Annotated in this window: 52 protein-coding genes and 4 tRNA genes (1 of these 56 running past the window's edge); 44 read left to right on the top strand and 12 right to left on the bottom strand. The window is 61.4% G+C overall.

The features are described 5' to 3' along the window. The 5 genes in view from CAL22_RS00285 to CAL22_RS00265 are tightly spaced (at most 12 nt apart) and all read right to left on the bottom strand, a layout consistent with a single transcriptional unit that may run on beyond the window. Positions 1–67: the start of an ABC transporter ATP-binding protein gene (locus tag CAL22_RS00285; protein WP_094809364.1), read on the bottom strand. 944 nt of this gene lie to the left of the window's left edge; the window shows 67 of its 1,011 coding nt (coding positions 1–67); the start codon lies at positions 65–67; the stop codon falls past the left edge of the window. Continuing rightward, positions 67–1,038 (bottom strand): ABC transporter ATP-binding protein, encoded by a 972-nt coding sequence (locus CAL22_RS00280; protein ID WP_094810995.1) that lies wholly within the window; start codon positions 1,036–1,038, stop codon positions 67–69. The genes CAL22_RS00285 and CAL22_RS00280 overlap by 1 nt, the downstream gene beginning before the upstream one ends. 11 nt (positions 1,039–1,049) lie before the next feature. After that, a complete protein-coding gene (locus CAL22_RS00275; protein ID WP_094809362.1) occupies positions 1,050–1,955 on the bottom strand; it encodes an ABC transporter permease in 906 nt (301 codons plus the stop codon). Next, on the bottom strand, positions 1,952–2,926 hold the full coding sequence (locus CAL22_RS00270) for an ABC transporter permease (protein ID WP_094809360.1): 975 nt from the start codon (positions 2,924–2,926) through the stop codon (positions 1,952–1,954). The genes CAL22_RS00275 and CAL22_RS00270 overlap by 4 nt, the downstream gene beginning before the upstream one ends. A gap of 12 nt (positions 2,927–2,938) precedes the next feature. Further along, entirely contained in the window at positions 2,939–4,519 is a 1,581-nt protein-coding gene (locus tag CAL22_RS00265) for an ABC transporter substrate-binding protein (RefSeq protein WP_094809358.1), read from the bottom strand. 121 nt (positions 4,520–4,640) lie between these two features. Here CAL22_RS00265 and mnmE point away from each other — a divergent pair, with 121 nt between their 5' ends. Together mnmE and CAL22_RS00255 are read left to right on the top strand one after the other, a co-directional pair. Continuing rightward, a complete protein-coding gene (mnmE, locus tag CAL22_RS00260; protein ID WP_094809356.1) occupies positions 4,641–5,993 on the top strand; it encodes a tRNA uridine-5-carboxymethylaminomethyl(34) synthesis GTPase MnmE in 1,353 nt (450 codons plus the stop codon). A gap of 397 nt (positions 5,994–6,390) precedes the next feature. Then, positions 6,391–8,457, top strand: coding sequence for a prolyl oligopeptidase family serine peptidase (locus tag CAL22_RS00255; RefSeq protein ID WP_208621832.1), 2,067 nt, complete (start codon positions 6,391–6,393; stop codon positions 8,455–8,457). Between the two features lie 19 nt (positions 8,458–8,476). On the opposite strand, the gene CAL22_RS00250 is transcribed toward CAL22_RS00255, so the two are convergent. Then, entirely contained in the window at positions 8,477–9,442 is a 966-nt protein-coding gene (locus CAL22_RS00250; protein ID WP_094809352.1) for a LysR family transcriptional regulator, read from the bottom strand. Between the two features lie 160 nt (positions 9,443–9,602). On the opposite strand from CAL22_RS00250, the gene CAL22_RS00245 reads away from it, so the two are divergent. The 6 genes from CAL22_RS00245 (at position 9,603) to CAL22_RS00220 (ending at position 17,716) form a co-directional block, all read left to right on the top strand. Then, positions 9,603–11,897, top strand: coding sequence for an NADP-dependent malic enzyme (locus CAL22_RS00245; RefSeq protein WP_094809350.1), 2,295 nt, complete (start codon positions 9,603–9,605; stop codon positions 11,895–11,897). A 575-nt stretch (positions 11,898–12,472) separates the two neighbouring features. Beyond that, on the top strand, positions 12,473–13,153 hold the full coding sequence (locus CAL22_RS00240) for a response regulator (RefSeq protein ID WP_094809348.1): 681 nt from the start codon (positions 12,473–12,475) through the stop codon (positions 13,151–13,153). 7 nt (positions 13,154–13,160) lie between these two features. Then, positions 13,161–14,597: a sensor histidine kinase gene (locus CAL22_RS00235; protein WP_094809346.1), complete on the top strand. Its 1,437-nt coding sequence runs from the start codon at positions 13,161–13,163 to the stop codon at positions 14,595–14,597. A 97-nt stretch (positions 14,598–14,694) separates the two neighbouring features. After that, positions 14,695–15,696, top strand: a complete 1,002-nt coding sequence (locus CAL22_RS00230; protein ID WP_094809344.1) for a Bug family tripartite tricarboxylate transporter substrate binding protein — start codon at positions 14,695–14,697, stop codon at positions 15,694–15,696. Between the two features lie 68 nt (positions 15,697–15,764). Further along, entirely contained in the window at positions 15,765–16,202 is a 438-nt protein-coding gene (locus CAL22_RS00225; protein ID WP_094809342.1) for a tripartite tricarboxylate transporter TctB family protein, read from the top strand. After that, positions 16,199–17,716 (top strand): tripartite tricarboxylate transporter permease, encoded by a 1,518-nt coding sequence (locus CAL22_RS00220; protein WP_094809340.1) that lies wholly within the window; start codon positions 16,199–16,201, stop codon positions 17,714–17,716. The genes CAL22_RS00225 and CAL22_RS00220 overlap by 4 nt, the downstream gene beginning before the upstream one ends. 66 nt (positions 17,717–17,782) lie before the next feature. Here the strand turns inward: CAL22_RS00220 and CAL22_RS00215 are convergent, their stop codons facing one another. Then, on the bottom strand, positions 17,783–18,949 hold the full coding sequence (locus CAL22_RS00215) for a pyridoxal phosphate-dependent aminotransferase (protein WP_094809338.1): 1,167 nt from the start codon (positions 18,947–18,949) through the stop codon (positions 17,783–17,785). Positions 18,950–19,324: 375 nt separating this feature from the next. Here CAL22_RS00215 and CAL22_RS00210 point away from each other — a divergent pair, with 375 nt between their 5' ends. The 19 genes from CAL22_RS00210 (at position 19,325) to rpoC (ending at position 39,938) form a co-directional block, all read left to right on the top strand. Next, entirely contained in the window at positions 19,325–19,531 is a 207-nt protein-coding gene (locus tag CAL22_RS00210) for a cold-shock protein (RefSeq protein ID WP_094809336.1), read from the top strand. Positions 19,532–20,710: 1,179 nt separating this feature from the next. Then, positions 20,711–22,630, top strand: coding sequence for a tRNA uridine-5-carboxymethylaminomethyl(34) synthesis enzyme MnmG (gene mnmG, locus CAL22_RS00205; RefSeq protein ID WP_094809334.1), 1,920 nt, complete (start codon positions 20,711–20,713; stop codon positions 22,628–22,630). Further along, positions 22,627–23,298: a 16S rRNA (guanine(527)-N(7))-methyltransferase RsmG gene (gene rsmG / locus CAL22_RS00200; protein WP_094809332.1), complete on the top strand. Its 672-nt coding sequence runs from the start codon at positions 22,627–22,629 to the stop codon at positions 23,296–23,298. The genes mnmG and rsmG overlap by 4 nt, the downstream gene beginning before the upstream one ends. Then, a complete protein-coding gene (locus tag CAL22_RS00195) occupies positions 23,295–24,089 on the top strand; it encodes a ParA family protein (protein ID WP_094809330.1) in 795 nt (264 codons plus the stop codon). The genes rsmG and CAL22_RS00195 overlap by 4 nt, the downstream gene beginning before the upstream one ends. An 85-nt stretch (positions 24,090–24,174) precedes the next feature. Then, on the top strand, positions 24,175–25,089 hold the full coding sequence (locus tag CAL22_RS00190; RefSeq protein ID WP_094809328.1) for a ParB/RepB/Spo0J family partition protein: 915 nt from the start codon (positions 24,175–24,177) through the stop codon (positions 25,087–25,089). Beyond that, positions 25,082–26,089: an asparaginase gene (locus CAL22_RS00185; RefSeq protein ID WP_094809326.1), complete on the top strand. Its 1,008-nt coding sequence runs from the start codon at positions 25,082–25,084 to the stop codon at positions 26,087–26,089. The genes CAL22_RS00190 and CAL22_RS00185 overlap by 8 nt, the downstream gene beginning before the upstream one ends. An 83-nt stretch (positions 26,090–26,172) precedes the next feature. Continuing rightward, a tRNA-Tyr gene (locus tag CAL22_RS00180) sits at positions 26,173–26,259 on the top strand. A gap of 117 nt (positions 26,260–26,376) precedes the next feature. Then, positions 26,377–26,450: transfer RNA gene (locus CAL22_RS00175), tRNA-Gly, on the top strand. Between the two features lie 4 nt (positions 26,451–26,454). Continuing rightward, positions 26,455–26,529, top strand: a tRNA-Thr gene (locus tag CAL22_RS00170). Between the two features lie 58 nt (positions 26,530–26,587). After that, on the top strand, positions 26,588–27,778 hold the full coding sequence (gene tuf, locus CAL22_RS00165) for an elongation factor Tu (RefSeq protein WP_094809299.1): 1,191 nt from the start codon (positions 26,588–26,590) through the stop codon (positions 27,776–27,778). A 165-nt stretch (positions 27,779–27,943) separates the two neighbouring features. Continuing rightward, positions 27,944–28,019 (top strand) — tRNA-Trp (locus CAL22_RS00160). A 57-nt stretch (positions 28,020–28,076) separates the two neighbouring features. Continuing rightward, complete coding sequence (gene secE, locus CAL22_RS00155) at positions 28,077–28,457, top strand: preprotein translocase subunit SecE (protein ID WP_029577169.1); 381 nt, start codon at positions 28,077–28,079, stop codon at positions 28,455–28,457. Between the two features lie 8 nt (positions 28,458–28,465). Further along, positions 28,466–28,999, top strand: a complete 534-nt coding sequence (nusG, locus tag CAL22_RS00150) for a transcription termination/antitermination protein NusG (protein WP_012415719.1) — start codon at positions 28,466–28,468, stop codon at positions 28,997–28,999. A gap of 58 nt (positions 29,000–29,057) precedes the next feature. After that, positions 29,058–29,489, top strand: a complete 432-nt coding sequence (gene rplK, locus CAL22_RS00145) for a 50S ribosomal protein L11 (protein WP_012415720.1) — start codon at positions 29,058–29,060, stop codon at positions 29,487–29,489. A gap of 2 nt (positions 29,490–29,491) precedes the next feature. Continuing rightward, positions 29,492–30,190 (top strand): 50S ribosomal protein L1, encoded by a 699-nt coding sequence (gene rplA / locus CAL22_RS00140; RefSeq protein ID WP_094809324.1) that lies wholly within the window; start codon positions 29,492–29,494, stop codon positions 30,188–30,190. Positions 30,191–30,434: 244 nt separating this feature from the next. Next, positions 30,435–30,959 carry a 50S ribosomal protein L10 gene (rplJ, locus tag CAL22_RS00130; protein ID WP_094809320.1) on the top strand — a complete coding sequence of 175 codons (525 nt, stop codon included), beginning with the start codon at positions 30,435–30,437 and terminating at the stop codon, positions 30,957–30,959. Between the two features lie 84 nt (positions 30,960–31,043). Next, on the top strand, positions 31,044–31,424 hold the full coding sequence (gene rplL, locus CAL22_RS00125; protein ID WP_094809318.1) for a 50S ribosomal protein L7/L12: 381 nt from the start codon (positions 31,044–31,046) through the stop codon (positions 31,422–31,424). 160 nt (positions 31,425–31,584) lie between these two features. After that, positions 31,585–35,697: a DNA-directed RNA polymerase subunit beta gene (gene rpoB / locus CAL22_RS00120; protein WP_094809316.1), complete on the top strand. Its 4,113-nt coding sequence runs from the start codon at positions 31,585–31,587 to the stop codon at positions 35,695–35,697. Further along, positions 35,697–39,938 (top strand): DNA-directed RNA polymerase subunit beta', encoded by a 4,242-nt coding sequence (gene rpoC / locus CAL22_RS00115; protein ID WP_094809314.1) that lies wholly within the window; start codon positions 35,697–35,699, stop codon positions 39,936–39,938. Before rpoB ends, rpoC begins: the two co-directional genes overlap by 1 nt. Before the next feature lie 149 nt (positions 39,939–40,087). Here the strand turns inward: rpoC and CAL22_RS00110 are convergent, their stop codons facing one another. Beyond that, positions 40,088–40,486, bottom strand: coding sequence for a TssQ family T6SS-associated lipoprotein (locus tag CAL22_RS00110; RefSeq protein WP_094809312.1), 399 nt, complete (start codon positions 40,484–40,486; stop codon positions 40,088–40,090). A 201-nt stretch (positions 40,487–40,687) separates the two neighbouring features. Between CAL22_RS00110 and CAL22_RS00105 the strand changes: the two genes are divergently transcribed. Next, positions 40,688–41,860 carry a hypothetical protein gene (locus CAL22_RS00105; protein ID WP_094809311.1) on the top strand — a complete coding sequence of 391 codons (1,173 nt, stop codon included), beginning with the start codon at positions 40,688–40,690 and terminating at the stop codon, positions 41,858–41,860. A 7-nt stretch (positions 41,861–41,867) separates the two neighbouring features. Here CAL22_RS00105 and CAL22_RS00100 read toward each other — a convergent pair whose 3' ends face one another. The 3 genes from CAL22_RS00100 to CAL22_RS00090 are packed head-to-tail and all read right to left on the bottom strand — an operon-like array spanning position 41,868 to position 46,037. Continuing rightward, on the bottom strand, positions 41,868–44,171 hold the full coding sequence (locus tag CAL22_RS00100; RefSeq protein ID WP_094809309.1) for a CHASE2 domain-containing protein: 2,304 nt from the start codon (positions 44,169–44,171) through the stop codon (positions 41,868–41,870). An 11-nt stretch (positions 44,172–44,182) separates the two neighbouring features. Next, entirely contained in the window at positions 44,183–45,289 is a 1,107-nt protein-coding gene (locus CAL22_RS00095) for a FecR family protein (protein ID WP_094809307.1), read from the bottom strand. Positions 45,290–45,338: 49 nt separating this feature from the next. After that, positions 45,339–46,037, bottom strand: coding sequence for a response regulator transcription factor (locus CAL22_RS00090; RefSeq protein WP_094809305.1), 699 nt, complete (start codon positions 46,035–46,037; stop codon positions 45,339–45,341). Positions 46,038–46,311: 274 nt separating this feature from the next. Between CAL22_RS00090 and CAL22_RS00085 the strand changes: the two genes are divergently transcribed. The 16 genes from CAL22_RS00085 (at position 46,312) to rpsQ (ending at position 57,326) form a co-directional block, all read left to right on the top strand. Next, a complete protein-coding gene (locus CAL22_RS00085; protein WP_094809303.1) occupies positions 46,312–47,025 on the top strand; it encodes a response regulator transcription factor in 714 nt (237 codons plus the stop codon). A gap of 436 nt (positions 47,026–47,461) precedes the next feature. Next, complete coding sequence (rpsL, locus tag CAL22_RS00080) at positions 47,462–47,839, top strand: 30S ribosomal protein S12 (protein WP_005017264.1); 378 nt, start codon at positions 47,462–47,464, stop codon at positions 47,837–47,839. 167 nt (positions 47,840–48,006) lie between these two features. Then, a complete protein-coding gene (gene rpsG / locus CAL22_RS00075) occupies positions 48,007–48,477 on the top strand; it encodes a 30S ribosomal protein S7 (protein ID WP_012415731.1) in 471 nt (156 codons plus the stop codon). Between the two features lie 18 nt (positions 48,478–48,495). Then, complete coding sequence (gene fusA, locus CAL22_RS00070; protein ID WP_094809301.1) at positions 48,496–50,598, top strand: elongation factor G; 2,103 nt, start codon at positions 48,496–48,498, stop codon at positions 50,596–50,598. A gap of 76 nt (positions 50,599–50,674) precedes the next feature. Next, complete coding sequence (gene tuf, locus CAL22_RS00065) at positions 50,675–51,865, top strand: elongation factor Tu (RefSeq protein WP_094809299.1); 1,191 nt, start codon at positions 50,675–50,677, stop codon at positions 51,863–51,865. Between the two features lie 62 nt (positions 51,866–51,927). Then, on the top strand, positions 51,928–52,239 hold the full coding sequence (gene rpsJ / locus CAL22_RS00060) for a 30S ribosomal protein S10 (protein ID WP_003806903.1): 312 nt from the start codon (positions 51,928–51,930) through the stop codon (positions 52,237–52,239). A gap of 326 nt (positions 52,240–52,565) precedes the next feature. Continuing rightward, entirely contained in the window at positions 52,566–53,255 is a 690-nt protein-coding gene (gene rplC / locus CAL22_RS00055) for a 50S ribosomal protein L3 (protein ID WP_167383517.1), read from the top strand. A gap of 4 nt (positions 53,256–53,259) precedes the next feature. After that, on the top strand, positions 53,260–53,877 hold the full coding sequence (gene rplD, locus CAL22_RS00050) for a 50S ribosomal protein L4 (protein ID WP_094809295.1): 618 nt from the start codon (positions 53,260–53,262) through the stop codon (positions 53,875–53,877). Next, on the top strand, positions 53,874–54,170 hold the full coding sequence (gene rplW / locus CAL22_RS00045) for a 50S ribosomal protein L23 (RefSeq protein ID WP_005017278.1): 297 nt from the start codon (positions 53,874–53,876) through the stop codon (positions 54,168–54,170). The genes rplD and rplW overlap by 4 nt, the downstream gene beginning before the upstream one ends. After that, a complete protein-coding gene (gene rplB, locus CAL22_RS00040; RefSeq protein WP_094809293.1) occupies positions 54,171–54,998 on the top strand; it encodes a 50S ribosomal protein L2 in 828 nt (275 codons plus the stop codon). It abuts the gene before it with no gap. A 12-nt stretch (positions 54,999–55,010) separates the two neighbouring features. Next, complete coding sequence (gene rpsS / locus CAL22_RS00035) at positions 55,011–55,286, top strand: 30S ribosomal protein S19 (protein ID WP_005017283.1); 276 nt, start codon at positions 55,011–55,013, stop codon at positions 55,284–55,286. Between the two features lie 3 nt (positions 55,287–55,289). Beyond that, positions 55,290–55,619 carry a 50S ribosomal protein L22 gene (gene rplV / locus CAL22_RS00030; RefSeq protein WP_005017285.1) on the top strand — a complete coding sequence of 110 codons (330 nt, stop codon included), beginning with the start codon at positions 55,290–55,292 and terminating at the stop codon, positions 55,617–55,619. 9 nt (positions 55,620–55,628) lie between these two features. Then, on the top strand, positions 55,629–56,420 hold the full coding sequence (gene rpsC / locus CAL22_RS00025) for a 30S ribosomal protein S3 (protein ID WP_094809291.1): 792 nt from the start codon (positions 55,629–55,631) through the stop codon (positions 56,418–56,420). 2 nt (positions 56,421–56,422) lie between these two features. After that, positions 56,423–56,839 carry a 50S ribosomal protein L16 gene (gene rplP, locus CAL22_RS00020; protein WP_094809289.1) on the top strand — a complete coding sequence of 139 codons (417 nt, stop codon included), beginning with the start codon at positions 56,423–56,425 and terminating at the stop codon, positions 56,837–56,839. A gap of 11 nt (positions 56,840–56,850) precedes the next feature. Next, positions 56,851–57,042 (top strand): 50S ribosomal protein L29, encoded by a 192-nt coding sequence (gene rpmC / locus CAL22_RS00015; protein ID WP_094809287.1) that lies wholly within the window; start codon positions 56,851–56,853, stop codon positions 57,040–57,042. Positions 57,043–57,044: 2 nt separating this feature from the next. Then, positions 57,045–57,326 carry a 30S ribosomal protein S17 gene (gene rpsQ / locus CAL22_RS00010; RefSeq protein WP_094809285.1) on the top strand — a complete coding sequence of 94 codons (282 nt, stop codon included), beginning with the start codon at positions 57,045–57,047 and terminating at the stop codon, positions 57,324–57,326. Positions 57,327–57,408: 82 nt separating this feature from the next. Here rpsQ and CAL22_RS00005 read toward each other — a convergent pair. Further along, positions 57,409–57,671, bottom strand: a 263-nt coding sequence (locus CAL22_RS00005; RefSeq protein WP_143276932.1) for a transposase, incomplete at its 5' end; no start/stop codon positions are given.

Raw genomic sequence — 57,671 nt, 5'->3', positions numbered from 1 at the left:
CCTTGCGCTCGAAGCGCATCTCCAAGCCCTGCAGGCACAGCAGCGGGATATCCACAGGCTTATCCATCACGCCCGCCCCGCGTGCCAGCAGCGCACATCATGCCCGGGCCGGATTTCCTGCGCCGGCGGCTCGTGCAGACAGGCGTCAGTCGCACGCGGGCAACGCTGGCGAAATGCGCAACCTGGCGGCAGCATGAGCAAAGACGGCGTCATGCCTGGAATCTGCGCCAGCGGCTGGCCACGCGCCTGCGCAGTCGGGATACAGGCCATCAAACCCTGTGTATAAGGATGCATCGCCTGCCCGATGACATCCTGGCTCGTTCCCGTCTCGACAATACGGCCGGCATACATGACCGCGATGCGGTCGGCCAGGCCGGCCACCACGGCCAGATCATGGGTAATCCAGATCAGCGCGGTGCCCGTCTCGCGGCACAAGCGCCGTACCTCATACAGAATCTGCGCCTGTATGGTCACATCGAGCGCGGTGGTCGGCTCATCGGCAATGATCACGCGCGGCGAATTCAACAAGGCGATGGCGATGGCGACGCGTTGACGCATGCCGCCCGACAGCTCATGGGGATACGCGCGCAGACGTTCGCGAGGCGAGGGAATGCCCACCATCGTCAGCACCTCCAAGGCACGCGCCAAGGCTTGTGTGCGGCTGACATCATGATGCGCCTGTACGGCCTCGATCATTTGCGTGTCCACGCGCAGCACCGGGTTGAGCGTCATCATGGGGTCTTGAAAAATCATCGCCATTTCCTGGCCCCGCAAGGCCCGCCAGCGGCGGGCGTCAGCCTGACGCAGCTCTTCGCCCGCAAGCAAAATGGCCCCGTCCACCACGCGGCCCGGCTCGTCGAGCAGACCCATGAGCGAAAACCCGGTAATGCTCTTGCCTGAACCCGACTCGCCCACCAGCCCGAGGATCTCACCTTGCTGCAGGTACAGATCCACGCCGTCGACAGCCTTGACCACACCGGCGCGGGTGAAGAACTGGGTCTTGAGATTTCTGACCTCGAGCATGGGCGTGGTTTGCATCATGGTCGTCTTCAGGCCTGATTGCGCGGGTTGAGCACATCACGCAGATGGTCGCCCACGAGATTGATGGCGATGATGAGCAGCGCCAGCGCGATGCCCGGAAAGAATGAAATCCAGTATGTCCCGGACAGCAGATATTCAAAACCGTTGGCGATGAGCATACCCAGAGAAGGCTCCGTGACCGGCACGCCCACGCCCAGAAAAGACAGGGTGGCCTCCAGTGCAATGGCATGAGCCAGATCTATCGTCGCGATCACGATCAGCGGCGGCATACAGTTGGGCAGCACATGGCGAAACAGCACACGCGTCCAGCTCAGGGACATGCAGCGCGCGGCTTCCACATAGTCTTTTCCGCGCTCGACCAGCGCGGCGCCGCGCGCGGCGCGCGCGAAATACGCCCATTGCACCACCACCAGCGCAATGATGACCTTATCCACGCCCTTGCCCAGAATCGCCAGCAGAATCAACGCCACGAGAATGGCGGGAAAGGACAACTGAATATCCACCACGCGCATCAGCAAGGCGTCGATGCGCCCGCCGAAGTAGGCGGCGATCAGACCCACCGCCGCGCCGATCACGAAGGCAGCGACCACCGACACCGCGCCTACCAACAGACTGGTGCGCATGCCATAGACAATCGCCGAAAGCATGTCGCGCGCCTGCCCGTCTGTGCCCAACCAATACATCATGCTGCCGTCACCGCTGACGCTACCTGGCGGCAACTTGGAGTCCAGAATATCCAGCCCCCCGATGTCATAGGGATTTTGCGGAACGATCCAGGGCGCCAGAATGGCGGCGCCCACCATGATGATGAGCATGACCAGTCCCAGCAACGCCAGCTTGCTGGCACAGAAGTCGCTCAGAAAGCGCCGCGCCGGCGTCATGGGACGGGTCAGCGCAGGGGCGGGGCTGTTCATCGGCGAGCCTCCAGACGCACGCGTGGATCCAGCACGGTATAGATGATGTCCACAAGCAGATTGAGCATGACCAGAAAGAACACGATGAGCATCAGGTACGCCACCACGACGGGACGGTCCAGCGTGATGATGGAATCAATGAGCAGCTTGCCCATGCCTGGCCAGGAGAACACCGTTTCAGTCACGACGGCGAAAGCCACCACCTGACCCAGCTCCAAGCCGGCCACGGTCACGATGGGAATAAGAATGTTCTTGAGCAGGTGCACGCCCAGTACGCGCCTTTCCGACAGGCCCTTGGCGCGTGCGAACTTGATGTAATCCTGCGGCAGGCTTTCGCGCGTGGCCGCCCGCGTGACGCGCACGATGAGCGCACACTTGGCCAGTGCGATAGTGGCCGCCGGCAGAATAATGGCCATCCAGCCGTTGAGCGTCAGGATGCTCAAGGGAATGCCCGCCACGCTCACGGTGGCGCCGCGGCCGCTGGCTGGCAACCAGCCCAGGCTGACGGCAAACACCATGATGAGCATCAGGCCCACCCAGAAATTGGGCAAGGAAAAGCCCAGCACCGAACCGGTCATGATGGCCCGCGCGCCTAAGGAGCGCGGCCGCAGCCCGGCCAGGATGCCCAGAGGCACGCCGATGACCACCGACAAGGTCATGGCGACGGCAGCCAGTTCCAGCGTGGCTGGCATGCGCTGCAGGATCAACCGCATGGCCGGCTCGCCGGTCAGAAAACTATTGCCGAAGTTACCTTGTACGGCCTGACCGAGAAAAATCAGATATTGCCGCCACAAAGGCTGATCCAGCCCCAAAGCGACACGGATGGCGTTGCGTTGAGCCTCCGTGGCTTCAGGACTGGCCAGCATGGCCACAGGATCACCGACCATGTAGATGCCGGCAAAGACCACGGCCGACATCACCATCATCACAACGATGGTCTGCAGCAGCCTGCGTATGATGGTTGCAAGCATGCAGCCAGCCGCTTAAGGCTTGGGTGTTGCGTTCTGCGCCAAAGTGGTCTGGTCCGGACGCCCCTTGTAGCGCACATCGTCCTTCATGGCCCAGACCGAAAGTTCAAAATGCACCGGCAGCATGGCGTAGTCATCCATGGCCAGATTGCTGGCCTGTTGCAGCAACTCCGCGCGCTTGGCGTCGTCCATCGTGCCGGAAGCCTGCTCGACCAGCTTGTCCATGGCGGGATTGGAATACCGGCTGCGATTGGTCGTGCCCAGACCCGCTTCCGGATTGCGCGTCACCAGCAAAGATGCCAGGGCGTTGGCCATCTCGCCGCTGGTCACCGACCAGCCAGCCAGATAGGCGCTCAGGGCATAACTGTCGCGCGCCTTGAAGAACACCGGGGGCGCCATGGCGTCCACATTGGTTTTGACGCCGATGCGCGTCCACATCGAAGCGATGGCCTGCGCCACCTTGGCGTCATTGACGTAGCGGCCCGAGGGTGCGCCCAGCGTGATTTCAAAACCATTCGGGTAGCCGGCACCCTTGAGCAAAGCCTTGGCTTTCTCCACGTCCGCCTTGGGTGCCTGTGCATGCTCTTTGGACGCGCCGAACATGGGGTAGGGCAGCATATTGCCCGCCGGCTTAGCCACACCGCCCATGACGCGCTCGACGATCGCGTCACGGTTGAGCGCCAGCGACAATGCCTCGCGCACCCGCTTGTCCTTCATCGGATTCTTCTCGGTGCCCTTTACCCCCGGACTGGGTTCGGCAAACTGGTCCAGCGCGACATACACCACGCGCACCGAGGGCGTTTCTTCGACGAAGAGTTTCTTGTTGCTCTTGAGCTTGGGCAAATCATCGGTCGGAGGATCCTCGATCAGATCCACATCGCCGGCCAACAATGCAGCCACGCGCGCCGCCGCATTGGTCATGGGACGATAAACCACCTTGTCCCAGGCAGGCTTGGGCCCCCAATAGTTGTCATTACGCGAAAAAACCAACTCGGCGCCGCGTTTCCACGACTCGAATTTATACGGCCCCGTACCCACCAGGCCATTGCCGCTGTTGAGTTCCGTCGTGGTCTTGCCCTCGGGCGCCGCGCCCGATGCCGCCTTCTTGGACATGATGGGCAATTGCGCCAGATTGACCAGCAGATTGGGGGCGAGTTCCTTGGTCGTGATGCGCACGGTCATCGGATCGAGCGCCTCCGTCTTGGCTACCGCCCCCAAATAGAGCGTAAACGGCGACGGGCTGTTGGGCACCTTGGGAATACGGTCGTAGCTAAACACCACGTCTTCGGCGGTAAACGGGGAACCATCGGAGAACTTCACCCCGGGACGCAACTTGAACGTCCACACCTTGCCGTCCACGGACCACGACTCGGCCAGCGCCGGTTGCGGTTGCAACTTCTCGTCGGTTTCGACCAGAGAATTGAACAGGGTCTGGGAGATCTGGGTATTGGGCGTGAGGGCATGGTATTGCGGATCCATCGAGCTGGGCTCGGTCTTCAGCGCAATGACCAGGTCACGCGCTGACGCCTGGCTACAGAAAGCAAGCAACACTGCCGCCGCGCCACAGCTCAACCTGCGCGAAAATCGAAATGCCATCTGGATCTCCAAGAGTGTTTCGAATTCGGATGCCGCGCATTGAAATTAACCAGCAACGATTGCCCCACGCAACAGTTATATTCCCCTATTGCCCCCTAACGCCGTTTTGATTTCCACTGTCATGAGCAATGCCCTTCCCATCGCCGCCATCGCCACTGCTCCCGGCCGAGGCGGCATCGGCGTGGTGCGCGTCTCCGGCCCCAACCTGCAGCACTACGTGCGTGCGCTGCTGGGCCGCGATCTCACCCCCCGGCACGCACACTACCTGCCCTTTACCGACGCGCAGGGCCAGGCCATCGACGAAGGCATCGCCATTTACTTCCGTGGCCCGAGCTCCTACACCGGCGAAGACGTGCTCGAACTCCAAGGCCACGGCGGACCGGCAGTACTCAAGCGTCTGCTGGCGCGCTGCCTCGAAGCCGGGCGCGATATCGGCCTGCGACTGGCCGAGCCGGGGGAATTCACGCGCCGGGCGTTTTTGAACGACCGTATCGATCTGGCCCAAGCCGAGGCTGTCGCCGATCTCATCGATGCCTCCTCCGAAGCCGCCGCGCGCGGTGCCATGGCCTCCTTGTCGGGCGAGTTTTCGCAACGTGTCACGGCGCTGGCCGAGCGCATCGTGCATCTGCGCATGCTGGTCGAAGCCACGCTGGACTTCCCCGAGGAAGAAATCGACTTCCTCGAAAAATATCATGCCCGTCCCACGCTCGACGGCCTGCGGGCCGACCTGGACACCCTCATCGCCCAGGCGCGGCAAGGCGTCATTCTGCGCGAAGGCTTGCATGTCGTGCTGGCTGGCCAACCCAACGTCGGCAAAAGCAGCCTGCTCAACGCCCTGGCCGGCGACGACATCGCCATCGTCACGCCCATCGCCGGCACGACGCGCGACAAAGTCGTGCAGGAGATCCACATCGAAGGCGTGCCGCTGCATATCGTCGACACGGCCGGCCTGCGCGACACCGATGACACGGTGGAGAGCATCGGCATCGCCCGCAGCTGGAAAGAAATCGAGCGCGCCGATGTCATCCTCCATTTGCAGGATGCCACCGCGCCTGGCGACACGCTGGATGCCGAGATCACTGCGCGCCTGCCGGCACGCACACCGGTTCTCACTGTCTTTAACAAGATAGACCTGCTGCCCGCGCCCCCGCAGCTCGGCGAAAATCAGGCCGGCATCTCCGCCAAACAGGGGTTTGGCCTGGACAAGTTGCGCGCACAACTTCTTCGGCTGGCTGGTTGGAATCCCGGGGCCGAGTCGCCCTGGCTGGCACGTGAACGCCACCTGCACGCCTTGCAGGCCGCGCATGAACATCTCGTCCTGGCCACCGAGCACGCCAGCCAGGACGATCGCGTGCTCGACCTGTTCGCCGAAGAACTCCGCCTGGCGCACGACAGCCTGTCCAGCATCACGGGGCGCTTTACGAGCGACGACTTGCTGGGAGAGATTTTCTCCAACTTCTGCATCGGGAAGTAGGCGCAAGGCAAGTCATGCACGCGTGCAAGACAAAGGTCCGCTGTCAACATGGCATGAGGTCTGGCTCGAGCGAAAAATGCATCCAGGGCCGGATCCGCGCTATCGAAACGTCCTCCAGGCGTTGGCGCAACCGGAACAACCGCTCTCCAAGATGGCGGATGTTCAGGGACGCGATATCGTCGGGGGGTGTCTCGCCAGGCAAGAGAAAGCGGGCGTCTCCGTCATGCGAGACGATGTGCTTGCGTAAGCCTCAAGCCACCATCATCAACCGCTGGCCCCTTTGCAATGCCTGAGTTTGGCCGCAGGCCTCACAGTTCACGCCGGGTCGGCGGGGTCTGTTGCGGCTGACGGCAACGCTTATGATGGCGGTTTCCCAATCGCTACAGGACCGCGCAGCTTGAACGCACCGCACACGCCCCAAGATCCTTTTCTTTTCCTGGAATCGCTGGACAGCCGCAAGGCCGAGCAATGGGTCACCACGCAAAACCAGCGCACCCTTGAGCATCTGGACCAGGATCCCGCTATTGCAGCGTTGACCGAGCGCCTGGTGGCGATCTACGACTCGCCGGATCGCATCGTGACCTGCTCGCGGCATGGGGACTGGGCCTACAACACCTGGACCGACGCCGAGCATCCCCTGGGCCTGGTGCGGCGCGCCCCCTGGCAGGATTGGCTGGCGGGCACCGCCGTCTGGGAAACCGTGCTCGACGTCGATGCGCTGCCGCTGAATCGCGACAGTGCCGACGGCACACGATGGACTCTGGCGGACTTTGATCTGCGTTACCCCGATGGCGAACGCGCACTCGTCGCGCTGGCTCCCGACGGCTCGGACGCCTGCATCATCCGCGAGTTCGACATCGCGACGCGCAGTTTCGTGGCCGATGGGTTTGAGCTCTTGCAACCCGGCCAGCACAGCATGGACTGGATAGACCGCGATACGGTCTATGTCGGGTGGGACGATAGCGCCGACAACGATGATGCCGAGCTTACCGATGCCGGTCACCCGCGCTTGCTGCGCCGCTGGCAGCGCGGCACGCCCCTGGCACAGGCGCCGGTCGTGCTGGAGTGCGGCAGCAGCGACATTTCTGTGCATGCTTGGTACGACTACGAGCTCCAGCGGCATCTCGCCGTGCGCTACCTCAGCATGTGGAGCACGGACTGGCTCTGGCTGGACGAGGCCGCGGGCCAATGGCACCGTTATGACATCCCCGCCGATGCCGAGATCAGCGAATGGCGCGACTGGCTGTTCATCCACCTGCGATCCGAATGGCAGACCCCGGGCGGGCGCTATGCCAGCGGCAGTTTGGTGGCCTTCGAACGCGCGCGCTTTCTGGCTGGGGACCGCCACGCCGAGGTGTTGTTCATGCCGGGCGCGCGGCGCGTGCTGGCCGATCTGGATTTCACGCTGAATTATGTGATTCTCACCGAACGCCATGATTGCGTCACCCGGCTGCGCCGCCTGCAGCCGACGGCAGCCGGGTGGCAGGCCGACATCATCGGCACACCGGAGGGCAGCGCCGTTGCCATGACGTCCATCGACAGCCTGCGCGATGACACCGTGCTGGTGCACGTGGATCACTTTCTCGAACCCACCGCGCTCTACTACGCGCGGGCGGACGATGCCGGTTCCGATGTATGGCAATTGCTGGCCCGTCTGCCGCCGCAGTTCGACACCTCCGGCATGAGCGCGCAGTTGCGCTACGCGACCGCCCCCGACGGCGTGCAAATCCCCTATTGGCTGATCGGCCGCCTATCGACGCAACCCCAACCTTGTCTGCTATATGGCTATGGCGGTTTCGAAGAGGCGTTAGACGAGCCTGCCTACCTCGCCACGGCCGGCGCCAGTTGGCTCGAAGCCGGCGGCTTATACGCCATTGCATGCACTCGCGGCGGCGGCGAGTTCGGCCCCGCCTGGCACCAGGCCGCTTTGCGCGACAAGCGCCAGGTCGCGTTCGACGACTTCATCGCGATTGCCCAGGCGCTCATCGATACCCGCGCCACGACCGCCCGGCAACTGGCCATCAGCGGCGCGAGCAATGGCGGGCTGCTGGTGGCGGCGTGCATGGTGCAACGCCCCGAACTGTTTGCCGCCGTGCTCTGCGGCGTGCCGGTGCTGGACATGCTGCGCTTTCATAAACTGCTGCAAGGCGCGACCTGGATCGACGAGTACGGCGACCCTGAAGATGAGCAGGCGCGCGCCTGGCTGCTGGCCTATTCTCCCTATCACCAGGTCAAGGCAGGGGTGCACTATCCGGCCCTGCTCTTGACCACCTCGACCTCCGATGACCGGGTGCATCCCGGTCACGCGCGCAAAATGGCGGCGAAGATGCAGGCCCAAGGCCACGACAGGGTCTGGTATCTCGAACGGCGGGAAGGCGGCCACGGCGCGGGTGTCGAAGCACGCAGCATTGCGCATGCCGAAGCTCTCGAGAGCCGCTTTCTGTGGCGCGCCGTCACCCAGTAAATGCGCCCCTAGGCCGGGCCTACGCGGCGCTGCCGTAGATCTGCTGGCACACGTCGCGCAAGGCCTGGGCGAACAAGCCATCGACTTCGCGCGCCTGCCCATCTTTGCGCGTAAAGAGTGCGATGGGCGGCAGTGCCCAAGCAAAACTGAAGGGCACGATGGCCACGCCGGCGATCCGCACCAGCTCGTCGGCAATATCCGCCGGCAAGGCCGACACCGCGCGCTCACTGGCGGCCACCATCTCGCCGATGAGTTTGGATGAATTGGTTTCCACGACGGGTTTGGGCGGAGCCAGGCCTTCGGCCAGAAACCGGGCGGCCACTTGCTCACGCATCGGCGTTTGGGCCGTGCCGAGTATCCAGTCCAATCCGGCGAGATCCTCCCACCCCACACGGCCACGCGCCAATCTAGCCGCCAGACGGCGGCTGGCCACCAGACGGGGCCTCTGCCGATACAGCACCTCGAACTGCAGCATGTCGCGCATGGGCCGCACCGCCGCCCGGGCGATCACCGCATCCAAGACATGCTCCTGCAGCAAACCGAGCAACACATCGCTGGTGGCCTCATGCACAGTGACGGTAAAGCGTCTGCCGTCCGGCAAGGTTCGGGCAATCGCGGAGGAAATCAATTGCCCGGACACAAAGGGAATGACTCCCAGATTGACATGCGCCGCATGGCCGCTGGCGGCTGCTTCCATGTCACGCGCCAGATGGTCCAGATCCTGCAACATCGCCTGCGCACGCGCCAGGGCAATATCGCCCAGGGCGGTCGGCTCCATGCCGCGCGCCGAGCGGATGAACAGGGGCGCGCCGAACATGGATTCGATCTCGGCCAGGGCACTGGTGACGGCCGGCTGGCTGGTGGCCATGTGCTGGGCAACTTTGGTCAAGGAGCCATGCTGCCGGATGAGCAGCAACAGGCGCAGATGACGCATTTTCAGCCGGCTGGCCAGGCGGTGCAGTATCTCGGCGGCATTGAGCGGCATTATCCAGCCCCGTTTTCAATAGGAATACTCAGCCCAAACTATAAGCTATTACTTATAACCTGATAAAAACCCCAAATTACAAGCTTATGGGCGGCCTTTAGACTTGCGTAAATGCTGAGCAGCATCGACCCGATGCCGGCACGTTACAAGCGAGACACTCATGCCCCAACATCCCAACGACCGCCAGGCAGCGCTGGACTATCACGAGTTTCCCACCCCGGGCAAAATCGCCATCACCGCCTCCAAGCCGCTGGTGACGCAACGCGATCTGGGGCTGGCTTACACGCCCGGCGTGGCGGCAGCCTGTGAAGAAATCGTCGATGACCCCCTGAACGCCTTTCGCTATACCGCGCGCGGCAATCTGGTGGGAGTGATCTCCAACGGCACCGCCGTGCTGGGGCTGGGCAATATCGGCGCGCTGGCCTCCAAGCCCGTGATGGAAGGCAAGGCCGTGCTGTTCAAGAAGTTCGCCGGCCTGGACGTGTTCGACATCGAGATCAATGAAACCGATCCGGACAAGCTGGTCGAGATCATCGCCGGCCTGGAGCCCACGTTCGGCGGCATCAACCTCGAGGACATTAAAGCGCCCGAGTGCTTCACCGTCGAGCGCAAGCTGCGCGAGCGCATGAAGATCCCGGTGTTCCATGATGATCAGCACGGCACCGCCATCACCGTGAGCGCGGCCTTCATCAACGGCCTGAAGGTCGTGGGCAAGGACATCACCAAGGTCAAAGTGGTTGCTTCGGGCGCAGGCGCCGCCGCGCTGGCCTGCCTGAGCTTGATGGTGGATCTGGGTCTGCCGCTGGAAAACGTCTGGGTCACCGACATCGAGGGCGTGGTCTACGAAGGCCGCACCACCTTGATGGATCCGGACAAGGCGCGTTTTGCGCAGAAAACCGAGGCGCGCAAGCTGGCTGACGTCATCACCGACGCCGATGTCTTCCTGGGGCTGTCGGCCGGCGGTGTGCTCAAGCCCGAAATGGTGGCCGCCATGGCCGCGCGTCCGCTCATCCTGGCGCTGGCCAATCCCACGCCCGAGATCCTGCCGGAAGCCGCGCACGCCGTGCGCGACGACATCGTGATGGCCACCGGCCGCTCGGATTACCCCAATCAGGTCAATAACGTGCTGTGCTTCCCCTACATTTTCCGGGGGGCGCTGGACGTGGGCGCGACCACCATCACGCCGGCCATGGAGCGTGCCGCGGTCTACGCTATCGCGGGCCTGGCCCAAGAAGAAGCCAATGATGTCGTGGCTGCGGCCTATGGCACGTACGATCTGTCCTTCGGGCCCGAATACATCATCCCCAAACCCTTCGATCCGCGGCTGATTGCACGCATCGCGCCGGCCGTGGCCCGCGCCGCCATGGACGATGGCGTGGCCACGCGGCCCATCGCCGATCTCGACGCCTATGTCGAGCAATTGCAGCAATTCGTCTACCACTCGGGCGCCTTCATGAAACCCCTGTTCGCCATCGCGAAACAGGTGGTGCGTGATCAAGGCCGGGCGCGCATCGTGTTTACCGAAGGTGAAGACGAACGCGTGCTGCGCGCCGTGCAAGTCATCGTCGATGAAAAACTCGCCAAGCCCATCCTGGTTGGCCGTCCGTCGGTGCTGATGTCGCGCATCGAGAAATTCGGCCTGCGCCTGCGCCTGGGCGAAGATGTTGAAGTCACCAACCCAGAGTACGACGAGCGTTTCCACCAGTACTGGACGACCTACTGGGAACTGATGAACCGCCGCGGCATCACCAAGGAAATGGCGCGGGTGGAAATGCGCCGCCGCATGACATTGATCGGCGCCATGATGGTGCGTCTGGGCGACGCCGACGGCATGGTCTGCGGAGCGGTGGGCGCCTACCACGATCATTTGCGCTTCATCGATGAAGTGCTGGGCATGCGACCGGGCGCCCAGACCTATGCCGCCATGAATATTCTGCTGTTGGATCAACGCACGGTAGCGCTGGTCGACACGCACGTGAACGAGAACCCCAGCGCCGAACAGATCGCGGAGTTCACCATCGCGGCGGCCGAAGAAATGAAGCGTTTGAATCTGGCGCCCAAGATCGCTTTGCTCTCGCGCTCCAACTTCGGCTCGGGCAGCTCGGCCTCAGGCAGCAAAATGCGCGAAGCGCTCGATCTCGTGCGCGCGCAAGCTCCGGATCTGGAAGTCGATGGCGAAATGCATGGCGATTGCGCGCTGGACGAAGCTCTGCGCCTGCGCATCCTGCCCTCGTCCACGCTCAAGGGATCGGCCAATCTGCTCGTCTGCCCCAATGTGGATTCGGGCAACATCGCCTACAACCTGCTCAAGACGGCAGCCGGGGGCAATGTGGCCGTGGGGCCCTTCCTGCTGGGCGCCAATGCACCGGTCAATATTCTGACTTCCAGCGCTACCGTGCGCCGCATCGTCAACATGGCCGCGCTGACTGTTATCGACGCCAACCGGCCCGCCTGAACCCCAGTACTTTCGCAAGCAACCGCCGTCGCCAGACGGCGGTTTTTTTTCGCCTGAATCTGCCGCCCCTAAGCAAAAAACAAACTTGGCGCGGCTTTTTTGGTGATCATTTTTTGATCACCACGCCCCCGGTAAGCGCTTGGCGCGCCGGCGGGCGGGCGGCTCGCCAGCCGTTGTTTTCATCGCTCCTGGGCCCGATTTGGCCGCTTCACGAGGGCGTTTTTGCCGGCCTGCGCAAGGCACTTTTCCCCTGCCTTCAGGTCCGAAAAAGAGGCGGTTGCCAGAAACCGACCTGTGGATAACTACTGGGTGGCGCAGTTGTGCACATTCTGTGCGCCCAAGTTGAACAACCTGCTCTTTTGGCATCAGGGCAAAAACTTGTTCAACTTGGGCTTTCTTGCCAAACAGAGTTCTTGCACAGCCTAAAATTCGCTCAAGCTGTTGAAAAAGATACGGTTTTGAGCGTTAAGGTAGTTATCCACAGCCCTTATTAATCATTAATCTTTTTATAAAGAAAAAAAAAGGAAAAGCCAAAACATGCTTTCCCACCGCCACCACCCCACGGGGTCCCCGCGATGCGCATCCTTTTGATAGAAGATGAAGCCGACCTGGCTCACTGGTTGTCCCGCAGCCTTGCCCGCCATGCGGGCTTCGTGGTGGACTGGGCCGACAATGGCCTGCTTGCCGAACGCCGACTGGCGCTCGAAGAATTCGATGCCGTCATCCTCGATCTCGGTCTGCCGGGCATGGATGGGCACACTTTGCTCACCAAAATGCGGTCTCGTGACGACCGCACACCGGTTCTCGTGCTCACGGCAAGAGATTCACTGGCTGAAAGAGTGGGTACGCTGCACGAAGGCGCGGATGATTTTTTGCCCAAACCTTTCGTACTGGAAGAACTGGAAGCCCGGCTGACAGCACTCATCCGGCGCAGCCGCGGACGCGACCACCCGCGCTTGTCATTGGGCAACCTGGTTCTGGATACTTCCGCGCAACGATTTACGGTCAGTGGACAGAACCTGCACTTATCCCCAAAGGAATACGCGGTGCTGCGCGTACTCATCCAGCGCAGCGGCGAACCTATTAACAAGCAGCAAATCCTGGATCGCATCCAGGGAGAAGACAGTGATGTCAACCTGGAAGCCATCGAAGTCCTGGTCCACCGGCTGCGAAAAAAACTCGCCGGCACTGGTGTACAAATCGTGACGATGCGGGGAATGGGCTACAGCCTGGAGGTGGCTGTTGAAAACTCGTGATACGCCGGTGGCGCGCACTTTGCGCGCCACTTTGCTGCTGTGGTTGATCCCGGCTCTGGTGACTATCCTGGTCGCAGGCCTGTGGCTGTCGAACCAGCAACTGCGCGAACAGGTCGATATTGCCTACGATCGCGCACTTGCCGGCGCACTGCGTTCCATCGACCACAACATATCCACAGCCAGCGGTGGATTAAGTCTGGAGCTGCCGTACCTCATGCTGGAATTCTTCGAGCTCACGGCCAATGGCAACGTGTATTACCGGGTAGCGACCGAGGACGGGCTGGCCGAAATCGGCAATCCCGGCCTGCCGCTGCCCGAGCGCCGGCTGCAATCCGGCAAACCCGAATTTTTCTATGCCACCTATGACGGCCAGCCGTTGCGCGTGGCTGCGCTGGCTCGGCCCATGGATCCCCCCCTGTATGCGGATAAGGGGGGGCGGGTGATCATCCAGGTCGCCGAAGGGCTGGAAACCCGCGAGGACTTCCTTAATCGGGCGCTGTTGCGTTCCGTGGAGCGGGACGTCGTCATGCTGCTCATCAGTGTTTTGGCGGTCATATGGAGCGTTCTGATGGCTCTCAGACCCCTTGAGCGGCTCAGGGATGAAGTGGCCAGCCGTTCTGCGGACGATTTAAGCCCCATCAGCGCGTCCGATGTTCCGGGTGAGGTCCTCCCCCTCCTGGAGGCAATTAATCTCCATACGGGCCGTTTTGAGGCTCAGGCGAGGGTGCAGCGGCAGTTTCTCGATGACGCCTCGCATCAATTGCGCACGCCGCTGTCCGTTTTGCGCACCCAGACGTCCTATGCCTTGCGCGAAACCGATCCCCACGAGATCCATACCGCCTTATTGGCCATGCGGGAAGGCCTGGACAGGGCCGTACGCACCACCAACCAGATGCTGACCCTGGCCCGCGCCAAGGACGCCCCCTGGAGCGAAGGGGGGCTGCCGCTGGAAAACGTCGATCTGGCCGCCTTGGCCGACAGTGTCGGCAGGTCACTGCTGCCGGCCATCCGCCAGAAGCAAATCGATTTCGGCCTCGAACGGCCGGCCAAACCAGTCTGCATCCAGGCAGTGGAAGGCCTGTTGCGCGAGGCGCTGTCCAATCTGCTGGACAACGCCTTGCGTTACAGCCCGGCCGGCAGCGAAGTCACCGTGCAGATCGGCGGGGATGATGACCATGCCTGGATATGCGTGGAAGACGCCGGTCCGGGCATGTCGGCCGAGGATATCGAGCACGCCAGCGTGCGGTTTCGCCGGGGGACGGCGGGCAAGAACAAACCGGGTGCCGGGCTGGGCCTGGCCATCGTGGGCACCATCGTCGGTATCCACGGCGGCACGCTCAAGCTGGAGAATCGCCAGCCTGGTCCGGGCTTGCGCGCAACACTGGTGTTTACCCTAGGTTTCCCGCGGGATGCTGCGTTGCGTCAGAAAAACTGGCCGATTTGAAAGGAAACGGAAAGGGTAGATTTTGTACGGTGCGGTACCTGCCGGCGCGATCCCGCGTGCCGGGCAAGAATCCAAACAACAACGGAGACCGCATCTCATGCAGATTCTGCAAAAAATCCGTATTGGCGCCATGGCCGCGCTGGGAATGGTGAGCTTGGGCGCCAGCCTGAGTGCTCAGGCCGAAGGCGAACCCCGCCGCCCTGAATGTATCGCTCCGGCCCAGCCGGGCGGGGGGTTTGACCTGACCTGCCGCCTGGCCACAGAAGGCCTGAAGCAAAGCGGCGCGCTCAAGACACCGATGCGCATCGTCTATATGCCCGGCGGCATTGGTGCGGTGGCCTACAACAACATCGTGGCTCAGCATCCCAAGGAGCCGGGCACCATCGTGGCTTTCTCCGGCGGTTCGCTGCTCAATCTGGCCCAGGGCAAATTCGGCAAGTACAACGTCAACGACGTGCGCTGGCTGGCCGGTATCGGTACCGACTACGGCGTGGCCGTGGTGCGCAATGACTCGCCCTACAAAGATCTGAAGAGCCTGATGGAGGCCTTCAAGCAGGATCCGACCAAGATCGTGTTGGGCGCGGGCGGCACGGTGGGTAGCCAGGATTGGATGAAGGCCGCACTGACCGCCAAGGCCGCCGACGTGGACTTCCGCAAAATGCGCTTCGTGGCTTTCGAAGGCGGTGGCGAAGCCGTGACGGCGCTGCGCGGCGGTCACATCCAGGCCTATATGGGCGATGCTGCCGAAGCCTTCACGATGCTCGAAGGCGGCGCTCCGATTCGCGTTCTGGCGGTCTTCAATACCGATCGTCTGCCCGGCAAGCTGGCCGACATCCCGACGGCCAAGGAACAGGGTTACGACATCGTATGGCCCATTATTCGCGGCTTCTATGTCGGTCCCAAGGTCTCGGATGAAGACTACCAATTCTGGGTCAACGCCTTCAACAAGACCATGGCTTCGCCCGAGTTTGCCAAGCTGCGCGAGCAGCAAGGCCTCTTTCCCTTCTCCAAGACGGGACCGGAGCTCGACGCCTACGTCAAGGAACAGGTCAAGCAATACACCGAACTGGCCAACTCCTTCGGTTTGATCAAGAAGTAATTCCCCGGCGCGCCCGCGGCATTGGCCGCCGGCGCGCGCAGTAATTCTCATCGCTTGGATCCCTGATCATGAATGATCGTTTGCTGGGCATTATTGCCCTGGTCCTGGCCGCCTTTATGACCTGGGCAGGCTGGGACATCGAGGCGCCTTTCGCCTACGAACCCGTCGGCCCGCGGGCTTTCCCGCTGCTCATCGCCTTGGTCATCGGCTTGTGCGGACTCAGACTGGCTATCAAAGGGGGCAACCCGGTCCATCCCAATCCCCCGGGAGCCAATGGCCGCATCGTACTGATGCTGCTGTTTGCCGCCGCCTACGCCTTTTTGTTCGAGTGGTTGGGCTTTGTCATTGCCACGGCCATCATGACCGTGGCGGTCGGGCGTCTGTTCGGCGGTTCCTGGATCAAGACGGCCATCGGCGGCCTGGTGATGGGGCTGCTGTTCTTTCTGTTGTTTGACAAGGTCCTGGACGTGGTGTTGCCGGGCGGTGTGCTGGAGGGCCTGATATGAACGGCATTCTCGATCATTTGTCTTTGGGGTTTGGCGTCGCGTTCTCGATGACCAACGTGCTGGTGGCTGCCTTGGGTTCCTTCTTCGGAACCATGGTGGGTGTCTTGCCAGGCTTGGGCCCGATCAACGGCGTGGCCATGCTCATCCCCATTGCCTTCGCCATGAATCTGCCGCCGGAGACCGCGCTCATTCTGTTGGCGTCGGTGTATGTGGGCGCTGAATATGGCGGCCGCATCACTTCCATTCTGTTGAATGTGCCCGGCGAAGCCAGCGCCATCATGACGACGCTCGACGGCTATCCCCTGGCTCGGCAGGGGCTGGCCAACGTGGCCCTGTCGCTGTCGGCATGGTCGGCTTTCTTTGGCTCTATCGTTTCGGTGACGGGCATCATTCTGCTGGCTCCTACGCTGGCAAAATGGGCGCTTGCCTTCGGCCCGGCGGAATACTTCGTGTTGATGGTCTTTGCCTTTTGCTGTCTGACCAGCTTGTTGGGTAAACAGCCCGTCAAGGGTGTGCTGGCCGCCATGATCGGTCTGGGCATTTCCGTCATTGGTGTGGACTCGAACTCAGGCGTGTATCGCTACACCTTCGACTCGGTGCATCTGGCCGACGGTATCGACTTTGTGGTGGTGGTCATTGCCTTGTTTGCCGTGGCCGAAATGCTCGAAATGCTCGAGAAAGTCGTCGGCGGCGAAAGCGTCGAAGTCAAACCAAGCGGGCGCAAGCTTTTCAACATGAAAGAGCTTGCCTTCACCTGGTGGAGCGTGGTGCGCAGCGCACTGGTGGGGTTTGGAGTGGGCGTGCTGCCTGGCGCCGGCGCAAGCGTTGCTGCCGCAGTGGCCTACTCCCAAGAAAAGCGCATCATCGAAAACAAAGATCCCAATGCCAAGTTCGGCAAGGGTGACATGCGCGGATTGGTGGCGCCCGAAGCGGCGGCCACGGCTTCGGCTGTCGGATCTTTCGTGCCCATGCTGACCCTGGGCGTGCCGGGTTCTGGCACGACGGCAGTCATGATGGGCGCACTGACGCTCTACAACATCACGCCGGGTCCGGCGCTGTTTGAAACCAAGCCCGAACTGGTCTGGGGTTTGATCGCGTCGCTGTTCATCGCCAACGTCTTGCTGTTCGTGATGAACGTGCCCTTGGTGCGCATCTTCTCCAAGGTACTTTCCGTGCCGGCCTGGATGATGGTGCCGGGGATTCTGTGCATCAGCTATATCGGCGTATATGCCATCAATGCCGGCAGCTTCGATCTCATGATGGTGGTGGTGATCGGTGCCATCGGCTATTTTCTGCGTAAGTTCGAAGTGCCCATGGCGCCACTGGTGTTGGGCGTCGTGCTGGGCGACATGATGGAGCAGAACCTGCGCCGTGCCTTGTCCATCACCAATGGGGATGTGCGCGTGTTGTTCGACAGCTCGGTGTCGGTGGGGCTGTGGATTGCCGCTGTGGCGGTGGTGGTCGTGCCGCAAGCCATGCGTTATCTGCGCCGCAAGCGGCGTGCGGCGGCCTGACGGCGCGAACCCGCCAGATGAAAAAACGGCGTATCTCACGATACGCCGTTTTTTTCTGTGGGCTCCTTATACCTTGGCCAGACGCTCGAGAGCGGCATCCAGGGTGGCGTCTTTCTTGGCGAAGCAAAAGCGCACCAGGCTGTGGTTGGAGGCTTGCGCGTCGGGGTCGCGGTAGAAGGCCGATACCGGGATGACGGTCACGCCGTGATCGATCGTCAGGCTGCGTGCGAACTCGGCTTCGTTCTGGCCTGAGATGTCGCTGTAATCGGCCAGCATGAAGAACGTACCGGGGCTGGGCAGGACGCGAAAGCGCGTGCCGGCCAGCCCATCGGCCAGGCGCTTGCGTTTGGCTTCGTAGAAAGCCGGCAGCTCCAGATAGGGTTTGGGATCCGCCATGAACGCAGCCAGCGCGAACTGCATGGGTGAGGACACGGTGAACACCATGAACTGATGCACTTTGCGCAGCTCCGCGCTGAGTTGACGCGGCGCGCAGCAATAACCGATCTTCCAACCCGTCGTGTGGTAAGTCTTGCCGAAAGACGAGATCACAAACGCATGCTCTGCCAGCAACGGCCGGCGCGCGATGCTGGCGTGCGCCTTGCCATCGAACACGATGTGTTCATAGACCTCATCGGCCAGCAGCAGAATGCCCGTGTCGCGCACAATGGTTTCCAGCGCGTCCAGATCGCTGTCGTCGAGGATGGCGCCGGTGGGGTTGTGCGGAAAGTTGAGCATCAACAGGCGGCTGCGCGGTGTGATGGCGTCACGCACGCGCTGCCAATCGATGCGGTAGTGCGGGTCTTCCGTCGTGGGGGCGCGCATGGGCACTGGTACGGCGGTGGCACCGGCCAGGCGGATGGCGGGCAGGTAGGAGTCGTAGCAAGGTTCGATGACGATGACCTCGTCGCCGCTGCCCACTGCAGCCAGCACCGTGGCCATGAGTGCTTCCGTCGCGCCGCTGGTGACGGTGACTTCGGTTTCCGGGTCATAGCGATGCCCGTAGAGCGTAGCCACTTTGTCCGCGATGGCTGCGCGCAGCGGCGCGACACCCGGCATATAGGGGTACTGGTTGTGCCCGTCGGCCATCGCCTTGGTAACCAGCCCGAGCAGCTTGGGATCGGGATCGAAGTCCGGGAACCCCTGGCCCAGGTTGATGGCCTGATGATCGATGGCCAGGCGGCTCATGATGGTGAAAATAGTGGTCCCGACATCGGGCAGTTTGGAGCGGATCATGGCTTGTGAAAGGGTAGGGGGCGTGGATGGGCAGCTGGTGTTGGGCATAAGTATCCCAAAAACGGTAAAGCCCATGTGGGCATGAGCTTATGACTGGCCCGGCTGGTTCAAAATGCGTGGCAAGGTATGGCGTGCAGAGGGTTTCGCTTGTGAGACAAGTGAAAAAAAGCCACATACGGGTAAACAACAATATGTACGCGCAAGATGGGATGAGTATGCTGGCCCTGCAGTTGATTCAAGCAGTGCGCAAGCCCGGTTAAAGCCATTGGCGGCAAGCGGCAAACGAAGCGTCCAGCGGTGACCGTTGTACGATGAGTTGGTGTCAGCGTCCTTGATTCATTTGCAATTCGTGTTTTTTTTCAGGACGCTATAAAAATGGCTCAGAAGGGCAAAGTTAAGTGGTTCAACGCCGACAAGGGTTACGGCTTCATTACCCCGGACGCCGGTGGTACTGAAGTGTTCGCGCACTTCTCCGCGATTCAAGGCCGGGGCTACCGCAGCCTCAACGAAGGCCAGGAAGTCGAATTCGAAGTCAAGGATGGCCCGAAGGGGCCTCAAGCGGCCGAAATTCGCCCGCTCTAAACCGGGAAATCTCTTTCCCGTTGCCAGGCTCAACCCCTGGCGCAACGCCCCAAGACCTCAAAGTCTGGGGCGTTGTCGTTTGCGGACGGTTAGTTAGTGCTCACTAACATAACTGGATCTCCTCCCGTTCGAATTCTCGTTTGTGCCTTGATTTCGCTTTGTTCCGGGCTGTTCCGGAGGCTGCGCAGCCTCTGGATAACTTTGTGGATAAAAATTCCGGGACAGCGTTTTCAGGGCAGTCCGACGCTCCCGTTCGGCCGGGTGAAACCCAAGTTCTGCACAAAATCTGGCGGACGATTTCCACATAGTTTTACCCAGGCGAGATAGGCCGCTTTTGCTGAGCAATGCTTGCGCTAACACGGCGAGTGCGCAAAAAAACCGTGATTAATCACGGAATTAGCTGCAATGTCTGGGCAGGATGTTTTTCAGTTCGGGGATAACTTCCTAAGTAGGGCAGCTCGCCAGACCGAGTTTTCCACCGCATTGAACGGCCTATTCTTCACAAAGATATCCCCATTTTCTGTGCTGGGTCGTCGGGGCTTGTCACGGCTGTTGATAGATCGAGCTTGTGGATAGTGTTGGGGATTAATCCAGTGCCCCCGACCAAGCTGCATGCAATATGTCATCTTTCCTGCACGGCAGGACTTATCAACAGAGTTGCTCACTTTCGGTTTCGGTGAATAATCCTGTGGACAAAACACCCTGGCTATCGCTGCGATAGTTTTGCCAGCCTCTTACGTCAAGGCTCTCGTCAGGGTCTGGACGGAACTTCTTCCCTGTGTGTCGGTCCAATGTGTCTACACTGAACGTCCGCGCCTACGGCTCACACTTAGGCCTCATCCACTGGACGTTCGCGAATGCGTTGCCCGCAAATGTCTTGGTACACCATTTTGATGTTTCACGTGAAACATCATCGGTTGATCGCGTCGCTTGCCCTATGTTCCACGTGGAACATAGATGCAGTCAGCATGCGGCATATGTTCCACGTGGAACATCCCTAACGCCGCAGGTTCCGGGTGAAATCAGAGGCCTGAGTATTCATCCAGTAGTCCTGGCGAGGGTGTTCAATTCGTGCCGGGAAACCCACGGATTTGGCAGGCTTACGATGTTTCACGTGAAACATCGGGGGGCCTGACTCTATAATGCCCACTGAAGTCCATTCTTGCTCTCCCCCACACCATGGATTACCCCCGCGAATTTGACGTGATCGTCGTCGGTGGCGGCCACGCCGGCACCGAGGCGGCGCTTGCGGCCGCTCGCAGCGGCGCGCAGACCTTGCTGCTGACGCACAACATAGAAACCTTGGGCCAAATGTCTTGCAATCCCTCGATAGGCGGGATTGGTAAAGGTCATCTGGTCAAAGAGGTTGACGCCTTAGGCGGTGCGATGGCAATCGCGACCGATGAGGCGGGTATTCAGTTCCGCATCCTTAACGGATCAAAAGGACCCGCCGTACGCGCGACCCGTGCTCAAGCGGATCGCGTGCTTTACCGCAAGGCAATCCGGCACCGTCTCGAGAATCAGCCGAACCTGTCCTTGTTCCAGCAGGCAGTCGAGGATCTGATCGTCGAGGGCGACAAAGTCGTAGGCGCGGTTACCCAAATCGGCCTGAAGTTCCGTGCGCGTTCAGTCGTACTGACGGCAGGGACCTTTCTTAATGGTCTGATTCACGTGGGAATGCAGAACTATTCAGGGGGTAGGGCAGGGGACCCGCCGGCGATATCCCTGGGCCAAAGGCTCAAGGAACTCAAGTTGCCGCAAGGCCGCCTGAAGACGGGAACGCCGCCGCGTATCGATGGCCGGACCATTAATTACGCCGTGTTGGAAGAGCAGCCCGGTGATCTGGATCCCGTTCCGGTGTTCTCCTTCATGGGCTCGGCCGCGCTGCATCCCCGCCAATTGCCGTGCTGGATCACGCATACCAATGATCAAACCCACGACATCATTCGTGGTGGTTTGGACCGTTCGCCCATGTACAGTGGCGTGATCGAAGGGGTGGGCCCACGGTATTGTCCTTCCATCGAAGACAAGATTCACCGATTCGCCGATAAGACGTCGCATCAGGTTTTTCTTGAGCCCGAAGGCCTGGATACGCATGAGGTCTACCCGAATGGAGTATCGACGAGCCTGCCTTTCGATGTGCAGTACGCGTTGATCCATTCTTTGCCCGGCCTGGAGCAGGCCCATATTCTGCGTCCCGGCTATGCCATCGAGTACGACTACTTTGATCCACGTGGACTCAAGAGCAGCCTGGAGACCAAGGCGATTGCCGGGCTGTTCTTCGCCGGCCAGATCAACGGCACTACCGGCTATGAAGAGGCGGCCGCGCAGGGATTGTTGGCCGGCGTGAACGCCGCTCGCTACGCGCTCGAGCGCGAGCTCTGGGTGCCGCGGCGCGATGAGGCCTACCTCGGCGTGCTGGTTGATGATCTCGTCACGCGGGGGGTGACCGAGCCCTACCGTATGTTCACCTCGCGCGCCGAGTACCGCTTGAGTCTGCGCGAAGACAACGCCGATCTGCGCTTGACCGAAATCGGCCGGAATCTGGGTCTGGTGGACGATGCGCGCTGGGATGCTTTCAACCGCAAGCGGGACGCCGTTGAAGCCGAAGTGCAACGACTGCAATCGACCTGGGTCAACCCGCGGCTGTTGCCGGAGGATGCGGCAGAGGCCTTGCTGGGCAAGGCCATCGAACGCGAGTACTCCCTGGCGGATCTGCTCAAGCGCCCCAACATCAGCTACGACGCTTTGATGCAAGCCGTCAACGGCGAGGGACAACTCCTGGCCGGACCCGGTGTCTCCGATGACGAGGTGCTGGCCGAGCAGGTCGAAATCCAGATCAAATATGCCGGGTATATCGCTCGGCAGCGTGATGAAGTGCAGAAACACGCCACGCAGGAGCAGCAGCCCATTCCCGCCGACCTTGATTACGACGCCGTCACCAGTCTGTCCTTTGAAGTCCGGCAAAAGCTCAAGACGCACCGCCCGGAGACCGTCGGCCAGGCGGCGCGCATTTCGGGCGTGACGCCTGCCGCCATATCGCTGCTGCTCATTCATCTGAAGCGCCTGCATTACGGCTCGCGCAAGCAGGCAGCATGAGCTCCGTACCTTTGGACATCGCCGCTTCCCAGCGGCTGGAGCAGGCTTGCCAGGCCCTGAGTCTGGCGGCCACGCCGGAGCAGCAGGAGAAACTGCTGCGCTACATGGCCCAGATGCAGCGCTGGAACCGCACCTACAATCTCACTGCCATCCGTGATCCGGAGCAGATGCTCATCCAGCATCTGTTCGACAGTTTGTCCGTCGTGGAACCCATGGCCCAGTCCCTGCAGGGGCGGCCCGCCAAGATCTACGACGTCGGTTCCGGCGGCGGACTGCCAGGCGTCGTGCTGGCCATCATGCAGCCGGATTGGGAGGTCACCTGCGTCGATGCGGTGGAGAAAAAAACGGCCTTCGTGCAGCAAATGGCCGGGGCGCTCATGTTGCCCAACCTGCATGCCATGCATGCCCGCATCGAACGTGTGGCCCCCGCGGACTGCGACATCGTGATCTCGCGCGCTTTTGCTTCATTGCAGGATTTCGCAAATTGGGCCGGCCGGCACGTCCGTCCGGATGGTACCCTCGTCGCCATGAAGGGTAAGGTCCCTGGCGAGGAGATCGACGCGTTGCCGGCCGACTGGCAGGTCGATCGCATTCAATCATTGCAAGTGCCCGAGCTCGAGGCCGAGCGTTGCCTCATCTGGATGCGCCGTAGTCAAGGAACTCTATGAACAATATTCCGCCCACCAAATCCGCCCGTGTTTTTTGTATCGCCAACCAGAAGGGAGGCGTGGGCAAAACGACCACGGCGATCAATCTTGCGGCGGGCCTGGCGACCCATGGTCAGCGTGTGCTGCTGGTGGATCTCGATCCCCAGGGCAATGCGACCATGGGTAGCGGCATAGACAAGAATTCCCTGCAGTCGAATCTGTATCAAGTGCTGATCGGCGAGTCCAGCATCGAGGACGCGCGGGTACGCTCAGAATCCGGCGGCTATGACGTATTGCCGGCCAATCGCGAGCTCTCCGGGGCGGAGATCGATCTGGTGCAAATGGAAGAACGGGAGCGTCAGCTCAAGTTCGCCATCGAAAGCATTTCCAGCCAATACGATTTCGTGTTGATCGATTGTCCGCCCACTTTGTCGCTTTTGACCCTTAACGGGCTGGCTGCGGCACACGGCGTCATCATTCCCATGCAGTGTGAGTATTTCGCGCTTGAAGGGTTGTCGGATCTGGTCAATACCATCAAGCGGGTGCATCGCAATATCAACAATGACCTGCGTGTGATCGGCCTGCTGCGTGTGATGTTCGACCCGCGCATGACGCTGCAGCAGCAGGTCTCGGCCCAGCTCGAAGCGCATTTCGCCGACAAAGTTTTCAAGACGGTCGTGCCGCGCAACGTGCGGCTGGCCGAAGCGCCCAGTTATGGCATGCCTGGCGTGGTGTATGACCGTGCATCACGCGGCGCGCAAGCCTATATCGCGTTCGGCGCCGAAATGATCGAGCGCGTCAAGGCGATGTAGTAAATGGCGCGGGCCTTGGGGGGCCGCGCTGAAAAACGATTCAAGACAATGCATCTTGCTGCGTTGAAGAAAGAGGACACATAAGATGGCTACCAAGAAACCCAAAGGTCTCGGCCGGGGGCTGGATGCCTTGCTCGGGGCAGATGCTCCGGCGATCGATACCATCGGCAAGGCGCCCGCACGCGCTGAGGGTCCGCCCAACGTGCTGAGCATCGACAAGCTGCGCGCCGGCAAGTATCAGCCGCGCACACGCATGGACGAAGGCGCCCTGAACGAGTTGGCCGAGTCGATCCGCACGCAGGGCATCATGCAGCCCATCCTGGTGCGCGAACTGGCCGGCGCCAGCGGCGGCGTGTACGAAATCATCGCCGGTGAGCGGCGGTTTCGCGCCGCCCAGATTGCCGGCCTGAAAGAAGTGCCGGTACTAGTGCGCGACGTGGCCGACGAAAACGCGGCCATCATGGCGCTGATCGAGAACATCCAGCGCGAGGATCTCAATCCGCTCGAAGAAGCGCAGGGGGTGCGCCGTCTGCTCGACGAGTTCGCCTTCACGCATGAGCAGGCCGCCCAGGCCATCGGCCGTTCGCGATCGGCGACCAGCAACCTGTTGCGCCTGCTCAATCTGGCAGCCCCGGTGCAGACCATGCTCCTGGCGGGCGACATCGACATGGGCCATGCGCGCGCCTTGCTGGCCGTCGATGCCGCCATGCAGATCCAACTGGCCAATCTCATCATCGCGCGGCGCCTGTCGGTGCGCGAAGCCGAAAAGCTGGTGGCCAAGACCGTCAAAGACGCCGAGTCCAATCCCCGCAAGAAAAACGCGTCCGCATCGCGCGACGTCACCCGGCTCGAAGAGGCGCTGTCCGACCACCTCGGCACGCGTGTGACGCTGAAGATCGGGGCGCGTGACAAAGGCCAGCTCATGATCGATTTTCATGGCTGGGACCACCTGAACGCGCTGCTCGAACGTCAAGGCCTGGCGGGAGTGATCGATGCCTGAAGCCACGCTCGCACGCGTGGCGCTGCTGGCCACCGGTGGCACGATTGCGGGCGTGCAGGACAGCGCTGACAGCGCGTCCTACCGCGCGGGCAGCGTCAGTGCCGAGGCCTTGCTGCAGGCCGTCCCGGGCCTGCAGCGCGTGGCCCAGGTGTTGCCCGAGCAGTTGGCCAACGTCGGCAGCCAGAATATGACCTACGACGTCTGGCGCGCTCTGGCCGCACGGGTTAACGAACTGTGTGCGGACCCGAGTGTCCACGGCGTGGTCATCACGCACGGCACCGACACGTTGGAAGAAACGGCGTATTTCCTGAGCCTGGTTCTGCCTTTTGACAAGCCGGTGGTGCTGGTCGGCGCCATGCGTCCGGCCACCGCGCTCAGCGCCGATGGGCCACGCAATCTGCTCAATGCCGTCACCATCGCCGCGCATGCGCAAAGCCGCGGCCGCGGCCCGCTGGTCACCATGAACGACGATATCCACTATGCGCGCATGGTCCAGAAGATGAGCTGCGGCGGCGTGGATGCGTTTGCCTCGCCCGGCGCAGGCCGGGCAGGGTGGGTGCGTGGCTCGCAAGTGGGTTTCTACGGCCAGGCGGGTATCGCCAGCGCCGCTGCGCGCCAGGTCTTCTCCTTGCCGCTGCCGCCGGCGCGCAACTGGCCGCGCGTCGAGATCGCCTATGCCTGCGTGGACATGGACAGCCGGCTGATCGATTTCATGGCCAGCTATGCCCAGGGCATCGTCCTGGCCGGGGTAGGGGACGGCAATGCCACGGCGGATGCCATCATGGCCCTGGATCGGGCGGTGTCGGCCGGGGTCGCGGTCGTGCGGGCAACCCGCACGGGCTCGGGGCGCGTGACGCGCAACATCGAGGTCGATGATGATGGCCACGGCACCCTTGCCGCGGGCGAACTCAATCCTCAGAAAGCCCGCATCCTGCTCACGCTCGGGCTGATGTACTCACAGGATCCGGCTGCCTTGCAGCAGCTTTTTAACCACTACTGAGCCGGGTGGGAACACATTTACGCATGATCGATGCGTTTGGTTTGACACCGATAATAAATGTGTTCATAATCTCGTTTCTCTTCGGAGGGGTGCCCGAGTGGTTAAAGGGGGCAGACTGTAAATCTGTTGGCCTTGCGCCTACGTTGGTTCGAATCCAACCTCCTCCACCAAGAGAACCCATTTCAAATCCAGGCGCAGTGTTGGCCTGGATTTGCATCTGAGGCAGTCATGCCAGGATGTTGCGAACCACACGCAAAATGGTAGTGAGGCAAGGTGAAAGGGTAGCCGCGGGTGTAGCTCAATGGTAGAGCAGAAGCCTTCCAAGCTTACGACGAGGGTTCGATTCCCTTCACCCGCTCCAAAATGCCCATGTGGCTCAGTGGTAGAGCACTCCCTTGGTAAGGGAGAGGTCACGCGTTCGATCCGCGTCATGGGCACCAGAATTCTCTAAATCTTTTCTCTTCAGTCAGAAGCTTCAATCCAGGTCAGGAGTCAGCCATGGCAAAAGGCAAGTTTGAACGTACCAAGCCGCACGTGAACGTGGGTACGATTGGTCACGTTGACCACGGCAAAACGACGTTGACGGCGGCGATCACGACGGTGCTGTCGACGAAGTTCGGTGGCGAAGCCAAGGGTTACGACCAGATTGACGCGGCGCCGGAAGAGAAGGCCCGTGGTATTACGATCAACACGGCACACGTCGAGTACGAAACGGAATCGCGTCACTACGCGCACGTTGACTGCCCGGGCCACGCTGACTATGTGAAGAACATGATCACGGGCGCGGCGCAGATGGACGGCGCGATTCTGGTGGTTTCGGCCGCTGACGGCCCGATGCCGCAGACGCGTGAACACATCCTGCTGAGCCGCCAGGTTGGCGTGCCGTACATCATTGTCTTCCTGAACAAGGCTGACATGGTTGACGACGCCGAGCTGCTGGAGCTGGTGGAGATGGAAGTTCGCGAACTTCTGTCGAAGTACGACTTCCCGGGCGATGACACGCCGATCGTGAAGGGTTCGGCCAAGCTGGCGCTGGAAGGCGACAAGGGCGAACTGGGCGAGCAAGCCATTCTGGCGCTGGCCGCTGCACTGGATTCGTACATCCCGACGCCTGAGCGTGCGATTGATGGCGCGTTCCTGATGCCTGTGGAAGACGTGTTCTCGATCTCGGGTCGCGGCACGGTGGTCACGGGTCGTATCGAGCGTGGCGTGGTCAAGGTTGGTGAAGAAATCGAAATCGTGGGCATCAAGCCGACGGTGAAGACGACTTGCACGGGCGTTGAAATGTTCCGCAAGCTGCTGGACCAAGGTCAAGCGGGCGACAATGTGGGCATTCTGCTGCGCGGCACCAAGCGCGAAGACGTGGAGCGTGGCCAGGTTCTGGCCAAGCCGGGTTCGATCAACCCGCACACGGACTTCACGGCCGAGGTGTACATTCTGTCCAAGGAAGAAGGCGGCCGCCACACCCCGTTCTTCAACGGCTATCGTCCGCAGTTCTACTTCCGTACGACGGACGTGACGGGCACGATCGATCTGCCGCAGGACAAGGAAATGGTTCTGCCGGGCGACAACGTGACGATGACGGTCAAGCTGCTGGCCCCCATCGCCATGGAAGAAGGTCTGCGTTTCGCCATCCGTGAAGGCGGTCGTACCGTCGGCGCCGGCGTCGTCGCCAAGATCCTCAAGTAAAGCGATATCGCCAAAGGAAACGGGGCCAAGCGGCCCCATTTCCTTGTGTGCAAATAACTTGCACACGGGCAGAAAAAAGTAGTATTATGTATGGTTCCGCGAGGTGCCATACGAATTGCAGTGGTGTCTTGCAAGAAACTTGCTGCAAATCTAAGTGAAAGCCATAGGGGTATAGCTCAATTGGCAGAGCGTCGGTCTCCAAAACCGAAGGTTGTAGGTTCGATTCCTACTGCCCCTGCCACCACCCGCCGGAGAGTACCGCGAGTTGCGCACCATCACGGCGGGCTCGTGTCGCAAAATGTCTAATACCAGCGTAGAAACCGTTACTAGTACCGCTGACCGGATCAAGCTCGGGTTGGCGGTTCTTGTCGTTATTGCTGGCATCGTTGGGTTTTCGGTGCTGAGTGCACAACCCATGGTCGCCCGCATCGGCGTGTTTGTTGGCGGTCTGGTGATCGCGGCCGTTATTGCCTGGTTCAGCGAACCGGGCCGGCGCACCATCAGCTTCGCTCAAGAGTCGTACAACGAAGTCAAGCGTGTCTCCTGGCCCACGCGCAAAGAAACCTTCCAGATGACTGGAATCGTTTTCGCGTTCGTCGCGGTGATGGGCATTTTCATGTGGGTGCTCGATAAGGGCATCGAGTGGATACTTTACGGCCTGCTGCTGGGCTGGAAATAAGGACAGACATGAGTAAACGTTGGTATGTCGTCCATGTGTATTCCGGCATGGAGAAAAGCGTACAGAAAGCCCTGAACGAGCGTATCGAGCGGGCTGAGCTGCAAACGTCTTTTGGCCGCATCCTTGTGCCCTCCGAAGAAGTCGTCGAGGTCAAGGGTGGTCAGAAGTCGATCACTGAGCGCCGGATTTTCCCCGGTTATGTCCTGGTAGAAATGGACCTGACCGACGAAACCTGGCACTTGGTCAAGAACACGAATCGGGTCACCGGCTTTTTGGGTGGCTCGGGCAACCGTCCGACGCCGATTTCCGAGCGCGAGGTCGAAAAGATCCTGTCGCAGATGGAAGAGGGCGTCGAGAAGCCGCGGCCCAAGATTCTCTTCGAAGTGGGCGAAATGGTCCGCGTCAAGGAAGGCCCGTTCGCGGACTTCAATGGCAACGTCGAAGAAGTCAATTACGAAAAGAGCAAGGTGCGTGTGTCGGTCACGATTTTTGGTCGTGCCACCCCCGTCGAGCTCGATTTCAGCCAGGTCGAAAAAACCTGATTTCAACCCCGGGGAGCTCACTGTCGAAGTGAGCGCTATCACCCGTTAGGAGCAAAGCATGGCGAAGAAGATCGTCGGCTTTATCAAGCTGCAAGTGCCGGCTGGTAAGGCTAACCCCTCCCCCCCGATTGGCCCGGCTCTGGGTCAGCGTGGCCTGAACATCATGGAATTCTGCAAGGCGTTCAACGCCAAGACCCAAGGCATGGAGCCTGGTCTGCCGATCCCCGTGGTGATCACCGCCTTCGCGGACAAGAGCTTCACCTTCATCATGAAGACCCCGCCCGCGACGGTCCTCATCAAGAAGGCCGCCGGCGTGCAAAAGGGTTCACCCAAGCCGCATACCGACAAGGTTGGCACGCTGACCCGTGCTCAAGCCGAAGAAATCGCCAAGACGAAGCAGCCCGACCTGACGGCTGCCGATCTGGATGCCGCGGTTCGCACCATCGCTGGTAGCGCCCGCAGCATGGGCATCACCGTTGAGGGGATCTAATCATGGCTAAACTGTCCAAGCGCGCCGCTGGCATCGCTCAGAAGATCGACCGCACCAAGCTGTACCCGGTCGCCGAAGCCCTGAACCTGGTCAAGGAAACCGCCACCGCCAAGTTCGATGAATCCATCGACGTGGCCGTGCAACTCGGCATCGACCCCAAGAAGTCCGACCAACTGGTCCGTGGCTCGGTGGTCCTGCCCGCCGGTACCGGCAAGTCCGTGCGCGTCGCCGTGTTCGCCCAAGGCGACAAGGCTGAAGCCGCTCGTGCCGCTGGCGCCGACGTCGTCGGTCTGGATGATCTGGCTGACCAGATCAAGGCTGGCCAGATGGACTTCGACATCGTCATCGCGTCGCCCGACACGATGCGCGTCGTGGGTGCCCTGGGTCAAATCCTGGGCCCCCGTGGCCTGATGCCGAACCCCAAGGTCGGCACCGTGACCCCGGACGTCGCCACCGCCGTCAAGAACGCCAAGGCTGGTCAAGTGCAATACCGTACCGACAAGGCCGGTATCATTCACGCCACCATCGGCCGTGCTTCGTTCGGCATCGAACAACTGCAATCCAACCTGGCTGCTCTGGTCGACGCCCTGCAAAAGGCCCGTCCCGCTGCCGCCAAGGGTATCTACCTGCGCAAGCTCGCTGTCTCGTCGACGATGGGCGGCGGTGCGCGCGTGGAAATCGCTTCGCTGTCGGCCAATTAAGGCTGCTGGCAAAAAGTACTTTGGGCCGCATCCGGGATTTTCGGATGCTGCTGTCAAAGACCGCTGGAGTGGCCCGTCGCCAGTCGTGGACGGGCGGCTTAATCCCGGTGCTCGTACAGGCCGGATCCAGCGTAGACGGCGTCCCCAGGAAGAATTCTTTAACCGAAGAACTCAACCAGGCGCCGCATTCGGTTGACGCGCAAGGCTTCAAGCCCCAGGCGTCTTTTGATGGAGTGTTCAAACCGTGAGTCTCAATCGCCAAGAGAAAGCGGTGGTAATCGAGGAAGTCTCGGCGCAAGTCGCCAAGGCCCAGTCGATTGTTATCGCCGAGTACCGTGGTCTGGACGTCGCCTCTGTCACCGTACTGCGCAAAACTGCGCGTGAATCGGGCGTTTACCTGCGTGTTCTGAAGAACTCGCTGGCCCGTCGTGCGGTTGCTGGCACGGCTTTCGAGCCGTTGGCCGAGCAACTGACCGGTCCGCTGATCTACGGTATCAGCAACGACCCGGTCGCGGCGGCAAAGGTCCTCGCCGGTTTCGCAAAGAGCAACGACAAGCTGGTCATCAAGGCGGGCGCACTGCCCAACAACCTGCTGACCGAAGAAGGCGTCAAGGCTTTGGCCACGATGCCTTCCCGCGAAGAGCTGCTCTCGAAACTGCTGGGCACCATGCAAGCCCCGATCGCGCAATTCGTGCGTACGCTCAACGAAGTTCCGACCAAGTTCGCCCGTGGCCTCGCCGCCGTGCGCGACCAGAAGGCCGCCGCCTGATATCAGGCGCGGTTTGCGGATCCTCGCTGAACGACAAAGCGACACCCAACCCTGGCATTACCCAATTTTGGAGTTCTAAAGAAAATGGCACTTAGCAAAGCTGAAATCCTTGACGCCATCGCTGGCATGACCGTGCTCGAGCTGTCCGAGCTGATCAAGGAAATGGAAGAGAAGTTCGGCGTGTCGGCTGCTGCCGCCGCTGTGGCTGTGGCCGCTCCGGCCGCTGGTGGCGCTGCCGCCGCTGCTGAAGAGCAGACCGAGTTCACCGTTGTGCTGGTTGAAGCCGGCGCCAACAAGGTTTCCGTCATCAAGGCCGTGCGCGAGCTGACCGGTCTGGGTCTGAAGGAAGCCAAGGACCTGGTCGACGGCGCTCCGAAGCCCGTCAAGGAAGCGCTGCCGAAGGCTGACGCCGAAGCCGCCAAGAAGAAGCTGGAAGAAGCTGGCGCCAAGGTCGAAGTCAAGTAAACCTTCGCGTCATCTGCCCGGGGACAGCGCAGTATGCCGTCCCCGGGCTTTTGCGTTTCCAGGAAACCCCTCCTGATCGTGCAGTTTTAGGGGTGTTTCCTGGAGTCGTATCACCTGGGGCCGTGGTTGACGGCCCATGCAACCTCGAGTCGGAGTGCTCATGCCTTACTCGTACACCGAAAAAAAGCGCATCCGCAAAAGTTTCGCCAAGCGTGAAGACGTTCAAAACGTTCCGTTTCTTCTCGCCACGCAACTTCAATCCTACCTAACTTTCCTGCAAGCCGAGACCGCCACCGCGGAACGGGTCAATGAAGGCCTGCAGGCGGCGTTTTCGTCGATTTTCCCGATCGTTAGCCACAACGGTATGGCGCGCTTGGAGTTCGTCAGCTACGCGCTTGGCGAACCGGTGTTCGATGTCAAGGAATGTCAGCAACGTGGCCTGACCTACGCTTCGCCCCTGCGCGCCAAGGTTCGCCTGGTGCTGCTTGACCGCGAAGTCAGCAAGCCGACCATCAAGGAAGTGAAGGAACAGGAAGTCTACATGGGCGAAATTCCGCTCATGACCAGCACGGGTTCCTTCGTGATCAATGGCACGGAACGTGTCATCGTGTCACAGCTGCACCGCTCGCCTGGCGTGTTCTTCGAGCATGACCGCGGCAAGACCCACAGCTCGGGCAAACTGCTGTTCTCGGCCCGCGTGATCCCCTACCGTGGGTCGTGGCTGGACTTCGAGTTCGATCCCAAGGACGTGCTGTTCTTCCGCGTGGACCGTCGCCGCAAGATGCCGGTCACGATCCTGCTCAAGGCCATCGGCATGACGCCGGAAGCCATCCTGGCCCATTTCTTCGACTTCGACAATTTCGAGTTGAAGAGCGAAGGCGCCATGATGGAATTCGTCCCTGAGCGTTGGAAGGGCGAAATGGCCCGTTTCGACATCAGCGATCGTTCCGGCAAGGTCATCGTCGAAAAAGACAAGCGTATCAACGCCAAGCACCTGCGCGATCTCGCCAACGGCGGCATCCAGCGCATCTCCGTGCCCGAAGACTTCCTCTACGGCCGCGTGCTGGCCAAGAACGTCGTCGACGCCGACACCGGCGAAGTGATCGCGCATGCCAATGACGAGATCACCGAAAGCGTGCTGGCCGCCATGCGCGATGCCAAGGTGCTGGATCTGCAGGCGCTCTACACCAACGACCTGGACCGCGGTCCCTACATCTCGCAGACCCTGCGCACCGATGAAACCGCCGACCAGACCGCTGCGCGTGTGGCGATCTACCGCATGATGCGTCCTGGCGAGCCGCCGACCGAAGAAGCGGTCGAGGCTTTGTTCCAGCGCCTGTTCTACAGCGAAGAAACCTACGATCTGTCGCGCGTGGGCCGCATGAAGGTCAACAGCCGTCTGGGCCGTGGCGATGACGCCAATGGTCCGATGACGCTGACCAACGAAGACATCCTTGAAACCATCAAGGTGCTGGTTGAGCTGCGTAACGGCCGTGGCCAGATCGACGACATCGATCACCTGGGCAATCGCCGCGTGCGTTGCGTGGGCGAACTGGCCGAGAACCAATTCCGTGCCGGCCTGGTGCGCGTCGAGCGCGCCGTCAAGGAACGTCTGGGCCAGGCCGAGACGGAAAACCTGATGCCGCACGATCTGATCAACTCCAAGCCGATCTCGGCCGCCATCAAGGAGTTCTTCGGTTCGAGCCAGTTGTCGCAGTTCATGGACCAGACCAACCCGCTGTCGGAAATCACGCACAAGCGTCGCGTTTCCGCCCTGGGACCTGGCGGTCTGACCCGCGAGCGCGCCGGCTTTGAAGTCCGCGACGTGCATCCGACCCACTACGGCCGCGTCTGCCCGATCGAAACGCCGGAAGGCCCGAACATCGGTCTGATCAACTCGATGGCGTTGTATGCGCGCCTGAACGAGTATGGCTTCCTGGAAACGCCGTACCGCAAGATCATCGATGGCAAGGTCAGCGACCAGATCGATTATCTGTCGGCCATCGAAGAAAGCCACTACGTGATCGCGCAGGCCAACGCCGCGCTGGACGCCGAAGGCCACTTCGTCGATGACCTGGTGGCTTGCCGTGAAGCCGGCGAAACCATGCTGACCTCGCCGGTCAACGTGCACTACATGGACGTGGCGCCGTCGCAGATCGTTTCGGTCGCGGCTTCGCTGATTCCGTTCCTGGAGCACGATGACGCCAACCGTGCACTGATGGGCGCCAACATGCAGCGCCAGGCCGTGCCTTGCCTGCGTCCGGAAAAGCCGCTGGTCGGCACCGGCGTCGAGCGCACCGTCGCGGTGGACTCGGGCACGACCGTGCAGGCGCTGCGCGGCGGTCTGGTCGACCACGTCGACGCCGAGCGTGTGGTGATCCGCGTCAACGACGAAGAAAACGTCGCGGGCGAAGTGGGTGTGGATATCTACAACCTCATCAAGTACACCCGTTCCAACCAGAACACCAACATCAACCAGCGTCCTATCGTCAAGCGTGGCGATCGCGTCGCCAAGGGTGACGTGCTGGCCGACGGCGCATCGACGGACCTGGGCGAACTCGCTCTGGGCCAGAACATGCTGATCGCGTTCATGCCCTGGAACGGCTACAACTTCGAAGATTCGATCCTGATCTCCGAACGCGTCGTTGCCGACGACCGCTATACCTCGGTCCACATCGAAGAGCTGACCGTGGTCGCTCGCGATACCAAGCTCGGGCCTGAGGAAATCACGCGCGACATCAGCAACCTGGCCGAAACCCAGCTCAACCGTCTGGATGAGTCGGGCATCGTCTACATCGGCGCCGAAGTCAGCGCCGATGACGTGCTGGTGGGCAAGGTCACGCCCAAGGGCGAAACCCAGCTCACGCCGGAAGAGAAGCTGCTGCGCGCCATCTTCGGCGAGAAGGCCTCCGACGTTAAGGACACCTCGCTGCGCGTGCCCTCGGGCATGACCGGCACCGTGATCGACGTGCAGGTCTTCACCCGCGAAGGCATCGTGCGCGACAAGCGCGCTCAGTCCATCATTGACGATGAACTGCGCCGCTACCGCCAGGACCTGAACGACCAGCTGCGCATCGTCGAGAACGACCAGTTCGATCGTATCGAGAAGCTGCTGGTGGGCAAGGCCGTCAATGGCGGCCCGCGCAAGCTGGCCAAGGGCGCCACCGTCACCAAGGCCTATCTGGCCGATCTGGACCGCTGGCAGTGGTTTGATATCCGTCTGGCCGACGAGCCGCACGCTGTCATCCTCGAACAGGCCAAGGAATCGCTGGAGCAGAAGCGTCACCAGTTTGATCTCGCCTTCGAAGAGAAGCGCAAGAAGCTGACGCAAGGCGATGAGCTGCCCCCGGGCGTGCTCAAGATGATCAAGGTCTATCTGGCCGTCAAGCGTCGTCTGCAGCCTGGCGACAAGATGGCCGGCCGTCACGGTAACAAGGGTGTGGTCTCGCGTATCACCCCGGTCGAAGACATGCCGCACATGGCGGATGGCACCACCGCGGACATCGTCCTGAACCCGCTGGGCGTGCCGTCGCGGATGAACGTCGGTCAGGTGCTGGAAGTTCACTTGGGCTGGGCTGCCAAGGGCGTGGGTCAGCGTATCGCCGACCTGCTGCAAGACGAGCGTACGGCCCAGATCAAGAACATCCGTTCTTACCTGGAAAAGGTCTACAACACGACCGGTACCGGCGCGCGCATCACCGAGCTGTCCGACGACGAAGTCATCGAACTGGCCAACAACCTGAAGAAGGGTGTGCCGTTCGCGACTCCGGTCTTCGACGGCGCGACCGAAGAAGAAATTGGCATGATGCTCGAGCTGGCTTATCCGGACGACGTCGCCAAGCGCATGCAACTGACGCCGTCGCGTGCTCAGGCCTGGTTGTTCGACGGCCGCACCGGCGAGAAATTCGAGCGCCCGGTCACCATCGGCTACATGCATTACCTGAAACTGCACCACTTGGTCGACGACAAGATGCACGCCCGTTCGACCGGCCCGTACTCGCTGGTTACCCAGCAGCCGCTGGGTGGTAAGGCGCAGTTCGGTGGCCAGCGCTTCGGGGAAATGGAAGTGTGGGCACTGGAGGCCTATGGCGCTTCCTACACCCTGCAGGAAATGCTGACCGTGAAGTCCGATGACATCACCGGCCGCACCAAGGTTTACGAAAACATCGTCAAGGGCGATCACGTCATCGATGCCGGCATGCCGGAATCGTTTAACGTGCTGGTCAAGGAAATCCGCTCGCTGGCCCTGGACATGGATTTGGAGCGTAACTAATGAAAGCGCTACTCGATCTCTTCAAGCAAGTCTCGCAAGACGAGCAATTTGATGCCATCAAGATTGGCATCGCCTCGCCGGAGAAGATCCGTTCGTGGTCTTACGGCGAAGTCCGTAAGCCCGAGACGATCAACTACCGCACCTTCAAGCCGGAGCGCGATGGTCTGTTCTGCGCCAAGATTTTTGGCCCGATCAAGGACTACGAGTGCTTGTGCGGCAAGTACAAGCGCCTGAAGCACCGCGGCGTGATCTGCGAAAAGTGCGGCGTGGAAGTCACCGTCGCCAAGGTTCGCCGCGAACGCATGGGCCACATCGAGCTGGCCAGCCCCGTCGCGCACATCTGGTTCCTCAAGAGCCTGCCGTCGCGTCTGGGCATGGTCCTGGACATGACGCTGCGCGATATCGAGCGCGTTCTGTACTTTGAAGCCTGGTGCGTGATCGAACCTGGCATGACGCCGCTCAAGCGCGGTCAGATCATGTCGGACGACGATTTCCTGGCCAAGACCGAGGAATATGGCGACGACTTCCGTGCCCTGATGGGTGCAGAAGCCGTGCGCGAACTGCTGCGCACCATCGATATCGATCGCGAAGTCGAAACGCTGCGCGGCGAGCTCAAGGCCACCAGCTCCGAAGCCAAGATCAAGAAGATTTCCAAGCGCCTGAAGGTGCTGGAAGGCTTCCAGAAGTCGGGCATCAAGCCTGACTGGATGGTCATGGAAGTGCTGCCCGTGCTGCCGCCGGACCTGCGTCCGCTGGTGCCGCTGGATGGCGGCCGCTTCGCGACCTCCGACCTGAACGATCTCTATCGTCGCGTCATCAACCGCAACAACCGCCTCAAGCGCCTGCTCGAACTGAAGGCGCCCGAGATCATCCTGCGCAACGAAAAGCGCATGCTGCAGGAAGCCGTTGACTCCTTGCTGGACAACGGTCGCCGCGGCAAGGCCATGACGGGCGCCAACAAGCGCCAGCTCAAGTCCCTGGCCGACATGATCAAGGGCAAGAGCGGTCGTTTCCGTCAGAACCTGCTGGGTAAGCGGGTGGACTACTCGGGCCGTTCGGTCATCGTGGTGGGTCCGCAGCTCAAGTTGCACCAGTGCGGTCTGCCCAAGCTGATGGCGTTGGAACTGTTCAAGCCGTTCATCTTCAATCGTCTGGAGATGATGGGCCTGGCCACGACCATCAAGGCTGCCAAGAAACTGGTCGAAAGCCAGGAACCGGTGGTGTGGGACATCCTCGAAGAGGTGATCCGCGAACACCCGGTCATGCTCAACCGCGCGCCGACGCTGCACCGCCTGGGTATCCAGGCGTTCGAACCGGTGCTGATCGAAGGCAAGGCCATCCAGCTGCACCCGCTGGTTTGCGCGGCGTTCAACGCCGACTTCGACGGTGACCAGATGGCCGTTCACGTGCCGCTGTCGCTGGAAGCTCAGCTCGAAGCGCGCACGCTGATGCTGGCGTCGAACAACGTGCTGTTCCCGGCCAACGGCGAACCGTCCATCGTGCCGTCGCAGGATATCGTGCTGGGTCTGTATTACACGACCCGTGAGCGCGTCAACGGCCGTGGCGAAGGCATCTTCTTCGCTGACGTGGCTGAAGTCCAGCGCGCTTACGACAACGGCGAAGTCGAACTGCAAACCCGCATCACCGTGCGCCTGAAGGAGCACGAGCGTGACGAGCAGGGCGAATGGCAACCGGTCATCCGCCGTCATGAAACGACGGTCGGTCGTGCCCTGCTGTCCGAAATCCTGCCGCGCGGTCTGCCGTTCACGGTCCTGAACAAGGCCCTGAAGAAGAAAGAAATCTCGCGTCTGATCAACCAGTCGTTCCGCCGCTGCGGTCTGCGCGACACGGTGATCTTCGCCGACAAGCTGATGCAGTCCGGTTTCCGCCTGGCTACCCGTGGTGGTATTTCCATCGCCATGGAAGACATGCTGATTCCCAAGGCCAAGGAAGTCATCCTGGCCGAAGCCAGCCGCGAAGTGAAGGAAATCGACAAGCAGTACTCGTCGGGTCTGGTCACCTCGCAAGAGCGCTACAACAACGTGGTGGATATCTGGGGCAAGGCCGGCGATAAGGTCGGCAAGGCGATGATGGAACAACTGGCCACCGAGCCGGTCGTCAACCGTCATGGCGAAGAAGTGCGCCAGGAATCCTTCAACTCCATCTACATGATGGCTGACTCGGGCGCTCGCGGTTCGGCCGCCCAGATCCGTCAGTTGGCCGGTATGCGGGGCCTGATGGCCAAGCCGGACGGCTCCATCATCGAGACGCCCATTACCGCTAACTTCCGTGAAGGTCTGAACGTACTTCAGTACTTCATTTCCACTCACGGCGCGCGTAAGGGTCTGGCCGATACGGCATTGAAGACCGCCAACTCGGGTTACCTGACCCGTCGTCTGGTCGACGTCACCCAGGATCTGGTCATCACCGAAGTCGACTGCGGCACCTCGCACGGCTACTCGATGAAGGCCCTGGTCGAAGGCGGCGAAGTCATCGAGCCCTTGCGCGACCGCATTCTGGGTCGTGTGGCCGCGATCGACATCGTCAATCCGGACAGCCAGGAAACCGCGATCACCGCCGGCACCTTGCTGGACGAAGATCTGGTCGATCTGATCGATCGCATCGGTGTGGACGAAGTCAAGGTCCGTACGCCGCTGACGTGCGAAACCCGTCACGGCTTGTGCGCGCATTGCTATGGCCGCGACCTGGGTCGTGGTTCGCCGGTCAACGTGGGTGAAGCGGTTGGCGTTATCGCCGCGCAGTCCATCGGTGAGCCGGGTACCCAGCTGACGATGCGTACCTTCCACATCGGTGGTGCGGCTTCGCGTTCGGCGCTGGCCAGCGCGGTGGAAACCAAGTCCAACGGTACGGTCGGCTTTGCCAGCACCATGCGTTACGTGACCAACGCCAAGGGCGAACGCGTTGCGATTTCGCGCTCTGGCGAACTGGCGATCTATGACGACAACGGCCGCGAACGCGAACGCCACAAGATCCCCTACGGCGCAACCGTGCTGGTGGGCGATGGCGAGGGCGTCAAGGCCGGTACGCGTCTGGCAACGTGGGATCCGCTGACCCGTCCGATCGTGTCCGAATACGGTGGCGCCGTGCGCTTCGAGAACATCGAAGAAGGCGTGACCGTGGCCAAGCAGGTCGACGAAGTCACGGGTCTGTCCACGCTGGTCGTCATCACGCCCAAGACGCGTGGCGGCAAGACGGTCATGCGTCCGCAGATCAAGCTGGTCAATGACAACGGCGAAGACGTGCGCATCGCGGGTACCGACCATGCGGTGAACATCTCCTTCCCGGTGGGCGCGCTGATCACGGTGCGTGACGGTCAGCAGGTCGCTGTCGGTGAAGTGCTGGCGCGTATTCCTCAAGAATCGCAAAAGACGCGCGACATTACCGGCGGTCTGCCGCGTGTGGCCGAACTGTTCGAAGCCCGTTCGCCCAAGGACGCCGGCATGCTTGCCGAAGTCACGGGCACGGTCTCCTTCGGCAAGGACACCAAGGGCAAGCAGCGTCTGGTCATCACCGACCTGGAAGGCGTCAGCCACGAGTTCCTGATTCCGAAGGAAAAGCAGGTTCTGGTGCACGACGGCCAGGTGGTGAACAAGGGCGAAATGATCGTCGACGGCCCGGCCGACCCGCACGACATCCTGCGTCTGCAGGGTATCGAGAAGCTGGCGACCTATATCGTTGACGAGGTCCAGGACGTCTACCGTCTGCAAGGCGTGAAGATCAACGACAAGCACATCGAAGTGATTGTTCGTCAGATGCTGCGTCGTGTGAACATCACCGATCCGGGCGATGCGGATTTCATCCCGGGCGAACAGGTCGAGCGCTCCGAGTTGCTCAACGAGAACGATCGCGTGGTGGCCGACGAGAAGCGTCCGGCGCATTACGACAACGTTCTGTTGGGTATCACGAAGGCCTCGCTGTCCACGGACTCCTTCATCTCCGCGGCCTCGTTCCAGGAAACGACCCGCGTGCTGACCGAAGCGGCCATCATGGGCAAGCGCGACGACCTGCGTGGCCTGAAAGAGAACGTCATCGTGGGCCGCCTTATTCCGGCGGGTACCGGTCTGGCCTATCACCTTGCCCGCAAGGACAAGGAAGCGCTGGAAGCGGCCGAACGCGAAGCGGCTCGCCAGCAGGCCAACCCCTTCGAGGACGCGCCGGTCACGGCCGTCATCGAATCGGATGGTCCGCTGTCTTCCGATGATGAGACGCCGGCTGAATAAGCCACCCCAGCAGCTTCGGCTGTGAGGAGAAAACTGCCGGCCGCGTGCCGGCAGTTTTCTTTGCGGGCGCTGTGCGCCGGCGTGTGGTGTCCAAAGCAGAAAAGCCAGCCCCTTGGGGCTGGCTTTTCTATTGGCCGGAGCGAAGCAGGTCAGATCGCCTGTTTGGCCCGTTGGTAGGCCGGGCCCCAGATGGGGTGTCCAATCTCCGCGGGCTTTAATTCGAAACCCGGGTCGATGGCCAGAATACGGGCGAAGGCATCTTCGCAGAGCTGGAGATAGTTGCTCACGCAATAGCTGAAAGCCTGCAACTTGAGCGCGGGGATTTTGACACTGGCCGGCGCCTGATCCAGGTCATCCGATCGGGCGACATAGAGGATGACCTCGCCGTACCGGCCCGCCTGGTAGGCGGTCTGAACCTCTTCGAGCGCGCCAAGCGCGGCAACGGTGGGGGGGCGCTCGGTGGCGGTGCGCAGGCTGGAACAGGCGGATAGCCCGAGCAGCAAGGCAAGCATGCCGAGCGGATACAGTTGGGTCTTTATACGTTTCAACTGGAATCTCGATCCGTGGAGAGGCTAGTTTATGCTTGCCGGCAAGCACGCGCAAAGAAGGGCGCCGTGGGTGGCATAATAAGCAGATGGCGACAATCTGTTGTGTGATTGCCGTGCGGAAATCTTTCAGGGCTCGTAGTGGCCGCGGATATTTTACGCCGCGCATATTTGATTGAAATGTCTCCACCAGCAGGACCATCAATGTCGCGCAGCCCGTTCGCCGGCGCTGCTCCGTTGGCCCACCGGCCATTAAACGCCATTGCCGCCACGGCAGGTGGGGGCGTTCCGCAGGCGCGTATCAAGCGGCTCCTCGGCGAATTGTTCGCGCCGTTGCAGTCCTTGCACGACCGTGGCCGGATCTGCGGCGATATCACGACTTCCTCGGTGGGCCTGGACGAAAACGGCCGCGCCCACCTCATGGCCGTCGATACTCAGCCGCGCCAGCTCGAAGGCCTGGCGCCCACTACCGCGGCGGGCTTTGCGCCCTATGAGTTCTATCTGCAGGCGGCGCAATGGCCGCGCGGGCCCTGGAGCGATATCTACAGCCTCTGTGCGGTGTCACATTCGTTGATCACCGGATTTCTGCCACCGCCCGCGATGGAGCGTATCGAGCACGATGGCTATCAGCCGTTGGCTCAGCAAGGCCTTAAACGCTATGACCCGGATTTTCTGCGCGCCATCGACGCGGGGTTGGCGCTCAAACCGGCGGACAGGCCGGCATCGATCGCGGCGTTTGCCGACAGCCTGGCCTTCGCCCCTGCCGTCGACGCGGCCGAGCTGGCACTCATTCCGCCATTGACCTTGCGGCCGTCCATTCCGCGCACAGAGTATGTCGCGGTTCAACCGGCGACGTCGCGCTCGCGGCGCCTGGTGCTGGCGGTCGTGCTGTTGCTGGTTGCTGCCGGCGTGGGGATGTACTGGTGGGACAGGCTGGCGGCGACCCCGTCGCCGGTCATCGCGCATTCTCAATTGGTATTGAATGCCACGGCGCCGCAGCCCGCTGCGCAAGGGCCGGCCGCCGTCCCGCCCGACGCTCCAGCCGCGCCGCCGGCGGCGCCGGGCGCGGCGGCTTTAGCCGAGTCTGCTGCGCCGCCGCCTCGCGATAGTTCGCCGCCCGCAAGCGCATCCCCCGGGGAGTTGCTGCAAAAGCCCAATGCCGCCGTGGCGCGCATCGCGGTGGCTGTGAACATTCAACCCTGGGGCGAGGTGTGGATCAACGGGGTGCATCGCGGCGTGTCGCCGCCCTTGCGCGAGCTGAAGCTCGCGCCGGGCAAGTACAACGTCGTGGTACGCAACGCCGACCTCTCGCCGTATCGCGTCACGCTCGACGTCAAACCCGGCAGCAGCGCGTCGATCAGCCACGTATTCCCTTGAGCGGGTGTTACGGCTCCTGACGCGGGAGTCGCAGCGTAAAGACCGAGCCTTGGCCTGGCGTGCTGCGAACGAGGGCCTGACCTTGATGCCGCTCGGCGACCGTGCGCACAAAGGCCAGACCCAAACCCGCGCCGCCGGCATCGCTTTGCGCGGCTGAAGCAACCCGTACAAAAGGCTGGAATATCCGCTCCTGTTCATTGGCGGCGATGCCTGGGCCCTGATCCGCGATGCTCAAGCGCCATTGCGTGGGCTCGGCCTCGATGGTGCAGACGATGCGGCTGTCTCTGGGGCTGTACTTGATGGCGTTGTCCAGCAGATTGGCGATGGCCCGCCGCAGCAGGGTCTGGTCGGCCATCACGAAAGCCGGCGGCAGGGGTTCGCGCACCTCGATGGCGATGCCGCGTTCGCGGGAGGGGCCCCAGAAATCATCGCAGACCTCACGCAGCAAGTCGGCCATGTCCAGACTCGTGAGATGGATCTTCATGGATTCAGCGCGGGTGAGTTGCACGAAGCCGTCGACCAGATCCAGCGTGCGCCGCGAGAGTTGGGCAATGCGCTGCAGCGTGGCCGTTTGATCCTGACCGGCCGGATCGCTTTCATGCATGGCGACCAAGGCCAGGATGGAGTTCTGCGGTGCGCGCATGTCGTGGGAGATGAAGCGCAGGGTCTCTTCCCGCTGACGTTCGGCATGGCGAATTTCGCTGATGTCGCTCAGCGTCATGATGGTGCCCACGAATTGGCCTTCGCCCGAGTGGATGGGGGCGCATTTGAAGATCACATCCTTGCTATGGCAGATGCGCGTCTCCACCTCGACGCTCCAGCCCGAACGCGGCGCTTTGGTGGCAGCTTCGACGGTAAAGCCGGCGATGCGCTCGCGCATCGCGGCCGAGACCTGCAGCGGCGTGAGCATATCGTCCAGCGGCTGGCCGGCATGCGGAGGGCGTAATTTGAGCTGCCGGAAAAACTGCGCCGCGGCGCGATTGCGAAACTGCACCAGGCCATCCTGATCGAAAACCAGCGTCGCGTCGGGCAAGCCATTGAGACCATCGGTCAGGACTTGGCGCAGGTTGCGCACCAGGGCAAGCGCCCGGCGGAACTGGCTCAATCGGTCTTCCACCGAGCGGTGGCCCAGCAACAGCGCGGCGCTGCGCTGATCCAGCACTGGCGCATACTCCTTGCGCAGACGCTTGAGCTCATCGTCCATGTAATGCAACACGGCTTCCTGGCTGCGCCAGCTCCAGATGGGATAACACAAGGCCAGGCTGAAGAGGGCAGCCGATGGCGGGAACCATATCTGCCCATAGCGCAGCAGCAGTGCCGTCACGGGCAGCACGAGGATGAGCAAAGCCCCATTGAGGGCCAGCGACAGCTTGGGCGAACCGTGCCGCATCAGCAGGCACAGCAGCAGGACCGGCAAGGCGCAGGCCAGCGCGCCTTGCCAGGGCGAAGCCGTGCGCAGCGCACGATCCTGTGCGGCGGCTTGCAGCAAGTTGGCGAGGATCTCCATGCCAGCCATGCCGCTGGCATGATGGGAAACCGGTGTGGGAAAGGTATCGGTCAAGCCGGTCGCCCAAGACCCAACGATGACGTACTGATCGCGAAAGCGGCTGGGGGGGATACGGCCGTCGATCACATCCCGGTAGGCCACGGCGGGATAGTGGCCGGGCGGGCCGGCGAACGGGATCAGTTCGGTTCCCTGGTCCTTGCGGGCGGCGCGGAAGCGCTCTGCCTGGTCGCGCTGGCCGCCGGCGCGCAGCATGGCGAGCGAAAAGTGGGTCCATAGACTGTCGTCGATGGTGCGTTGCCAGGCCGTGCGGCGCACCACGCCGTCTTTGTCGACCGGGATATTGATGAACCCCATTTCGGCGGCGGAGCGGGCCAGCGCGGGCAGCGGGGCCTGAAAGCGTGCCGCCGCATTGAGGTTGTTCAGAACAATGGGCAGCACCACGCGGCCGTGCGCGCGGATGGCTTGGGCCAGGGCGGCGTCGGCAGCAGGGTCATCCCGGTCGGCTTCGGAAAAAATCAGGTCCAGCCCGACGGCGCGCGCTTCGCGTAACTTGTCGAGCAAGGCCGCGTGCACTTGACGCTTCCAGGGCCAACGGCCCAGCGCGGCGATGCTGTCATCGTCGATGGCGACCAGGATGATGTTGGCCTGCGCGGGCTGCTCGATCAGCGATTGAGCCCGGTCGTACAGCGTCTGGTCGATGCGGCCCAGGCCGGAGAAACTGCCCAGCAACGCGGCCAGCAGCGTGAGCAGCGCCGTCAGGATGAAGCCCGAGCGGCGCGTGAGCGCGCGTCCATCGGCAGGCATGATTGCCCCTGTCAGTAGTATTGCTGCAAGGTGATCAGATCTCCTGTTCCGCTACCTATGGGCAGGCCATCACTGCTCAACAGGGCCAGGGCCCCTTCGAATGTCTGCCTTGCCTCGTAGCCCGCCAGCCCGGTCTGATCGATCGCGCTGACGTTGACATAATAGGTGCCGGGCCCTGGCGCGGTAAAGTTGATCTGCGCCGTGGCAAAGCGCTGGGCCGAGATCACGTGCATGCCCTGCGCGTCGCGCGATACGCGTACTTCATAGGCTTGCGCGCCGGGTACCGCCGACACACTGCTGGTCCAGCCGCCCGCGGCGCGCTGCGGAACGCCAAGCTCGGGGGCGGGCAACAACGGCTGTATACCCAGCATCCTGCCTTCGGCGCTGATGCGCGCTGCCTGGCCTTCGCGCACGGTGATGGCCTGAGCGGGTGCCTGATCGCGCGCATGGGCTTGCACACGGATGTTTCCTTCCAGAACACTTTGCGCGGCGCCCTGGCCATCGGCCACAACGCGAAAACGCGTGCCGCGCACGCCCGTGACGGCGACCGGCGCGCGAATCTCGAACCGTCCCACCCCCTCGCCCTGCGGCGCGACCCGGGACTCCATCGATCCTTGTTCCACGGAGATCACCGTATCTGTCAGCGGCACGTGCTCGAAGCGGCGCAGGTGCTGCAGGCGCACGATGCTGTGGGGCGGCAGCGTGATTTCACTGCCGTCGGACAGGCGCACCGTGAGAAAGCTGCGTTCTCCGGTCGCCAGCACGCCGCCCTCGGGCAGCGCCGCCTGCGGGCTGAGTGGCTGCCCATCGAGGGTGGCGCTGCCCGTGAGACTGACGACCTTGGCCGAACCCTTGACCTCGGGGATCATGGACAGAGGAATGCGCAACTCCAACCCGACCGGCAAGGCCAGCGTATCGGCGATCTTGTTGATCTGCTGCAGCGCCGGCCAATTGCCTGCCTTGCCGGTATACCTGGTGGCCAGGCTGCTCAGGGTGTCGCCGGGCTTGATCCGATAGATGAAGTCTTCATTCAAAGCGCCTGCCGGCTGAGCCTGAACCGCACAGGCGGCCAGAGCAATGCTCAGCGACAGGAACGCACACCGGATACTCCGGTTCATAGCGATCTCCTGGGGAGGTGAGGGCGCGCGCAGCCGGGCTGCGCAGCGATCAAGACGTTGGTTCGGTGACCGTTTCGAGGCGATAGCCCAAGGCGTAGGAAGAGCTCAAACGCAAACCATTCTGGGGGCGCAGTTGCAGCTTCTGCCGCACATTGGACAGATGTGTGTCGAGGGTGCGGGAGGTGGGAGGGATCTCCCGGTTCCAGACCGTCTCGGCCAGCAAATCGCGTGAGAGCAGGCGGCCGAGATTGCGCAGAAACAGCAGCGCCAGTTCGTACTCTTTGGGCGCCAGATTGATGGATTCGCCACGCAGTTCGATGACATGGCGCGCCGGATCAATGTGATAGGGGCCCACATCGAACGGCGGGTTGTCGCGCGTGGCCGGTTGCATGCGGCGCCACAGCGCGGCGATGCGCGCCAGCAGTTCGGCCGGGCGTAGCGGCTTGACGATGTAGTCGTCGGCGCCAGCCTGCAATCCTTGCACCAGATCCTCTTCCTGATTGCGGCTGGTCAGGAAAATGATGGGCAGGCTCATGCCATAGCGCGAACGCAAATAACGAACGACTTCATCGCCATCCATATCGGGCACTTGCCAGTCGACCAGGATCAGGTCGAAAGTCTCTGTGCGCAGCGCGGCCAGCAAATCCTGGCTCTGTTGGAAACTGCTGCATTCGTAGCCGGCTTGCTCTAGCAATTGCTGTATTTGCTGGGCTTGGTCCAGGTCATCTTCTAATGAGGCGATTCTCATGGGCCGTGCTTCTGTAAGGGTGGGACCGGTGCGGCAGGCCTGAGCAATCGCGGCTTCACGATGCTCTGACTTCGCCATCATACTCGTTGTCACACATGCTCTGATTTTTGCGATAAACCCATGAAACAAGAGTGTTAATCATTGCAAAGTTGACGAATCTTGACTGGCCGACAGACGCAACAGAGCGTCACACTATCGCCAATCGCATCAGGGTCTGCCGCCAGGCTGCACCCGCGGTGCGGGCAACGATTTCTAGGTGAAATAGGGCCTGGTCATGAAGCAATTGAGCGCTTTAATCATGGTGCCGGATTCGGCCAGCCGCGCTCGTAGTATCTCGGTACTGCTGCAAGCGGGAATCTCCACCAAAGGCTGTTCCACGCCGCTGGAACTATTCAGCCTGCTCAACGAAGCGCACTACGACATCGTGGTGCTCGACGTGAGCGAGCTGGGCGAACTCGGGTTCGCCCTTATCGCAAGGCTGCGCGGGGCGGCAGAGCTGGGCGTCATCGTCAAAGGTGAGGCCATGCCGGTCGAAACCCGCCTGCGCTGCCTGCAAAGCGGCGCGGATGCGGCGCTGTCCGAGCCGGTCGACGATCGGGAGCTGGCCTGTATCCTGCTCGCCCTGGCGCGCCGCCTGCCATCCTGGCAGGATCATGCCGCCGATCAGGCGCATGGCGATGTGGTGCCCGGCGGCAAATGGGAGCTGCGCGATCAGGACTGGACGCTGGCCGCGCCCACCGGCGCCACGCTGTCGCTTTCTGCCAACGAAAGGCTGCTCGTGCGGACGCTGCTGCAAGCCGAAGGGCGCGCCGTCAGCCGCAGCGTGTTGGGCGCGGACCTCGGCGCCGAGGGCAGCGTCAACCGCATGACGGGGGCGCGCAGCATCGACGTGGTCATCAGCCGGTTGCGGCGCAAGGCGGAGCTGGCAGGCCTGATTCTGCCTATCCGCACGGTCTACGGCAGCGGGTATCTGTTCGCGCAGGATTAAACGGGGTCGGAGTCCGCCGCGCAGCGTTCCGTCATCCCGCGCATTTTTTGCGCACAGCCTTTGACAGCGGTGGATAACTACGCTAAGCTAAAGGGCTTACTGCTTTATGCGCGTGCAAAGTACAGGTGCTGCGGATTGAGCAAGACTGCCGGATGCGTCACGAGTTCGGGTAGTTTTGTCCGCACCCACCCACACCAGGGCTGCCAGCTTTGTCATCACCAGATGGTTTTGGCTAGCGATGCCTGTGTGGGTAATAGCAGTGAAACAGGCATCTCTCACACTTTGCGCGCTTGTCTGCAAGACCCGCTCTTTTACGTCACCCACGTCAGAGGCGGTTTTGCGCAAACTGCCTCCGCCAGGCGTCTTAGCATCAGGCGTCCGGAGGACATAGTACGTAAGTACTTACCAGTGGTACGTAAAAGGGATTTCAAAGGTCATGCCTACCATTAGCCAACTCGTGCGCAAGCCGCGCGAAGTCAGCATCATCAAGAGCAAGAGCCCCGCGCTGGAGAATTGCCCCCAGCGCCGTGGCGTTTGCACCCGTGTCTACACCACCACCCCCAAGAAGCCGAACTCCGCTCTGCGTAAGGTTGCCAAGGTGCGTCTGACCAACGGTTACGAAGTCATTTCGTACATCGGCGGCGAAGGCCACAACCTGCAGGAGCACTCGGTCGTTCTGGTGCGTGGCGGTCGTGTGAAGGACTTGCCCGGTGTGCGTTATCACATCGTGCGCGGCTCCCTTGACCTGCAAGGCGTCAAGGACCGTAAGCAAGCTCGTTCGAAGTACGGTGCCAAGCGCCCGAAGAAGGCCTAATCACCTTCGCCGCAGTACCCAGGTTGCGGGAGGACCCGTGGCCCGGAGAGTGTGCAGCTGCGCCAGTGAACGCTGGAATAGTGTGCAGCACGTAAGGGGTCATTCTGTATGGATGACCATGGCCGTGTGAAAGCGCGGTTCAACTGAACAGACACAAGGAAGCAAAAATGCCCCGTCGTCGCGAAGTACCCAAGCGCGAGATTCTGCCCGATCCGAAGTTCGGCAGCGTCGAGCTCGCCAAGTTCATGAACGTTGTGATGCTGGACGGCAAGAAGGCCGTCGCTGAGCGCATCGTCTACGGTGCCCTGGCTCAAGTCCAGACCAAGACCGGCAAAGAGCCGATTGAAGTCTTCACGCTGGCCATCAACAACATCAAGCCGATCGTCGAAGTCAAGAGCCGCCGCGTTGGCGGTGCCAACTACCAAGTGCCGGTTGAAGTGCGCCCCGTGCGCCGCCTGGCCCTGGCTATGCGTTGGCTCCGTGAAGCCGCCAAGAAGCGTGGCGAAAAGTCGATGGATCTGCGTCTGGCTGGCGAACTGATCGACGCCTCTGAAGGTCGTGGCGCCGCAATGAAGAAGCGCGAAGACACGCACAAGATGGCCGAAGCCAACAAGGCTTTCAGCCATTTCCGCTGGTAATTTAAGGATTAATCCACCATGGCCCGCAAAACCCCGATCGAGCGCTATCGCAACATTGGTATCTCTGCGCACATCGATGCAGGGAAGACCACCACGACCGAACGCATCCTGTTCTATACCGGCGTCAATCACAAGATTGGCGAAGTGCATGATGGCGCAGCCACCATGGACTGGATGGAGCAAGAGCAAGAGCGTGGCATCACCATTACGTCGGCGGCTACGACGGCGTTTTGGCGCGGCATGGCCGGCAACTATCCCGAGCACCGCATCAACATCATCGACACCCCGGGGCACGTGGACTTCACCATCGAGGTGGAGCGTTCCATGCGCGTCCTGGACGGTGCTTGCATGGTGTACTGCGCCGTGGGCGGCGTTCAGCCTCAATCGGAAACCGTTTGGCGCCAAGCCAACAAGTACGGTGTGCCCCGTCTGGCCTTCGTGAACAAGATGGACCGTACTGGCGCCAACTTCTTCAAGGTCTACGAGCAGCTGCGCACCCGCCTGCGTGCCAACCCCGTGCCCATCGTGATCCCCATCGGCGCCGAAGACACGTTCACTGGCGTGATCGATCTGGTCAAGATGAAGGCCATCATTTGGGACGAAGCCAGCCAAGGCACGAAGTTCGACTACGCCGACATCCCGGCCGAACTGCAAGCCGACGCTGAAGAGTGGCACGAGAAGCTGGTCGAAGCGGCCGCCGAATCGTCCGAGGAACTGATGAACAAGTACCTCGAAACCGGTTCGCTGGACGAGGCTGAGATCAACAACGCCATCCGTCAACGCACCATCGCTGGCGAAATCCAGCCGATGCTGTGCGGCACCGCCTTCAAGAACAAGGGCGTGCAGCGCATGCTGGACGCGGTCATCGACTACCTGCCCTCGCCTGTGGATATTCCGCCGGTCGAAGGCACCGATGACAACGGCAACGAAGTCAAGCGCAGCGCCAACGACGAAGAGAAGTTCTCGGCGCTGGCGTTCAAGCTGATGAGCGATCCGTTCGTGGGTCAGTTGACCTTCGTGCGCGTCTACTCGGGCGTGCTGAAGTCGGGCGACACGGTTTTCAACCCCATCAAGGGCAAGAAAGAGCGTATCGGCCGTATTCTGCAGATGCACGCGAACAACCGCGAAGAAATCAAGGAAGTTCTCGCTGGCGACATCGCCGCCGTGGTGGGTCTGAAGGACGTGACCACCGGCGAAACGCTGTGCGACATCGATTCCCATGTCACGCTGGAGCGCATGGAGTTCCCCGAGCCTGTGATTTCGCAGGCCGTCGAACCCAAGTCGAAGGCTGACCAGGAAAAGATGGGCCTGGCCCTGTCGCGTCTGGCTCAGGAAGATCCGTCGTTCCGCGTGCGCAGCGACGAAGAATCCGGCCAGACCATCATTTCGGGCATGGGCGAGCTGCACCTGGAAATTCTTGTTGACCGCATGAAGCGCGAATTCGGCGTGGAAGCCAACGTCGGCAAGCCCCAGGTGGCCTATCGCGAAACCATCCGTAAGGTCTGCGAAGAAGTCGAAGGCAAGTTCGTCAAGCAGTCGGGCGGTCGCGGTCAGTACGGTCACGTGGTGCTCAAGGTCGAACCGTTGCCCCCGGGCGGCGGCTTCGAGTTCGTCGATGCCATCAAGGGCGGTGTGGTTCCTCGCGAATTCATCCCCGCGGTGGACAAGGGCATCCAGGAAACCCTGCCTGCAGGTATTCTGGCTGGCTACCCGGTCGTGGACGTGAAGGTCACGCTGTTCTTTGGTTCGTACCACGATGTGGACTCGAACGAAAACGCGTTCAAGATGGCCGGCTCGATGGCTTTCAAGGAAGGTATGCGCAAGGCCAGCCCGGTCCTGCTCGAACCGATGATGGCTGTTGAAGTCGAAACGCCGGAAGACTACGCTGGCAGCGTGATGGGCGATCTGTCCTCGCGCCGCGGCATGGTCCAGGGTATGGACGATATGGTCGGCGGCGGTAAGATCATCAAGGCAGAGGTTCCTCTGGCCGAGATGTTCGGTTACGCCACCAACCTGCGTTCGCTGACGCAAGGTCGTGCCACGTACACGATGGAATTCAAGCATTACTCCGAGGCTCCCAAGAACGTCGCTGACGAAGTCATCGCCGCTCGGGCCAAGTAAATAACCGTCGCCGCGACCCCATGATCCGGGGCGCGGCAAATATCCAAGTTTCCTTGAAAGTTAAAGGATATAGATCATGGCAAAAGGCAAGTTTGAACGTACCAAGCCGCACGTGAACGTGGGTACGATTGGTCACGTTGACCACGGCAAAACGACGTTGACGGCGGCGATCACGACGGTGCTGTCGACGAAGTTCGGTGGCGAAGCCAAGGGTTACGACCAGATTGACGCGGCGCCGGAAGAGAAGGCCCGTGGTATTACGATCAACACGGCACACGTCGAGTACGAAACGGAATCGCGTCACTACGCGCACGTTGACTGCCCGGGCCACGCTGACTATGTGAAGAACATGATCACGGGCGCGGCGCAGATGGACGGCGCGATTCTGGTGGTTTCGGCCGCTGACGGCCCGATGCCGCAGACGCGTGAGCACATCCTGCTGAGCCGCCAGGTTGGCGTGCCGTACATCATTGTCTTCCTGAACAAGGCTGACATGGTTGACGACGCCGAGCTGCTGGAGCTGGTGGAGATGGAAGTTCGCGAACTTCTGTCGAAGTACGACTTCCCGGGCGATGACACGCCGATCGTGAAGGGTTCGGCCAAGCTGGCGCTGGAAGGCGACAAGGGCGAACTGGGCGAGCAAGCCATTCTGGCGCTGGCCGCTGCACTGGATTCGTACATCCCGACGCCTGAGCGTGCGATTGATGGCGCGTTCCTGATGCCTGTGGAAGACGTGTTCTCGATCTCGGGTCGCGGCACGGTGGTCACGGGTCGTATCGAGCGTGGCGTGGTCAAGGTTGGTGAAGAAATCGAAATCGTGGGCATCAAGCCGACGGTGAAGACGACTTGCACGGGCGTTGAAATGTTCCGCAAGCTGCTGGACCAAGGTCAAGCGGGCGACAATGTGGGCATTCTGCTGCGCGGCACCAAGCGCGAAGACGTGGAGCGTGGCCAGGTTCTGGCCAAGCCGGGTTCGATCAACCCGCACACGGACTTCACGGCCGAGGTGTACATTCTGTCCAAGGAAGAAGGCGGCCGCCACACCCCGTTCTTCAACGGCTATCGTCCGCAGTTCTACTTCCGTACGACGGACGTGACGGGCACGATCGATCTGCCGCAGGACAAGGAAATGGTTCTGCCGGGCGACAACGTGACGATGACGGTCAAGCTGCTGGCCCCCATCGCCATGGAAGAAGGTCTGCGTTTCGCCATCCGTGAAGGCGGTCGTACCGTCGGCGCCGGCGTCGTCGCCAAGATCCTCAAGTAATACCCATCACGAGGGCGGTCAGGCTACCGACCGCCTTCGTTTTTCGTTCTTTAGGAAACGCCATGAAAAACCAAAAGATCCGCATCCGTCTGAAGGCCTTCGATTACAAACTGATCGATCAGTCCGCAGCGGAAATCGTTGACACCGCCAAGCGTACCGGCGCTGTCGTCCGCGGTCCGGTTCCCCTGCCCACGCGCATCCGTCGTTACGACGTTCTGCGTTCGCCGCACGTCAACAAGACGTCGCGCGACCAGTTCGAGATCCGCACCCATCAGCGCCTGATGGACATCGTGGATCCCACCGACAAGACCGTTGACGCCCTGATGCGTCTGGACTTGCCGGCCGGTGTCGACGTCGAGATCGCTCTGCAGTAAAGCAAGGCAAAACGGGGTGCGCGCCTGGCGCGCGTTCCGAAAAATGGCCGCATCTCCTCGGAGTGCGGCCATTTTGTTTTTCCGGGCAATTATCCGGCCCGATTCTGTCGCTGTCGCGGCAGCCCGACACGGCTTGGCTAAAACGCTAAGTGCTTGTGCCAGCTACAAAAAACATGCTAATATGTGAAGCTTGCCATTTTGTGGCAAGAATAACTATGGCCGGCAGCCTGCAAAAGCGTTGGCCTGGTACTTAGTCCTGTAGGGTGAGGGCCGTTACCCTTTACCTGATTAGCCCCGACCAATCGCAGTCGGGAATGGAGAAAACAATGTCGAATACGACGCCCACGCCCGCCGCCCATCGGCTGGGTTTGGTGGGTCGCAAGGTCGGCATGACCCGCATTTTTACCGAGGAAGGCGAGTCCATCCCGGTCACTGTGCTGGACGTGTCCAACAACCGCGTGACCCAAGTCAAGTCCCTGGAAACCGACGGCTACGCCGCCATCCAAGTGACTTATGGCAATCGCCGCGCCTCGCGCGTGACCAAGGCTGAGGCCGGTCACTTCGCTAAGGCTGGCGCTGAAGCCGGCAGCAACCTGAAGGAATTCCGTCTCGATCCCGCGCGCGCTGCTGAATTTGCAGCTGGCTCGGTCATCGCCGTGGAATCCGTCTTTGAAGCCGGTCAACAAGTCGACGTGACGGGCACCACGATTGGTAAAGGCTTTGCCGGTACCATCAAGCGCCACCACTTCGGCTCGCAACGTGCCTCGCACGGTAACTCGCGTTCGCACCGCGTGCCTGGCTCCATCGGCCAAGCACAAGATCCGGGCCGCATTTTCCCCGGCAAGCGCATGGCTGGCCATCTGGGCGATGTCACCCGTACGGTTCAGAACCTCGACGTCGTTCGTGTCGACGCTGAGCGCGGCCTGCTGTTGGTCAAGGGCGCAGTCCCCGGCCACGCGGGTGGCGATGTCATCGTGCGTCCGGCCATCAAAGCGCCGGCCAAGAAGGGGGCGTAAGTAAATGGATCTCAAGCTCCTGAACGACCAAGGTCAGGCCGCGACGTTTAGCGCGCCCGACACCGTCTTCGGCCGCGACTTCAACGAAGCGCTGGTGCACCAGATCGTTGTTGCCTTCCAGGCCAACGCTCGCAGCGGCAACCGCGCTCAGAAAGACCGCGCTGAAGTCAAGCACTCCACCAAGAAGCCCTGGCGCCAGAAGGGTACCGGCCGCGCTCGCGCCGGTATGACTTCGTCGCCGCTGTGGCGTGGGGGTGGTCGCACGTTCCCGAATTCGCCTGAAGAAAACTTCAGCCAGAAGGTCAACAAGAAGATGTACCGCGCCGGGATCCGCTCGATTCTGTCGCAGTTGGCTCGTGAAGACCGCATCGCCGTGGTTGACACCTTCTCGCTCGAGTCGCCCAAGACCAAGCTGGCAGCCGAAAAGCTGAAGACCCTGGGCCTGGATTCCGTGCTGATCATCACCGATACGGTGGATGAAAATGTTTACCTCGCCACTCGCAACCTGCCGCACGTTGCCGTGGTCGAGCCCCGCTATGCCGATCCGCTGTCGCTGATCCACTACAAGAAAGTGCTGATCACCAAGCCGGCCATCGCGCAACTCGAGGAGATGCTCGGATGAACGCCGAACGCTTGATGCAAGTCATTCTCGCGCCGGTCGTGACTGAAAAAGCCACGTTCGTCGCCGAGAAGAACCAGCAAATCGCTTTCCGTGTGGTGGCTGACGCTACCAAGCCGGAGATCAAGGCTGCCGTCGAACTGCTCTTCAAGGTGCAGGTCGAAGCCGTGCAGGTCCTCAACCGTAAGGGCAAAGTCAAGCGCTTTGGCCGTTTCGTTGGTCGTCGTCGCAATGAGCGCAAGGCCTACGTCTCGCTCAAGGACGGCCAGGAAATCGACTTTGCGGAGGTGAAGTAAATGGCCCTCGTTAAAGTAAAGCCGACCTCGGCTGGCCGCCGTGGCATGGTGAAGGTCGTCAGCCCCAAGCTGCACAAGGGTGCGCCTCACGCCGCTCTGCTCGAAAAGAAGATCCGTGGTTCGGGCCGTAACAACAACGGTCACATCACGATCCGTCATCGTGGCGGTGGCCATAAGCAGCACTACCGTGTTGTCGACTTCCGTCGCAACAAGGACGGTATCCCTGCGAAGGTTGAGCGTCTGGAATATGACCCCAACCGCACGGCTCACATCGCCCTGCTGTGCTACGCCGATGGCGAGCGTCGCTACATCATCGCTCCGCGTGGTGTGGAAGTGGGTGCCACGCTGATCTCGGGCGTCGAAGCCCCGATCCGCGCCGGCAACACGCTGCCCATCCGCAACATCCCGGTGGGTACGACGATTCACTGCGTCGAGATGATCCCCGGCAAGGGTGCTCAGATGGTTCGTTCGGCCGGCGCCTCCGCCGTCCTGATGGCCCGTGAAGGCACCTACGCTCAGGTCCGTCTGCGCTCTGGTGAAGTGCGTCGCGTGCACATTGAGTGCCGCGCCACCATCGGTGAAGTCGGTAACGAAGAACACAGCCTGCGCCAAATCGGTAAGGCCGGTGCCATGCGTTGGCGCGGTATCCGCCCGACGGTCCGTGGTGTCGCCATGAACCCGATCGACCACCCGCACGGTGGTGGTGAGGGCCGTACCGGTGAAGCTCGCGAGCCGGTCAGCCCGTGGGGTACTCCGGCGAAGGGTTTCAAGACCCGTCGCAACAAGCGGACGAACAATATGATCGTTCAACGGCGCAAGCGCAAGTAAGAGGCGAACACTATGTCACGTTCGATCAAGAAAGGCCCGTTTGTCGACGCGCACCTGATCAAAAAGGTGGAAGCGGCCGTGACGGGCAAAGACAAAAAGCCGATCAAAACCTGGTCGCGCCGTTCCACGATCCTGCCCGAGTTCATCGGTCTGACGATCGCTGTGCACAATGGCCGCCAGCACGTTCCCGTTTACATCAACGAGAACATGGTCGGTCACAAGCTTGGCGAGTTCGCCCTGACCCGTACGTTCAAGGGTCATGCCGCGGACAAGAAGGCGAAGAGGTAAGCGATGGAAACTACTGCCATTATCCGTGGGGTTCACATCTCGGCGCAGAAAACCCGTCTGGTTGCGGATCTCATCCGCGGCAAGTCGGTCGCTCAGGCGCTGAACATCCTCAACTTCTCGCCGAAGAAGGCTGCCGGCATCCTGAAGAAGGCTGTCGAGTCCGCCATCGCCAACGCTGAGCACAACGAAGGCGCTGATATCGACGAGCTGAAGGTCACCACGATTTATGTGGACAAGGCTCAATCGATGAAGCGTTTCTCGGCTCGCGCCAAGGGCCGTGGCAACCGTATCGAGAAGCAGACCTGCCACATTACGGTCAAGGTCGGAGCTTAAGGAGTCAAGATGGGTCAGAAAATTCACCCCACTGGGTTCCGTCTCGCGGTCACCCGTAACTGGTCCTCGCGTTGGTACGCCGACGACAAGGCTTTCGGCGGCATGCTGGCCGAAGACATCCGCGTGCGCGAGTACCTGAAGAAGAAGCTCAAGAGCGCTTCGGTCGGTCGCGTGGTCATCGAGCGTCCCGCCAAGAACGCCCGCATCACGGTTTACTCGGCTCGTCCGGGCGTGGTGATCGGCAAGCGTGGCGAAGACATCGAAAACCTGAAGGCTGATCTGCAGCGTCTGATGGGCGTGCCCGTGCACGTCAACATCGAGGAAATCCGCAAGCCGGAAACCGACGCTCAGTTGATCGCCGACTCGATCTCCCAGCAGCTCGAAAAGCGCATTATGTTCCGCCGCGCCATGAAGCGCGCCATGCAGAACGCCATGCGCCTGGGTGCTCAGGGCATCAAGATCATGAGCTCGGGCCGTCTGAACGGTATCGAAATCGCTCGTACCGAGTGGTATCGCGAAGGCCGCGTGCCGCTTCACACGTTGAAGGCGAACATCGACTACGGCACCTCCGAAGCCCACACCACCTACGGTGTGATCGGCATCAAGGTGTGGGTCTATAAGGGCGATATGCTGGCCAATGGCGAGCTGCCTCCCGAAACCGCCGCCCCGCGTGAAGAAGAGCGTCGTCCGCGTCGCGCCCCCCGTGGCGATCGTCCGGATGGTGCCCGCAACGGCCGTCCGGGTGGTCGTGGTCGTGCTCCCCGTAAGGCGGACGCGGCTCCGGCGCCTGAAGGAGAATAACAATGCTGCAACCGTCTCGCAGAAAATATCGCAAAGAGCAGAAAGGCCGCAACACCGGCCTGGCGACTCGCGGTGCCAACGTGTCCTTCGGCGAATTCGGCCTGAAGGCCACCGGCCGTGGCCGTCTGACCGCCCGTCAGATCGAAGCTGCTCGTCGTGCCATCAACCGTCACATCAAGCGTGGCGGCCGTATCTGGATTCGTATCTTCCCGGATAAGCCGATCTCGCATAAGCCGGCTGAAGTCCGGATGGGTAACGGTAAAGGCAACCCCGAGTACTGGGTCGCGGAAATCCAGCCCGGCAAGGTGCTCTACGAAATGGAAGGGGTCAGCGAAGAGCTGGCGCGCGAAGCGTTCCGCTTGGCCGCCGCGAAGCTGCCGATCTCGACCACGTTCGTCGCGCGTCATATCGGTGCTTAAGGAGTACAAATATGAAAGCTAGCGAACTCCGTTCGAAAGACGCCGCCGAGCTGGGCAAAGAGCTCGAGAGCCTGCTGAAGGCGCAATTTGGTCTGCGCATGCAGAAGGCTACGCAGCAGCTTGCCAACAACAGCCAGCTGCGCAACGTGCGTCGCGACATCGCGCGTGTGCGTACCTTGCTGACCGAGAAGGCAGGGAAATAAACATGAGCGAAACGCAAAACACCCAGGTTACCAAGCGCCAGCGTACGCTGGTCGGCAAGGTCGTCAGCAACAAGATGGACAAGACTGTCGTTGTGCTCGTTGAGCGCCGCGTCAAGCACCCCATCTACGGTAAGATCATCATGCGTTCGGCCAAGTACAAGGCCCATGATGAAACGAACCAGTACAACGAAGGCGATACCGTCGAAATCGCAGAAGGCCGCCCCATCTCGCGCTCCAAGGCGTGGCGTGTGGTGCGTCTGGTCGAAGCGGCGCGCATCATCTAAGTTGCATCGCGGCATTCCAGGGTTCGCCCCGGATGCCACGAAAAAAAGCGGCAGGGAGCAATCCCCGCCGCTTTTTTTTGGTTCATTGAGCATTACCGGGGAAGGCGGCGCGGATTTTGAGGAAGAAGTATTCTTGGTCGCGGTACCCGTAGGCGCGCCGCTTAATGGCCTTGATGGTGTTGTTGATGCCCTCAACGATGCTGGTGTTTAGTCGATGCCGGCATCTGGCCAGGATGCCATGCAGATAGCCTTTCAGACGCTGAGCGAAGGTGTTCAAGGGGGCTATACCGCTTTGCTCGGCCTGCTCGCACCAGTGGTGCCAGGCTTGTTTTGCCCAGGCAGGTC

This window comes from Bordetella genomosp. 12 (genome assembly GCF_002261355.1).
Lineage (GTDB): Bacteria > Pseudomonadota > Gammaproteobacteria > Burkholderiales > Burkholderiaceae_B > Bordetella.
Note: the sequence above shows the minus strand (reverse complement) of the source record. Positions and strands in the feature narration are given on the sequence as shown.

Coding starts and splice junctions, on each gene's coding strand:
- CAL22_RS00280 (WP_094810995.1), bottom strand. CDS start 1,038: ATGCAAACCACGCCCATGCTCGAGGTCAGAAATCTCAAGACCCAGTTC.
- CAL22_RS00275 (WP_094809362.1), bottom strand. CDS start 1,955: ATGAACAGCCCCGCCCCTGCGCTGACCCGTCCCATGACGCCGGCGCGG.
- CAL22_RS00270 (WP_094809360.1), bottom strand. CDS start 2,926: ATGCTTGCAACCATCATACGCAGGCTGCTGCAGACCATCGTTGTGATG.
- CAL22_RS00265 (WP_094809358.1), bottom strand. CDS start 4,519: ATGGCATTTCGATTTTCGCGCAGGTTGAGCTGTGGCGCGGCGGCAGTG.
- mnmE (WP_094809356.1), top strand. CDS start 4,641: ATGAGCAATGCCCTTCCCATCGCCGCCATCGCCACTGCTCCCGGCCGA.
- CAL22_RS00250 (WP_094809352.1), bottom strand. CDS start 9,442: ATGCCGCTCAATGCCGCCGAGATACTGCACCGCCTGGCCAGCCGGCTG.
- CAL22_RS00245 (WP_094809350.1), top strand. CDS start 9,603: ATGCCCCAACATCCCAACGACCGCCAGGCAGCGCTGGACTATCACGAG.
- CAL22_RS00240 (WP_094809348.1), top strand. CDS start 12,473: ATGCGCATCCTTTTGATAGAAGATGAAGCCGACCTGGCTCACTGGTTG.
- CAL22_RS00230 (WP_094809344.1), top strand. CDS start 14,695: ATGCAGATTCTGCAAAAAATCCGTATTGGCGCCATGGCCGCGCTGGGA.
- CAL22_RS00225 (WP_094809342.1), top strand. CDS start 15,765: ATGAATGATCGTTTGCTGGGCATTATTGCCCTGGTCCTGGCCGCCTTT.
- CAL22_RS00220 (WP_094809340.1), top strand. CDS start 16,199: ATGAACGGCATTCTCGATCATTTGTCTTTGGGGTTTGGCGTCGCGTTC.
- CAL22_RS00215 (WP_094809338.1), bottom strand. CDS start 18,949: ATGATCCGCTCCAAACTGCCCGATGTCGGGACCACTATTTTCACCATC.
- CAL22_RS00210 (WP_094809336.1), top strand. CDS start 19,325: ATGGCTCAGAAGGGCAAAGTTAAGTGGTTCAACGCCGACAAGGGTTAC.
- mnmG (WP_094809334.1), top strand. CDS start 20,711: ATGGATTACCCCCGCGAATTTGACGTGATCGTCGTCGGTGGCGGCCAC.
- rsmG (WP_094809332.1), top strand. CDS start 22,627: ATGAGCTCCGTACCTTTGGACATCGCCGCTTCCCAGCGGCTGGAGCAG.
- CAL22_RS00195 (WP_094809330.1), top strand. CDS start 23,295: ATGAACAATATTCCGCCCACCAAATCCGCCCGTGTTTTTTGTATCGCC.
- CAL22_RS00190 (WP_094809328.1), top strand. CDS start 24,175: ATGGCTACCAAGAAACCCAAAGGTCTCGGCCGGGGGCTGGATGCCTTG.
- CAL22_RS00185 (WP_094809326.1), top strand. CDS start 25,082: ATGCCTGAAGCCACGCTCGCACGCGTGGCGCTGCTGGCCACCGGTGGC.
- tuf (WP_094809299.1), top strand. CDS start 26,588: ATGGCAAAAGGCAAGTTTGAACGTACCAAGCCGCACGTGAACGTGGGT.
- secE (WP_029577169.1), top strand. CDS start 28,077: ATGTCTAATACCAGCGTAGAAACCGTTACTAGTACCGCTGACCGGATC.
- nusG (WP_012415719.1), top strand. CDS start 28,466: ATGAGTAAACGTTGGTATGTCGTCCATGTGTATTCCGGCATGGAGAAA.
- rplK (WP_012415720.1), top strand. CDS start 29,058: ATGGCGAAGAAGATCGTCGGCTTTATCAAGCTGCAAGTGCCGGCTGGT.
- rplA (WP_094809324.1), top strand. CDS start 29,492: ATGGCTAAACTGTCCAAGCGCGCCGCTGGCATCGCTCAGAAGATCGAC.
- rplL (WP_094809318.1), top strand. CDS start 31,044: ATGGCACTTAGCAAAGCTGAAATCCTTGACGCCATCGCTGGCATGACC.
- rpoB (WP_094809316.1), top strand. CDS start 31,585: ATGCCTTACTCGTACACCGAAAAAAAGCGCATCCGCAAAAGTTTCGCC.
- rpoC (WP_094809314.1), top strand. CDS start 35,697: ATGAAAGCGCTACTCGATCTCTTCAAGCAAGTCTCGCAAGACGAGCAA.
- CAL22_RS00105 (WP_094809311.1), top strand. CDS start 40,688: ATGTCGCGCAGCCCGTTCGCCGGCGCTGCTCCGTTGGCCCACCGGCCA.
- CAL22_RS00100 (WP_094809309.1), bottom strand. CDS start 44,171: ATGCCTGCCGATGGACGCGCGCTCACGCGCCGCTCGGGCTTCATCCTG.
- CAL22_RS00095 (WP_094809307.1), bottom strand. CDS start 45,289: ATGAACCGGAGTATCCGGTGTGCGTTCCTGTCGCTGAGCATTGCTCTG.
- CAL22_RS00090 (WP_094809305.1), bottom strand. CDS start 46,037: ATGAGAATCGCCTCATTAGAAGATGACCTGGACCAAGCCCAGCAAATA.
- CAL22_RS00085 (WP_094809303.1), top strand. CDS start 46,312: ATGAAGCAATTGAGCGCTTTAATCATGGTGCCGGATTCGGCCAGCCGC.
- rpsL (WP_005017264.1), top strand. CDS start 47,462: ATGCCTACCATTAGCCAACTCGTGCGCAAGCCGCGCGAAGTCAGCATC.
- rpsG (WP_012415731.1), top strand. CDS start 48,007: ATGCCCCGTCGTCGCGAAGTACCCAAGCGCGAGATTCTGCCCGATCCG.
- fusA (WP_094809301.1), top strand. CDS start 48,496: ATGGCCCGCAAAACCCCGATCGAGCGCTATCGCAACATTGGTATCTCT.
- tuf (WP_094809299.1), top strand. CDS start 50,675: ATGGCAAAAGGCAAGTTTGAACGTACCAAGCCGCACGTGAACGTGGGT.
- rpsJ (WP_003806903.1), top strand. CDS start 51,928: ATGAAAAACCAAAAGATCCGCATCCGTCTGAAGGCCTTCGATTACAAA.
- rplC (WP_167383517.1), top strand. CDS start 52,566: ATGTCGAATACGACGCCCACGCCCGCCGCCCATCGGCTGGGTTTGGTG.
- rplD (WP_094809295.1), top strand. CDS start 53,260: ATGGATCTCAAGCTCCTGAACGACCAAGGTCAGGCCGCGACGTTTAGC.
- rplW (WP_005017278.1), top strand. CDS start 53,874: ATGAACGCCGAACGCTTGATGCAAGTCATTCTCGCGCCGGTCGTGACT.
- rplB (WP_094809293.1), top strand. CDS start 54,171: ATGGCCCTCGTTAAAGTAAAGCCGACCTCGGCTGGCCGCCGTGGCATG.
- rpsS (WP_005017283.1), top strand. CDS start 55,011: ATGTCACGTTCGATCAAGAAAGGCCCGTTTGTCGACGCGCACCTGATC.
- rplV (WP_005017285.1), top strand. CDS start 55,290: ATGGAAACTACTGCCATTATCCGTGGGGTTCACATCTCGGCGCAGAAA.
- rpsC (WP_094809291.1), top strand. CDS start 55,629: ATGGGTCAGAAAATTCACCCCACTGGGTTCCGTCTCGCGGTCACCCGT.
- rplP (WP_094809289.1), top strand. CDS start 56,423: ATGCTGCAACCGTCTCGCAGAAAATATCGCAAAGAGCAGAAAGGCCGC.
- rpmC (WP_094809287.1), top strand. CDS start 56,851: ATGAAAGCTAGCGAACTCCGTTCGAAAGACGCCGCCGAGCTGGGCAAA.
- rpsQ (WP_094809285.1), top strand. CDS start 57,045: ATGAGCGAAACGCAAAACACCCAGGTTACCAAGCGCCAGCGTACGCTG.